Here is a 57,671-nt window from a genome sequence, read left to right on the forward strand (position 1 = left end):
CGATGTTTCTTTCGAGCAAAGTTCTTCTGATTCTAAGTGGCCAGATAGAGTTGTTGTTGGTTATGTAAAAGGTTATGACTCTATATGGTATAGCCAACCAGATACAACTAATAAAATGGTTTCAGAAGCTATGGATCATGGCTATAATGTATTAGCTTATGCTTTTGCTGGTCAATCTAAAGATGGTAATGTTTTCTTTACTAGCTGGACTAATGAACAAATTAGAGATCTACCTAACCAAATAAAAACCATTCATGATAAATATGGTATCGCACTTCTATCAATTGGCGGTGCTGAAAATTACTTTGAACCAGACATGACAACTGATGCAAATGCAGAAAATACTGGTAAAGCAATGGGTAAATTCTTAGCTGACAATGGTTTTGATGGTTTAGATATAGACGTTGAACATCCGACTAATGGTGCTGAGAAAGATGAAAACTTCTTAAACTACATTGAAGCAACTAGAGCAGAGTTCAAATCTATAACAGGTAAAGACATGTTTTTAACTGCTGCTCCACAAGTTACTGGTTGGTATGGTACTGGTCCTTGGGCATCAGGTGAAGCTCATTTCGCGGAATCCACATATTCTCAAAACTTTATGGACAATGCTCACTTTAATGCTATTTTCGTACAGACATATAACCAATATGGTGGAGCAAACCTATGTGGATTTGTTGGAACTGACACTGGATTCCTATCTTGTGCATTTAAACTTCTAACAGAAGAAGGACAAAAAGATATGCCTGGTATATCTGGTGACTGGCATGTACCTGCTGAAACAAAGCTTGTTTTAGGTGTACCTGACTTTAAAGACCCTTCAGTAAGTGCTCAAGCTTACAAACAAGGGACTTGTTTAGCAGATGCTTCTTGCTCTGGAGCAGGTATATATGACCCAGCTGAATTTACAAAAGATGTAACAGCAGGAAGCTTATCTAGTTATAATCAATATGGGGGTTCTATGACTTGGATAATGAATTCAGATGCATATCAAAACTGGTCTTGGGTTGACGGTGTTAAAAACGCATCATATAATTAATTCAACCTAAAATTCTCAATTATTTTCTACAAAGGAATTCTCTGTTGTAAATTCTATTTTTTTAGCTCATACTTTGCTTTATATAAATAATCTACAAGGCAAAGTCGCTTAAAGAATTATTGTTTTATTATTGTAAATAAAGATTCTATCATTAAGAACTAGACTCAAAGCTGTTGATAAAACATTTTTTTCAACATCATGTCCAGCATCTCGCATATCTTGCCATGAGTAATTATGATCAACCCTAATTATATCCTGAGCTATAATTGGTCCCTCATCTAAATCATCTGTAACAAAATGACTAGTAGCACCTATTATTTTCACACCTCTTTCATAAGCTTGCTTGTATGGATTAGCCCCGATAAATGCTGGTAAAAATGAATGATGAATATTAAGTAACTTACCTTGAAACTGCTCAACAAAACCAGGAGACAATATTCTCATATACTTCGCAAGTACAATTACATCATAATCATATTTTTTTATGATATCTTGGACTTTTTTCTCATGCTCTTCTCGAGAAATCTCCTCATGAGAAACATATTCAAATGGTATATCAAACTTCTCAACCAAATTCTTAAGATTATCGTAGTTTGATATTACTGCGGTAATATTAGCATCTAGTTTTCCTTCCGCATGCTTTATGAGCAAATCCCCCAAGCAATGCATTTCTTTTGTAGCCAAGATAACTATATTTTTTTTAGAAGAATCTACTAGTTTAATCTCTGAATTAGCAGGCAAAGTACTCTCTAAATCAACCAACATTTGCTCAATGTTTACTTTTCCAGAAAACTCAGTACGCATAAAAAATTTATTATGCTGTTTATCAACGAATTCAGAGTTTCTCTCCACATTGAGATTATTTTCATAGATAATTTTTGAAACTTTATAAACCAAGCCTTTTTGGTCATCTGTCTCAATCAATAATCGATACTTTTGCATCATATATTTTAAAAGAAATTAATAATAACCATAAACTATAATACATAATTATTATTTTAGTTAGATTTTTAATTATTTTTTTGATTTATTTAGTTCCAAATATCTTGTCCCCAGCATCTCCAAGACCTGGAATTATATATTTTTTCTCATTTAGATGACTATCTATAGATGCTGTATACAACTCAACATCTGGATGAGCATTAGCTAATGCCTCTATACCTTCTGGAGCAGAAACTAGAGTAATTATTTTTATATCTTTTGACCCAGCTTTTTTTAATAATGTAACAGTTTCAATCATAGATCCTCCAGTTGCCAACATTGGATCTACGATTAGTGCCACTCTCTCATCAAGCTTGTCACAAAGTTTAGCAAAATAAGCTACCGGTTTAGCAGTATTTTCATCACGGTACATACCAACCATACTAACTTTTGCAGCAGGGACATGCTCAAACACCCCATCCATCATACCAAGCCCAGCACGGAGTATAGGTACAACAGTCAACTTCTTACCTTTGATTTGATCAACTTCGATATTTTCGCCTTGCCAGCCTAGAATTTCTGTTTTTTCAAGTTCAAACCCTGCTGTGACTTCATAAGTTAATAAGCTTGTTATTTCCTTAGTTAATCTTCTAAACTCTTGTGTACTTATTGCTAATGCGCGCATAAGACCAAGCTTGTGTTTAACCATAGGATGTTTGATTTCAACTACTTTCATAATTTTCTCGAGATAGACTAATTTGTTTAATTATAACAAAAGTTTATTAAATTAAGTGTTTTGAATTAGTTTATTACGATCATGAGGATAAATAACCTCCTTGCTGAATAATCAGGAGGTATATTAAATAGGAAAGAATATTATTTAGAAATTTTTAGACAAAAGATTATTACTGTTTTTCCCAAACACTACTATTTGATGGAGTATCTCCTTGAGTCCACCACTTAGCTTTGTATGTAGATCCTTGATAAGTTACTACTTGGCCACCGCTATATGCTTGACCTTGATTCCAAGCTTCACCGGAAACAAAAGGTTTTTTCCAAGCACCACCATCAGAAGGCTTGTTACCTTGAGTCCACCATTGCGCTTCATAACTTACACCATTATAAGTTACTTTATCGCCTTTATTATAGACTTTTGTAGCATCCCAAGTACCTGAAGCTGATGAGTTATCATTATCATTTCCTTGGTTTGTATCAGTATTACCTTGATCTGTGTTTCCTTGATCGTTACCCTGATCTGCGTCATCACCTTGATTATTATCTTGGTTATCAGTCTGACCAGAAACTGTACGCCATACACCCCACTGACCAGTTTGAGTAGGGTTCTCGCCTTGAGTCCACCATTGTGCCTCATATGTCACACCATTTACAACTACTCTATCACCCGTATTATAAACACTCTCAGCAGACCATGAGTTTGCTGTTTCGTCATCAGTATTTTGCTCTTGATTTTGATTTTCATCAGTGTTCTGATCATCAGTTTGATCTTGATTTTGATCTTCAGCTGGTTCTGCACCTACAGTTTCAAAAGTCAAACTATCTTCTCTAGATGTAGCAGATGTACTTGCAACAACTTCAACAGTGTATCTAGTACCTTTCTCTAAATTAGTTAGTACATAGTTTAGAGCAGTAATATTCTCAGCAATCACATTACCATTTACTATCACTTTATAACTAATAGAACCATCTAGTTCTGGTTTGTTCCAAGATACTGTAGCAGAATTTTCAGTAACATCTGTTACAGATACATTAATTGTGTCAGATGCATATACTTTAGCAACAGCATTTATCAATGATTTGTTAGGATCTGTAGAATCATTATCTGCTTGCCAGAACATAGTACCACCAAGATTTCTACTCTTAGTATACTTAGTCTTCTCACCTACAGACCAAACATCATCATAAGTTATAAATGATTTAGTTGATGAACTATATGCCCAAGGCTGCATTGCAACCTTACCATATTTGTTAAATACATCGACATTATGGCTAATATCATAGTACTTAAGATTAGCCAAACCACTAACAGGCTTAGCTGTACCACAACCAGTAACTGGATCATTTACAGGGTTAACTAAACATTTATAGTCAAATACACCTGCTTCGTAATCACCTATACCAGGTGCTGTAATAGTTTGGAAAAGACCTCCATCAACATCACTATCTACAGTCATCGATCTAGCATATAATGGCAAGCCAACAATTAATTTCTTAGCAGGTACACCTGCTGCAATATATGCATCTACTGCACCTTTAATTGACCAGCCTCCTTCTTTACCTATAGCTTGAACTAAGGTAACGCCATCTTTACCAATATCAGTAACATTATCTTGAGCATCAACAGGAGAAGCTCCAGCTGAGTATACTCTATTACTGTATGGAGTATTGCTAGGGAAGTCAGTTGATGCTTGGAAGTATGCAGGGAAACCTGTACCCCAACCACCTTGATAGTCATAACTCATAATATTGATTTCATCCATCAATTCACCAGTTTGCTTCCAGAAATCTGATACGCTATTTGGATTACTCGGATTTTCCATTGCCTCGATACGACTTCTAGCACCATTCACAGCTATAGCAAGGTAGTATTTCTTACCATCTGCTTTACCAGCCTTATCTAACTCTGTACGCAATACTTTGAAGAAAGCTAACATCTTCTTAGCTGGTGCCACATCATTACCATAATCTGACCACCACTCCCAGTCGATATCAATACCATTGAAACCAAGCTTACGCATAAGCTCAATTGATTGATCTGCAAAATTTTGCATACTTTGTGGATTTGAAGCTAACTGCTCAAACATCGGAGCAGTTGTGATTCCATTATTTGTCCAACCACCAAATGATAAAAATGATTTTAAATATGGATATTTTTTAGCTGCTCTAGCTGCTGCAGACAGACCCCATGAATCTGCTGAAGCATCTAATGTTTTGATATTACCAGTATTTTTATCAAACCCTATAAACGCATAAATTATAGTGTTTAACTTATCGTATTTGAAATCATACGGGTTATATTTACGACCCCAGACAGCCCATTGTGCATAATATGCAGCATTTGTATATCCTGGTGTTGGATCTTCACAAACATTATTTTCACATGGTCTTTGAATATCTAGATCTTTACCATCTACTTTTAGACTACTTACGATAGGAACTACTACTCCTGGTAATACAACTGCATTACCAGAGTCTGTACCCATAATGTCACATGACTGACTAAAGTTAAATGATGCAGTATCATCTTTTAATGTCATTTTTGTTACAAAATCACCATTGGCATTCTGAGTAGTATCAAAATTAACATTATCAACAGTTGTACCAAAACAATTACCCCAACCTGCTTTAGGTTTAAAGTTACTTGTAAATTCAACTGTTTTACCAGATGCTACATTATTAATACTTAAAACAATTTTATTATTATAGTCCTTAAATGGTGCTTTGAAATCATAAGTTTTGACATCATTTACTGGAGCTGCTTCAGCTACTGCAAAAGAACCAACACCCATCAAAGCGCATACCATTGAAACTAATTTTGTTTTGTTCATGAATTTCTCCTTATACAAAGATTAATAACCGTAAGCATATTGCTTACAAATTAATTTTATGCTTACAAAATAAAGCAAATCAAGCAAATTTTTTTTAAAAACCTGTTTATTATGATTTGCATAAATAAATATTAATTTTTCTTTAAAGACCCTGCTGAATTTTTATTGAGACACAATATAACATATAGCCAAAAATAAATAATTATCAAAAACTAATAGCTCACAGCAAAAACTAATAGCTAAATCTACAACAACATAATTAACTTTACAGTCGACACCTATAATATAGAGCAAATAACTTATTAATTTTTTAAACAGCTTTATTTCATTAAATCTACAACTTATGAGCTAGCAGAATATTTACCAAGCAAAAATAATATTCATTATTAATATAATTTGATATCAAATTGTTTTAAAAAGTATCTTTATTAGCTAATATTCTAAAGTCAAATATAATATAAACTCTATTTTTGAGAGGAGCTCAAATATGAATAATAATTTCTATGCTAATATTGAGAACAAAATACAAGAAATAAAAGAAGCTGGTACATACAAAAGCGAAAGAATAATAGCAACCCCACAAGAACCTGTCATCAATCTAGAAAATGGTGAAACACTAATTAACTTCTGTGCAAACAACTATCTTGGCTTTGCAAATAATCCAGAAATAGTTTCTTATGCAAAAAACCATATTGAAGAATGTGGTTATGGTATGGCATCAGTTAGGTTTATCTGTGGTACAAACTCTGTGCATAAGCAACTAGAAAAAGAACTAAGTGAGTTCTTTGAGTTTGAAGATACAATCCTATATCCATCATGTTTTGATGCCAATGCAGGGCTTTTTGAGACACTTCTTACAAAAGAAGATGCTATCATAAGTGATTCTCTTAATCATGCTAGTATTATTGATGGTGTTAGATTGTGCAAGGCGATGCGTTTTAGATATAACAATAATGATATGCAAGACCTTGAAGCAAAACTTATAGAAGCTGATCAAGCTGGAGCAAGATTTAAAATGATTGCTACAGATGGTGTCTTCTCAATGGATGGTATTATTGCTGATCTAAAATCGATCTGTGACTTAGCTGATAAATATAATGCTATTGTTATGGTTGATGATTCTCACGCTTCAGGGTTTGTTGGTAAAAATGGTAAAGGTTCAATTGAGCATTGTGATGTTATGGGTAGAGTTGATATCCTAACTGGTACTCTAGGCAAAGGATTAGGTGGAGCTTCAGGTGGATACATTTGCGCTAAAAAAGAAGCAGTAGATTTACTTAAAAACCTTTCTAGACCATATCTTTTCTCAAATGCTTTAGCACCTATAATAGCTAAAACATCTATTAAAGCTTTAGAGATAACTAAAAATTCAAATGAATTAAGAGAGCAATTACAGGCAAATCAACAGAGATTTAGATCAAAAATGACTGCCACAGGTTTTGATTTAATACCAGGAGAACACCCTATTATTCCTGTCATGATATACGATGAGAAAAAAGCAGCTGAATTTGCTGATAAGCTACTAGATTATGGTATATATGTAATCGCCTTTTCATATCCAGTGGTACCTAAGGGTAAAGCCAGAATTAGAACACAAATGTCTGCTGCTCATACTTTTGAGCAAATTGACAAAGCTGTTGATGGCTTTACAAAAGCTGCTAAAGAATTAGGTATTATATAGTTAATAGGAATCAAACTATGAGAGCACTTGCTAAATTAAAAAAAGAACCTGGTATTTGGATGATTGATGATGCTCCTATGCCAGAATATGGCTACAATGATGTTTTGATTAAAATTAAAAAAACAGCAATTTGTGGCACTGATTTACATATTTATAATTGGGATAAATGGTCTCAAGCTACCATACCTGTACCAATGATTACCGGACATGAGTTTGCTGGCGAAGTTGTAGCCAAGGGAAATGGTGTCACAAGTGTAGATGTTGGTGATAGAGTATCTGGTGAAGGTCATCTTGTATGTGGACAATGTCGTAATTGTAGAGCAGGTAAACGCCATCTTTGTAGAAAAACCATAGGAATAGGTGTAAATGTACAGGGAGCTTTTGCTGAATATTTAGTAATGCCAGCTGTCAATGTTTTTAAAATCCCTGATTCTATCAGTGATGATATAGCTAGTACATTCGATCCTATGGGTAATGCTATTCATACAGCACTTTCATTTAACCTAACAGGTGAGGATGTGCTTATAACTGGAGCTGGTCCTATTGGACTTATGGCAGTCAAGATAGCAAGATTCTGTGGTGCTCGTAGAATAGTTATCACGGATATTAATGAATATCGTCTACAGATGGCTAGAAACTTCGGAGCTACTGTTGCAGTAAATGTATCAGAATTTCAAAATCAACAACAATTAACCGCAAAAATGCGTAAAGTTATGTCAGAAATTGGCATGACAGAAGGGTTTGATGTAGGTCTAGAAATGTCTGGGATTAACTCAGCAATATCTATGATGCTTGATGTTATGAATCATGGTGGCAAACTGTCACTTTTGGGCATATCAGCTGGTGATATCTCTGTTGACTGGGGGGCTATATTGTTCAAAGGCCTTACTCTTAAAGGTATTTATGGCAGAGAAATGTTTGAAACATGGTATCTGATGACTAGTATGCTTCAAGCAGGCATGGATATGGAACCAATCATCACACACAGACTTCATATTGATGATTATCAAAAAGGATTTGAAATAATGAAAAGTGGTCAATGTGGTAAAGTGATATTGGATTGGAGTAGGTAAGTGGAAAATTCAAATCACACAAAGACAACTAAAGTTGATATACAGTGGATTTTTACACTTTTTGGTACTGCTATTGGAGCAGGACTATTATATCTTCCTGTTCAAGCTGGGCATAGTGGATTATGGGCTTTAGTAACAGTTCTTATTTTTGCGCTACCATTGACATATTATTCACATAAGAATATGGCGAATATAGTTTTATATACAGATAATGGTGGCATCACAGATGTTTTCACACATAATCTTGGTAAGTTATTTGGGCTAATTTGTGTAGTACTCTATTTTTTTGCTATATTTTTAAATATGCCGATGTACTCAATTGGTTTAAATAATGAACTAAGTAACTTCTTATTAAACTATCATATTGTTAACACAAATCTTTCGACTAATATATGGTTTAGCTTTAGTATTCTTGCTGGACTATTAGTTATTGTTTCTTTAGGGATCAATTTAATCCTTAAATTTATGCAACTAATAGTAATATTTCTAATAATATTAGTAATTACACTGTCACTATATATAATTCCATATTGGAACTTTGAGTTTATAACTGATAGTCATTTTGACACTATTGGTTATATTACTGGTGTATTAATGGTCTTGCCAATTTTGATATTATCGATGAATCATTCACCGGTTATTTCTAGTCTAGTAATATTCTATCGTGATTATGTAAAAGTAGAACGTTCGCAAGAGAAGTACAAAGTATATAAAATACTTCAGATTAATGCATTGATTCTTTTTATATTTGTACTATTATTCGTAACATCTTGCTTACTCAGCACTACAATACATGACCTTGATAGAGCGAATATAAATAACCTCTCAATAGTAACTCTAATACAAGAACAACATCCGGGGACATTACTAAACATTCTAGCTCCTATGATAGTTTTTACAGCTATTATAAGCTCATTTATCGGTTGCTATATTGGCTCTAAAGAAGCATTAAAATATTTATTCAAATACTTTTTTAGAAATATCTATAAGATCAATATCACAGATATAGTCATAAATAGAATTTGTGTCAGTCTAATATTTATAATCTTATGGATATGCACAATCTGCAACTTCAAAATACTTAATATTATAGGAATATTAGTCGCTCCTACCGTAGCTTTCTTATTGTATGTATTACCCGTGATAATAATCTACAAAAACATACAATACAAAAACTACAGACGTGTAGTACTTGATTGTATTTTATTTATAATGGGATTAGTGATAATATTTGGATATGTGATAGGCTTACTACTAAAATAGATAACTAGCTAATCTGCCAGTTAGCAAACTCTAAATCATCTTGTGTAGTGATCTTAATATTCTTCCTAGAACCTTCAACGACTATTGGGTTTATACCATACAGCTCCAAAGCCAATGCTTCGTCTGTTATTTTATCTATGAGATTATTTGTATAACAAAAATCAAATGCTGTTTCTAACTGCCCAAGTCTTGATAGTTGTGGAGTCTGTGCAAGCCAAATATCTTGTCGATCAATAGTCTTAGTTACAATCATCTTTATCGCTACCTTTTTAACCGTCTCAAATGCTCTAATAGCCAAGATACCAGCTTGAGTATGAGATTTTTGAGTTTGATTATAAAGAGCTATAACATCTTCTATATTTACACAAGGTCTAGCTGCATCATGTACAAATATCCAATCATCACTTTTACGATCATTGATAATTTTAAGTGAGTTATAAACGCTATGAAACCTTGTGGCTCCACCTATACAGGATTGTACTTTTGGATGATTATAATACTCAGAATTACTCCAGTAATTATCATCTTCACTAACAGCTACAATTACTTTATCAAAAAAGGGATCTTTGACAAACTTTTCTAAAGTATTATCAAGTATAGTCTTACCATTAATGAGTTTGTAATATTGCTTAGGAATATCTAATCCCATTCTTGAGCCTATCCCAGCAGCTGGAATTATTACATATTTATTTGACACTATAAAAAACCTCTCCTTGCTTTATGAAGCCCATATTTTCACGAGCCAAACTCTCAAGCACTTCGCTATTTTTACGCAATGAAACTACTTCGGAATACAGCTGCGCATTAGTCTGAGATTTATGCTTAATTTCTTTAGTTTGAGTAGCAATTGATTTTTTTAGCACATCATACTTTAACAAACCTGTGTTACTAAACCAAAGCTGATATTGTAACAAGATAATTAGTAATAAAACTGCTGAAATAAAAATATAAAAAAAAGAATTAGATTTAATATCCATGAAACTATTATTCTTCTACTTGCACTACAACTTTTTCAGTTTCACTTTCTTCAACAATAATCTCTTGGACTTCATTATCAGCTTCTTCTGAGCTAAATACAAATGCTTTGATACCAGGGTAAATAGCATTTTCCCCAAGCTCTTCTTCTATTCTAATTAGCTGGTTATATTTTGCTATACGATCAGCTCTTGATAATGAACCTGTTTTGATTTGTCCTGAGCATGTTGCTACTGCTAAATCAGCAATGATAGTATCAGAGGTTTCGCCTGAACGATGTGATACTACACATGTATAGCCTGCTTGACCAGCCATAGCCATTGCTTCGAAAGTCTCTGTTAGAGTACCGATCTGATTAAGCTTAATCAAAATTGAATTAGCGACGCCTTTTTCGATACCTTCAGCAAGGATTTTTGGATTAGTTACGAATAAATCATCCCCAACTAACTGGACTTTCTTACCTAATCTTTCAGTCATTAACTTCCAACCATTCCAATCTTGCTCAGCCATACCATCTTCGATAGATACAATTGGATATTTTTCAACCCACTTAGCAAAGTACTCTACCATCTCTTCAGAAGTTAGTGACTTGCCTTCAGATGCTAATTCATATTTACCATCTTTATAGTATTCACTACTAGCAGGATCTAATGCTATAAACACATGCTTACCAGGCTCATATCCAGCTTCTTTAACTGCTTTAAGAATTGCTTCAATAGCAGACTCATTTGATGGAAGATCTGGAGCATAACCACCCTCATCACCAACACCAGCTACACTATAACCATCAGCAATTAGAACTTTTTTAAGTGTATGGAAAACTTCAGATCCACATCTTAGAGCTTCTGAGAAAGTATCAAACCCTGCTGGAACGATCATGAACTCCTGCATATCCACATTATTATCAGCATGTGATCCACCATTGATCACATTCATCATTGGTACAGGCATTAAATATTCTTTAACATCCATCAGATAACGGTAGAAAGGCTTTCTCAAATGAGATGCTGCCGCTCTAGCTGTTGCTAATGAAACACCTAAAATAGCATTTGCACCAAGATTACCTTTATTCTCTGAACCATCAAGTTCTATCATAGTCTTGTCAATTAATCTTTGATCAAGAGCATCCAAACCTTTAACTGCTTGAGCAATTTTAGTATTAACATTCTCAACTGCTTTATAGACACTTTTACCCAAGAAAAGAGACTTATTACCATCTCTTAACTCTAATGCTTCTCTAATACCAGTAGAAGCTCCTGAAGGAACAGCAGCACGACCAAAAGCACCACTTTCTAAAATTACATCTACTTCAACAGTAGGATTACCACGTGAATCTAATATTTGTCTAGCAAAAACTTGCTTGATTTGTGATGACATAACTATAATCTCCTTTAGATAAATTAAGTCTTGTTATGAGTTTTAAAAACCTTATCAATTATAAGCTAGCGATGTATGCTTTGCAATTTAATATACTTAGATTATTTCTCCGAAACTATCTCTTGCGCTTCGCTAAAATTAAGACTCTCTGGTGTTGCTATCGTGAATGAAGAAGTATCAACTGCTGATTTTCTAACAAAAATTCTATACGTTGAGTACACACATAAAATAGCGCTAAGTATCGCTGTTATAATAAAAAATCCAAATGGACCAAATACTGACATAACACTGGATATTATAACAGGACTAACAACTGATCCTATTCCATAAGCAATTGTCAAAACCCCTATAGCCCCAAGCACTTCATTTTCCTCTAAAAAGTCACTAGCGTGAGATATAGATAATGGATATATAACAAAAGCACAACCACCAAATACAAATATAACTACTCCAAATATCAAATAAGAAGTATGAAAAATAGCAATAAGCAATGATGCAATAAGTATACCTGCTCCAGCTAACAATATTACCTTTCTCCTATCGATAAGATCTGAGATTTTTCCGATAGGTACTTGTAATAACATTCCTCCAAGAATAGTTGTCATCATTAGCACAGATACCATATCATGTTGAATATTTACCCTGACCATAAATATTGGCAATAAAGTATATATAGAACCTAAAAGAGATCCACCTATCACACTAGCTGCCATTGCAAGAGGCACCTTTTTAATAATCCTTAACGGTGAACAAACCCCCTCAGAATGTGGTACTGGAGCTACTGTTTTTGTAAATGCCATCAAAACAATTGCAACACTACAAAGTGATGATATAAAACAATATGCCAGTAATCCATTGCTAAAATGAACATTAATCATTAACTGTGATAATGCTTGTGTTCCATAGTAAACAAATAGATATATCGAAAATACTAAGCCACGATTTTTTCTCTCTGCAGATAAGATACACCAACTTTCTATGACAATAAATAATGCGGCAAGAGAGTACCCACAGACAAATCTAAAGAAGACCCAAACCGGTACACTTTTGTTGACACCTACTATCAAAGTACTAATTGCCATAAGAGATGCGAACAAAACAAAAGCTCGAATATATCCTACTCTGACTATAGTAAATTGCGAAAAATAAGATCCCGCTGTCATCCCAAAAAAATAGGCCGCTGATATTATACCTATCATTAAGTTAGAACGACCAAGACTATTTAGCTCTATTGATGAGTATGTTGTGAAATAACCATTACCAAATGATAATACACACATTGCAATTATAGGAGTAATAATAAGAAATAGAGTTTGTCTAACAGTCACTGTTCTACCCTCCATAAGATATATAATCAATACTGCAAATTATATAGAAATGGACCAAGTAAGTTAAGCTAATTATAGGAAAGTTTTTTAAGAGCTTTTTTATATGTCTTTTTTTAGCTTTAGCCAGTTTATATATCCATATATTGCATTAAATAAATATATCAACCACATTGCCAAAAATGCAATACCATCACTTGAACCAGAAAAGTACTGTTGTAGCCATATAACTGTTGAAAGTGTATTAATAACTATCCACAATACCCATTGTTCAATATATGCTTTAACCATCAAGATAATCGCCACAACAGATACTACCCCGGTTAATGAGTCGGCAACTAAACCTATTTGTTGATGAAAGTATCCTTTTAAAATAAAAAAACCATACAAAAATGCAGCAATCACAATTCCACTAATAAGATAAATTCTATATTTGTTAGATAGCGTTTTTGTAATAATATCACTATTCTCTGTTATATTCTGTGGCTTAGTCCAGGTATATAAACCATAAAATTGCATCGGAAAAAAGAAAAATGCAAAAAGCAGAAACTGTCCATAAATACCCTGAGTATAACAAATATATGCATAAGTAAGATTATTTACAAAGGCAAAAAAATAGTTAAGAATTTTTCCTTTAGCAACTAACAACAGATTTAGCATTCCTGTGACTGTAGCTATAACTGTGAGCACTAAATAATCATCTGTAGTCAAAATACTTATGACAGCTAGAATACTCACAGAAGCTATAAGCCAAACTATCTCAAAAATATTCCAATCATTAAAAATTTGCGTCAAACTTATATTTCTAAAGCCTTTAAAATAAGCAGACAATTGAGAAAAAAACTCACTTAGAACACGAGTCATATTAATATAATCCTAATTAGATTAACCAGCAACTAACTCCATAGCACCATAAATTCCTGCTTGATCCCCGAGCTTTGCAAGTTTAAATTGACACTCTGCATAAATATCAGCAAATGAATTTCTCATAGCAGCTCTTTTGATTTGTGGTAAATATTGTTCACCAATAGCTTCCATAACACCTCCTCCTAATATCACCATCGAAGGATTTATCATATTTAAAGCGCTACCTAATCCAGTACCTAAATACTCCATAGCCTCACTAAGTATATCCTTAGCTATCTCATCATTTGTTTCAAGTGCTTTTTTGATATGACTACTCTTTAGCTTACCATCATTTTCAGTTACTAATTCAATTAGTGTACTTTTAACTTTCTTTTTAGCTAAATTTTCAATTTTCTTTTCTATACCTACTTTACCAGCATATGCTTCTAAACAACCTTGAGACCCACATCCAGGACAGTAAGCCCCACCTTGTTTTATGATTGTATGTCCTAGCTCAGCCGCTAAGCCGCTATTACCACCATAGAGTTTGCCATTTAGAACTAATCCACCACCAATACCAGTACCTACAAAAGCCCCAACTATATCATCATGGCCAATACCAGCTCCATATTTCGCTTCACCTAAAACACCAACGTTAACATCATTATCTATCTCAGATTTAACTTTGTATTTATCTTCAACGACTTCTTTGAGATTAACACCATTAAGGTTTATGTTAACACTTCGACGTACAACTGATGTTCTTTTATCTATAAGCCCTGCTACACCAATGCCTATACCCTCAAGCTTCTTATCCGAAGGAATTTCTGAGATTAGTTTATCAATAACTTTAAATAGCTGCCCTATGACGATATCAGTTTTTTCTTTTGCTTTTGATTTAACTTTTGCAGTAGTTATTAACTTTTTATTTTCATCAAATAATCCAGCGGCCATATTTGAACCGCCAATATCTACACCTATAAACATTACCAATTTCCTTCTAATCTATTAACTGCTATATCCATAGCACCATAAACACCTGAGTTGTCGCCTAATGTTGCGATCTTCAATTCACATGCCTCTAACATTGTCTTAAAAGCATACTTTGAACATGAATTATAAATAGTATTCAAATATTCATGTCCAATAGCTTCCATAACACCACCACCCAACAATACCAATGATGGATTCAAAAGATTTATATAATTAGCTATAGCAATACCCAAATTTGTCATTGCCAGATTGACAATATCTTCTGCCACAGAATCTTTAGCATCTAGTGCTTTTTTCAAATACGATCCCTTAAGCTTATTGTTATTTTCTAAAACCAAATCTATAAGTAAGCTTTTAACACCTTTTTTATGCAGGTTTAGAATCCTATTTTCCATACCTACTTTACCAGCATAAGTCTCAACACAACCCTGTGAACCACAACTTTGACAATAAGCTCCTTGAGTATTGATACTAACATGTCCTACAGCTCCGGCACCTCCGGTAACTCCATATAAAAACTGATTATTTATAACTAGACCACCGCCAATCCCTGTGCCTGCAAATATACCAACGATATTTTCATGACCTTGCCCAACTCCGTATTTCCATTCACCAATAACACCTACATTGACATCATTTTCAATAAATACCGGTACATTACCAAATTTTTGACTAACTTCTTTAGCTATGTTTATACCATTGAGGTTAATATTCGCACTAAAATTTAAAATACCATTTTTTGAATCTACAAATCCAGCTATACCAATACCTATAGCCTTAATTTTGTCTCTTGTTGAGTCATCAAGTAACTTGTTAATAACTTTAAAAATTTGACCCAAAATTGTATCAGAGTCACTCTTGCCTTTTGATTTTACCTTGGCTGTCTTAAGTAGATTCTTATGTTCATCAAAAATTCCTGCTGAAATATTACTACCACCAATATCTAAACCTATAAACATGATTAAACCTTTTCAAAAACAGCTATTGATTCCACATGCATTGTATGAGGGAACATATCCATAACACCTGCACTAACTAGTTTATAACCTTTATGATTTACTAAAATGCCAGCATCTCTTGCCAAAGTAGCAGTATCACACGATACATAAACAATACGCTCAACATCAAATTTTTCAATATTGCTACAAACTTCTTGAGCCCCAGCTCTTGGCGGATCCAAAAGCATTTTGTTATATTCAAAATTATTAAACCATTCTTTATCTTCAAAGCTTTCAAAAAGGTTAGCCGCATAAAACTTAACATTGCTAATATTATTATTAGCAGCTGTTTCTTTAGCTCTGCCAACCATTGTCTGCTCTCCCTCTACACCAATTACAGTTTTTGCATACTGAGAAATTGGCAACGTAAAGTTTCCTAAACCACAAAACAAATCGATAATAGAATCATTTTCTGATATTTCTAAAAGATCAATAGCTCTTTTAATCATTTTTTTATTAATGTCATTATTAACTTGAGTAAAATCATTGGGTTCAAACCCAATATTTATCCCAGCAACTGGCTGATAACTTAACTTTTTAGGCTCAACATCTTCTTGTGGATATAGTCTAAAGATAGTATCAGGACCTTTTGATTGCAGATATATCCAATAACCATTTTCCAAACCAAAAGCTTTTAGCTTTTCAAGATCTTCATTTACAAACGGCTCAAGGTGGCGCACGATAAGTGCTGGTCTAGTATCATCAATTGCAATCTCTAATTGAGCTATGTGCTGATATATAGAGAGTGTCTCTATAAAAGAGGCAATTTGTGTTAGTTTCTCACCTACTAATGGATTTAATACTTTGCAGCTATCTATATCTGCTAAAAATCTGCCATTACGTTCTCTGAATCCTACTAGAATTTTTTCTTTTTTATTAACATATCTAACACCTAAACGTGCTTTATTACGATATCCTTCGGTTTTAGTCGTACGTAATGGTTCTAGAATATTCTGAGGTTCGACTCCTTGACCAATATACTTAAGTTGATTAAGTAAGGTTTGTTGCTTATGTTCAATCTGTGCATCTGTAGACATATGTTGCAAGCTACAACCTCCACAGATTTCAAAATATTCGCAAGGTGGATTAACTCTATTAGGTGATTTTTTAATATATTCAACTACTTTTGCTTCATCAAACTTAGCCTTTGTAAATGTATACTCAAATTTGACTACTTCTCCAGGTAATGTAAATGGAATAAAAGTCGTTTTACCATTAACTTTTGCTATTCCTCTACCATCATGACTAAGTGCTATAATTTCAGCTTCAAAAATACCCTCTTGAGGTTTCTTATGTCTTCTAGATCTTCCCATAAAAAATTCTAACAAAATATATTACGACAATTGTATTTAATTAAATTTATAAATACAACCAAAGGATTTACTTCAGATTCATTGCTTTATCATCATATGCAGCAATATGTCCTGGAGCAAATTTATATACTCCAGCTTTTGAATGAGAAAAAATCATATCAATTTTACCACTATTTGATAATCCTGATATTTTCTGAGGATAAATAGCAAACTCAACTTTACCTAAAGATGATGATAGGAGCTTTATTTGTCCAGTAGTCGGCTTAGTATCTAAAGGCTTAGTTGGACCATATGCTCCACCAATATTTGCATAGACATCATACTTAATCCCTTCCTGTAGTTTTTCAGGTACAAATATAAACATATTAGAACCCTTCATAGTTTCTGCACCAAATCCAGCTGCAAACCATCCACTACCATCTTTTTGCCAGTTACTATTCTTGCTAATATCTACACTTAAAACTGCACAAATATGATCTTCATATTGTACATATTCAAAAGCCATATCTCTCATATTAATAGTTTGATATTTCAAGTCAGCTGGACATACCGAAGTATCTGTATCATCTGCATAAGACAATGAACAAACACTCAAAGATAAAAATAACGAACTTAATAATACTTTCTTCATAACATCTCCTAACAAAGGTTCTAGAGAGATTTTAACATATAAAAGTAGAATATTCTTAAAGATAAATTATATTATTAGATATAAAAAAAGCGACTAGTGTCGCTTTTTGAATCGTGGTGGGTGCTGAGGGGTTCGAACCCCCGACCCTCGCCTTGTAAGGGCGATGCTCTCCCAGCTGAGCTAAGCACCCGATAAATCAGAATTATACAGCTTTGTGAAAACAAGTCAAGCTTTTTATAAAACTTTTATTAACCTTCTATTTCATTTCTTAAAATTTGGTCCGGGGTAATTTCAGATTCCGCTATTTCTCTTAAGGCTACTACTGTAGCCTTTTCTTTTTTCTCATTATCTGCAGACTCTGAATAGCCTTTCTTAAGTATATTATTTGCTCTCATAGAAGCCAAAACTACTAAATCAAATCTTGTTTCTACCTTATCAAGGCAATCTTCAACTGTTACTCTAGCCATTTTTTACTCCATTTTTCTTCAATAATTGTTTTACTTTATTATATATTATATCAATCACAGTTTTATTTTGTGCTCCATCAGGAACTATAATATCAGCTTTTCTCTTTGATGGCTCAATAAACTTAATATGCATTGGTCTTACTGTTTCTAGGTACTGATTTATAACACTTTCAACACTACGACCTCTTTCATTTTGGTCACGCATAAGTCTTCTGATGAAGCACAGGTCTGATGGCGTATCCATATATACCTTAAAATCCATCATCTTTAATAACTTACGATCATTAAACAACATGATTCCTTCAAGGATAATTACACTTACTCCACCAGTAATTTTTTCGGATTTCTCTTTTATTCTTGAATGAGTGGTATAGTCATAATGAGGTATATAAATATCATTACCTTCAATCAAATCTGCTAAGTCTTTTCTCAATAACTTATGATCAAAAGCATCTGGATGATCATAATTGATTTTATTAGCTTCTTCAAAACCAACCATCTCTCCCCAGTTTTTATAATATCTATCTTCAGAAATTACTGCAATTTTGTTTAAATGTTTTGATTTTAATTTTTTGATAATCTCATTTGAAAATAAAGTCTTACCAGAGCCTGATCCTCCAACAATACCTATTATAAAAACATCGCCTTTACCAGCCATTACTTATACCTTACAACTCTATTTTTGGTTGACTCTTAACTAAATGATCTAGTTCTTTTAGTAAACTTAAAAACTCTTTTATTTTATACATTGGAAAAGAATTAGGACCATCACTTAAAGCTTCTGCTGGCTTTGGATGAGTCTCCATAAAAAGACCATCAATACCAACTGCCATAGCCGCCTTTGATAAAACAGGTACAAATTCTCTTTGACCACCTGATGAGCTACCTTGACCACCTGGTAATTGCACTGAATGAGTAGCATCAAATACTACGGGACAGCCGGTAGATTTCATTATCTCAAGAGAGCGCATATCTGAAACCAGATTATTATAACCAAAGCTCACGCCTCTCTCACAAACCATGATTTGCTCATTTCCAGTAGATTTTGCCTTAGCAACCACATGTTGCATATCCCAAGGTGCTAAGAATTGACCTTTTTTAATATTTACAGGTTTACCTTGTTTACATACATCTAATATAAAATTTGTCTGACGACATAAAAAAGCGGGAGTCTGCATCACGTCAACAACCTCTGCAACCTCAGCAAACGGAGTATCTTCATGTACATCTGTAACAACTGGGACGTTGTATGTTTTTTTAACTTTAGCTAAAATCTCAAGTCCTTTGTCAACTCCAAGACCTCTAAAGCTATTAATAGAAGAACGATTTGCTTTATCAAAAGACGATTTATAAACAAAATTGATACCTAAATCTTTTGTAACTTCTGCCAAGTATCCAGCAGTATCCATAGCCATTTGCTCTGACTCAATTACACATGGTCCAGACATTAAGAAAAATGGCTTACCATTTCCTACTTCAAAATTAGCAATTTTCATAAAAATACTTCTACTTTAAATAAGTTAATTACGATTAAATATTATACAGAAAAAGATGAACCACAACCACAAGTAGTTTTGGCATTTGGATTTCTTATTACAAAATAGGCACCTTCAACATCATCCTTGTAGTCAACATCAGCTCCAACTAAATATTGAAAGCTCATAGAATCAACCAAAAGACGAACACCATTTTTTGTAATAACCATATCATCTTCTTTTATCTCATTATCAAATGCAAAAGCATACTGAAACCCTGAGCATCCACCGCCTGTTATATAGACTCTAAGGCTAAGAGAATTATCACCTTCTTCTTCAATTAGTTCCTTAACCTTTAAAGATGCTGACTCTGTAAAGTTGATTGGATCAACACTTTGAACTACTTCACTCATAATAATTACCTCGCAACAAGAGAAAGTTTAACTCTACCACCTCTATCAATATTTTGAACCAAAACTTCCAAGCCCTGACCCTCTACTAATGAATTAGTTTTCATCCCAGCTTGTTCAATTTCAGAGAATGGTAAATATCCATCTTGGCTCCCAAGAAGATTAACAAATGCTCCAGAATCTAAAAGCTTAACAATTTTACCTTTATAAATTTGTCCTTCTTCAACCTCTGCAACAATCTCTTCAACCATAGATTTAGCCAAATCTAAGGATCTTTTATCTTTAGCAAAAATCTTAACTTCACCTGAGTCACTAGTGTCTATCTGCGCACCTGTTTTTTCTACAATGCCTTTTACTACAGAACCACCACGACCAACAACATCTTTTATTTTAGCAGGATTTACATTCATAATATGAATTTGTGGAGCAACGTCAGAAACAGATTCTTTATGCTCTCTAATAACTTCATTCATAATTCCTAGTATATGTAGTCTACCAGTTCTTGCTTGTTCAAGAGCTTGCTCAAGAATTTCTCTAGATATCCCTTTAATTTTGATATCCATTTGAAGAGCTGTAACACCATATCTAGTACCAGCAACTTTAAAATCCATATCACCTAAGTGATCTTCATCACCTAAAATATCGGATAGTACAGCGTATTTAGCACCATCTTTGATAAGCCCCATAGCAATACCTGCTACAGGCTCAGCTATAGGCACACCCGCATCCATCATAGATAATGACGAGCCACAAACAGTTGCCATAGAACTAGAACCATTTGACTCTAATATCTCAGATACTATTCTAACCACATATGGATATGCCTCTTCATTAGGAAAAACTGCTTGAGTAGCACGCTTAGCTAAATTTGCATGACCGATTTCACGGCGCTTCGGAGCCATACCTACCATACCACACTCGCCTACAGAATATGGAGGAAAATTATAGTGAAGCATATAACGCGATTTTTCAATCCCGTCTAAAGATTCAACAAGTTGTGCATCTCTATCACTTCCGAGAGTTGTAACCACTAGAGCTTGTGTTTCACCTCTTGTAAATAGAGCTGAACCATGCACTCCAGGTAGCACTCCTATTTTAACATTTATTGGTCTAATAGTTTCTGTGCATCTACCATCGATTCTTGGCTTGCCTTCTAAGATATTTGATCTAACAAGATCTTTTTCTATATCATGAAAAGCTTCTAGAATTTCTTTTTCAGCATACTCATTCCCATCGACATCACTTGTAAATATATGCTCTAAAACATTTTTTCTCAGTTCGTTAAGCTTAATATTTCTTTCTTGCTTAGATGGTATTGTATAAGCATTTTTAATCTCGCCAAAGAAATGTGATTTAATTTGAGACTTTAATAACTTATTAATTTGATAAATTGTATATTCTATACGTGGTTTAGATGATACTTTAGCCAGTTTACCAATAGAATTGATAATAGTCTTAAGATGCTTATGCGCATATAAAATACCGCCAAGCATTACAGATTCTGGTAAGCTATTAGCCTCTGACTCAACCATTAGTATCGCATCATCCGTACCAGAAACGACTAAGTCTAAATCAGACTCTTTTAGTTCCTCTTTGTTAGGATTAAGAATATACTTACCATTAGTATAACCGACTCTTACACCTGCAATTATATCATCATAAGGAGCCCCTGATATTGCTAAAGAAGCAGATGCTCCTATCAAAGCCAACATATCCGGAGAAAACGATCCATCATAAGATAAGACTGTAGCTACAATCTGAATCTCATTAAAAAATCCATCAGGAAATGATGGTCTTATAGATCTATCTATTAATCTAGAAATAAGAATTTGCTCTTCAGATGGTCTTCCTTCTCTTCTTAAGAAACCTCCAGGTATCTTACCAGCAGCATATGTTTTTTCTAAATAGTGTACTGACAATGGAAAGAAATCAGCGCCTGCTGCTACTGATTTTTTGACTACTGTAGTCACCAACACAACATTATTACCACAACTTACAGTCACAGACCCATCTGCTTGACGAGCCATTCCACCTGTTTCTAGAACTATTTCTTTGTTACCTAGTTCAAAGACTTCTCTAAATATTTTCACAGTTTAACCTTATATAATTATTTGATTGAATGACGTAAGAACGATTAAGATGAAATTATTATCTACGTAAATTTAGTTTCTTGATTAGTGCACGGTATCTTTCTACATCTTTACCATGTAAGTAATCCAATAATTTACGACGTTGACTTACTAGTCTTAAAAGACCTCTTCTTGAATGATTGTCTTTTTTATGAGTTGCAAAATGACCTTGTAGATCATTAATTCTAGCAGTTAAAAGAGCAACTTGCACTTCAGGTGAACCAGTATCACCTTCAGACTGTTGATTTTCTTTAATAATATTTTGCTTATCTTGGGTTGTTAACATAACATTTCTCCATTTGTTTTCTTATTAATTAACACACGACAAACCGCACAAAGGAACAGTTTACCAGTTGGAGATTATATACTATTAAAGCAAAAAAAACAAAAGTTTAGTTATCAATCTTATCTGGTTTGATACCTAATATTTGTAAACTATTAAGAGCTACGTCTGCAAAAACTGGAGCCGCAACAGAACCACCACCATACTTATCGCCTTTAGGATCTTTGATTGTAACAACTATCGCTAACTGCGGATCACTAGCTGGCACAACACCCACAAAGCTTGCCAAATATTTTGCACCATAGGTTCCTCCGGCAAGCATCCTGGCAGTACCTGTTTTACCTGCAACATGATACAGAGGTATTCTTGCATTAGCTCCTGTTCCACCAGAATCTTCAACAACAGACTGCATCATACTAATCATCTCCTCAGAAACTTTCTTAGATGCTACCACTCTTGAGTCAATCTCCTCTCCAGGTTTTCTTTTAAGAATAGTTGGTTTAATGTACTTACCATCATTAGCAATAGCTGATACTCCAGCAACTAACTGAAGATCTGTAGCATTCATACCATATCCAAAAGATAGAGTGGCTAACTGGAAATCGCCCCACTTATCCTTAACTGGAACAAATCCATCACGCTCACCTGGTAGTTGTATACCTGTTTTGTCTCCAAAGCCAAAGTTTCTTAATGATGGTTCAAGTATTGTAGGATCGGTCAAACCCAATATCATTTTAGATATACCTACGTTACTAGATTTCATAAGAATATATCTCAAATCTTCTTCACCATAATCCCTCTCATCTCTGACAGTATTTTTACCAATACGATAAAAACCTGGGTGTGAATTAATTACAGGTTGCTCTGGGGTCACATCATCACCATAAATAAGCGCCGTAACTGCTGCAAAAACTTTCATTACTGAACCCAACTCATACACGTCTGTGATAGCCCTATTTCTACGTCTATCAGGGTAAGCATCTGCCATACTGTTAGGATTATATGACGGATAATTAGCCATAGCTAGTATTTCGCCTGTATGAATATTTTCAATAATGACTGATCCAGCTTCAGAGTTTGTTTTAATAACTCCTTTTTTTAAATACTTATATGCAACATACTGTAATCTAGAATCAATACTTATTTGAAGGTTGTGTCCATTTTTAGGTAATATAAAATTATCTTCAACCTTAGCAACGCCACCATGTAAATCTTTTTTATACTCAAAGTAACCATCCTGCCCTGTAAGGAATTGATTAAATTCAAGCTCCAATCCTTCCTGACCCTTGCCATCCACATTAGTAAAACCAACAATATGAGAAGCAACTTCTGCCATTGGATAATATCTTTTAAACTCTCGAATAACATGAATACCAGTAATATCAAGATCTTTAACTTTTTGAGATAAGTACGGCTGAACTTTTCTTTCGATATAAACGAAGCCACTTCTACCCTCTCTGACCTTAACTTGTCTTTCTATCTTTTCTCTTTTTTCTTTAGATAGATTTAAAATATTCATAACTTCTTTGAGTTCAGGACTATCCGCACTAACATAATACGGGTCTACCCAAATAGTATCTACTGGAGTACTTATAGCTAAAGGATTACCATTTCTATCAAGAATTATACCTCTGTAAGACTTTATATCTATACTTCTGTCACTACGATTATCACCTTCTTGCTTAAGTTTGGGATATTGAACAGTTTCCATATAGACTAGCTTAGCAAATAGAACTATAAAACTTGATAAGAGTAATAAGATAACAACTAAATGTCTTAACTTTGGTCTATAGTTACTCATTTGTAGAGATCTCCTTCTGATCACTCAAAGTACCTATACTTTTTTGTGTAGGTAGTGACATTTTTTCTTTTTCAGCAAATTTCTCTACTGCTGTAGGTGTAGCTAATGAGCTGTACTCTAATACAATCTGACTCCACTGCTCATCTAACTGAGTTTGCTCAACAATCAAATCCTTACGCTCATTCAATAACAGCTTAAATTCAAAACGAGTTACGATTAGTGCAAAAGCTGTAAGCAGCAACACAAATAAAAGCACAAAGGCAATGCCCACAGTCTTTTTTAGGAAACTATTTTTTAATGACTCAAATAATCTTATCCGTATTTGACGGTTTGTTAGCATCATAACTTTTCAACAACCCTTAAAATAGCACTTCTAGAACGAACGTTTTGACTAAGTTCATCTTGATTTGCTTTCGCTTTTTTTGTAATCCATTTCATTTTCACTTGGCTATTGTCTTGTGGTAACATTTTTGCAATTCTATTGGTTTCTTGCTTTGGATTAATTAAAGAAGTAAATTTCTGTTTAACAATCCTATCCTCTAATGAATGAAAGGAAATAGCCGCAACTCTACCACCTTTTTTGATAACATCTAAAATACTCTCCAAAAGAATTTCTAAGTCTTTGAGCTCATCATTAACATATATACGCAATGCTTGAAAACACCTTGTTGCAGGATTCTTTTTCTCTCTCTTACCAATAGTCGCTCGAATAAGTTCAGCTAACTGATGGGTAGTAGTTATACTCCCATTTTCAGCTATATAGTCTTTAATTCTTAGAGCAATTTTTTTTGCAAAACGCTCTTCACCATAAACCTTAAAAATATAAGTCAACTCATCTACTGATAACTCTTCTAGTGCTTGACTAGCTGTCAGACCTTTCGATATATCCATTCGCATATCTAATGGACCATCATGAGTAAAGCTAAAACCTCTATTAGCATTATCCAACTGAGGAGAAGAAACACCCAAATCCATAATAATACCATCGACTTCACCCAAAAGATTGTGCTGTAAGCAATAATCATAAATATAGGTAAAGCTTGCATGAACTATTTCAAAATTATCATTCTGGAAATTATGTGTTGCATAATCTATAGCATCTAAATCTTTATCAAAAGCTATCAATCTTCCTGATGTTAATTTATCCAATATTGCTTTTGAATGACCTCCTCGACCAAATGTCGCATCTATATAGATACCTTCTGGATTAATATTTAGATCAGCGATAGATTCTTGAAGTAAAACTGAAAAATGCATACAAATTATGCCTTAACCAGTTCGTTGGCAAGTTTTTTAGCTTTTGAGAAATCAGTCTTCCCAGAGCCTAGTTTAGGTATAGAGATAACTTTAAAATAATTAGTTGGCTTATAAAGATTCTCTATCCCAGAATGTCTTACAATCTCTTTCAAATCAGTTGGCTCTAAATCTTCTAGAGTATATAGTAAGTTAATAATCTCACCTCTTTTGGTATCTGATGTAGCCACAGCTAAAACCTCAAAATCAATTTTATGAGAGTCATAACCTTTTTCTCTCAAAGTATCATAGACATTTTGCTCTAAAAGCCCCAAACTCACCATTTCACCAGCAACTTTTGCAAATCTAGAGTACCTATCAACTACTGTTAAGTAACCTTCGCCATCAATTTTGCCTTTATCCCCAGTTATGTACCATTTATAACCACCCTTCTCTATCATCACCTCATTCGTCTTTTTGGGATCATTAAGATAGTAATCCATCTTATTAACCCCACGATATATAATCATACCCTCAACACCAATAGGGAGCTCTTCATGAGATTCTGGATGAATGATTTTGAATTGGCCACCAGGAACTGTTAAACCTACAGTACCTATTTTATTAGGCGATTTGGTTGGTCTATTAACAGCAGCAACTGGTGAAAGCTCGGTTGTTCCATAACCTTCATTAATAACCTTATCAAACTTATCTTCAAACATCGTACGAACTTCTTTAGAAAGTTTTTCAGCACCTGTAATAATAAGTCTAAGAGTTTCAAAATCTTCTTTTTTAACTGCTTTATTTTTGGTATAAATTCTTAGAAATGTTGGTGTTGCACACAATACTGTGGTCTTATTTTTCTTGATTAAATTAGCGACTCCTTTAGCATCTGTTGGATCTGGATGGCATGCTATATACCCCCCTTGAAACAGAGAAACTAGTGAGATTGTAAGACCAAAAGCATGAAATATTGGTAAAATTCCAGCCACAGAATCATTCTCTTGGCACTCGATAACATTTGTACTTTGATAAACATTTGCAAGAAGGTTTTTATGCTTAATAGCAATACCTTTAGGCACTCCTTCACTACCACTACTAAATATTATAAAAGCTAAGTCATCTAGTTTGGTCGATTTAAGATATTTTTTAACTAACCATCTAACAGGTAAGATTTTGATTTGTAAAAATGTTTTTATTGACTCAGCTTTAGTTATTTTTGCTTTGATATCCTCTAGATAAACAATCTTACACATCGAAAAAATCTCTTCAACAAAAAAACCTTTGTGAGTTAGCTTCTCGACAAATGCTCTAGAGGTAATTATTGTTTTAATTGCCGCATTATTAATAGCATGTCTTAATGCTTCTTCTGAAGCTGTATAATTCAGATTAACTATTGCCTTTGCACTCATCATCAAAGCCAATATTGCCAAATACCCACCAGCACTAGTAGGCAAACAAACTCCAACATTGTCTTCTTGCTTCGTGATTTCCTGAAGCTTTTTAGACATCAATACTGCACCTGTTGCAAACTTGTAACCATCTAAAGCAACACCTGTGGTATCAGTTAATACTAAATTTTTTTTAGCATTTAACATTTGTCTAAACCAAATTTCAGCAGGAGCTTTTAGCAAGGTTAAGTACCCTTCCCATGCCCTCACAGAAAGATCGTCCATCTCCTCATTCAAACTTTTTAAATTTTTAAGTTTGGCAATATCGAAAAATACTTGCCTATCGAGGTTCTTACGATCTGAAAAATATGGCATTTCAGGCCCACATACAAACAACAAAAATCTATTATCATTTTGCTCAACCTGAGAAATGTAGCTCTTATCTACGACAAGTATATCTTGATGATTCCAAAAACTAATATCATCAATATAATTTATACCAGCATCAATTACAGCTTTTTCAAGACCTCTGATTCTATCATCAAAACATCCCAGTACAGTGATAGCCTTATCTTTTAAATATTTCTTTAATGCTAACAGTGTAATTATAGAAGTATCATTAGCAATAATTATTGACCCATTTACAAAACTTTTAAAGTCAATTTCTTTATTGCAGTCATAGATATAAGATTGATTTAATTTTTTATGTATAGCAGATTTAAGCTGTTTTAGGCGCATTTTTATACCGGTATTAATTGTAATAATAAGCTTATAGATAACCTATTATGTTATCATATAGTAATCTTAATTTTTATAGTAATATCAAATTTATGCCTGAACTTCCTGAAGTAGAGACTGTCAAAAGAGGTTTAACCAAAAATATTATTAGCAAAAAGATTAAAAGTGTACAGATAAATACGGATAAGCTTCGCTATCCCGTAGATAAAGCCCAACTTCTATCACTAAAAAACAAAGTCGTAAAAAATATTCAAAGAAGAGGTAAGCATCTAATTATTTATCTGGAAGATAACTTACAGTTAATTATTCATCTAGGTATGTCAGGTATCGTTAAAATTATAAATACTTCTGAATACAACAAGATCAAACATGACCACATTATTTTAGAGTTATCCGATGATTTAAATCTAGTCTATAATGATCCGCGTAAATTTGGATATTGGTTAGTCAATACCAATATGATGCCACTAGAACACAGAGTTTTAGCCACTCATGGAGTTGAACCTTTAACAGATGATTTCAATGCTGAATATTTGATATCTAAATTAAAGAAAACCTCTAGAAAAATCAAACAAACTATCATGGATAATAGCATAGTTGTTGGCGTAGGAAATATATATGCCAGTGAAGCATTATTCGATAGCAATATCTTACCAACAAGAGCTTCTAACACCATCACAAAAAAAGAAGCGGAGAGGCTTGTAACTTCAATTAAGAAAATACTTGATAAAGCAATTGCCGAAGGTGGTACAACACTCAAGGACTATAAAAATACAGAAGGTAAACCTGGCTACTTCACGCAACAACTCAATGTTTATGGTAGAGCTAATCAAAACTGTCATATCTGTAACACTAAAATTGAAAGTTTAGTGATAGCTCAAAGAAACACATTCTTTTGCAAAAAATGTCAAAAATAAGACTACATATTTAGAAAGTACTTATGCACAGAAGAGTCCTCAGTCAATTCAGGATGAAAACTACTCACTAAAATATTACCTTGCCTAACTAGTACAGGTAAATCATCAAATTTAGCCAGCACCTCAATATTATCTCCCACTCTAGTAAATTTTGGAGCTCTAATAAATACGGCTTTGATAGAATTACTCATAAAACCTAAGTCTGTGACAAAACTATCAACTTGACGTCCATAGCCATTTCTCTCTACCTCTAAATCTATAAGACTTAAATACTGGGAGCCTTTTGATAGAATTATACTACCTGCACAAGTTCCAAAGACTGGATTCCGTGAGCAAAAATCTTGTAATTTATCGAGAATTTGGTGTTTAGTTAAAAGATTTAATAATGCTGTACTTTCTCCCCCAGGAATAATAAGCCTATCAATTTCATCAAAATCATTTGTAAATTTGACTAACTTAACTTCTACACCTAAAGACTCAAGCATCTCAGCATGTTTCTGGAACCCTCCTTGAATCGCTAGTACGCCTACGCTGACAGACATCTTTTACCAACCTCTTTGTGAGAATTTCTCAAAATCACAATTAATCCCAGTCATAGGCTCACCAAGATCTTCAGAAACTTCAGCTAAAATTTTTGGATCATTATAATATGTAACAGCACTGACTATAGCTTTAGCCCTCTTTAGAGGATCTGCTGATTTAAATATTCCAGAACCTACAAATACTGACTCAGCTCCTAGTTGCATCATAAGAGCTGCATCAGCTGGAGTTGCCACCCCTCCCGCAGAAAAGTTTGGTACTGGTAACTTACCATTTTTGTGTACATACTTAACCAGATCATAGGGAGCTTGCATATTCTTTGCTATAGCCATAAGCTCTGACTGATCAGCACCTTTAATGTAATTAATATCTTTATTAACTTGTCTTAACTGCCTAACAGCTTCAACAATATTACCAGTCCCAGCTTCACCTTTTGTTCTAATTAAGGCAGCCCCCTCACCAATTCTTCTTAGAGCTTCACCCAAATTTGTACAACCACATACGAAAGGAACTTTAAAGTTATCTTTAGCTATATGATTAAGGTCATCCGCAGGACTTAAGACCTCACTTTCATCAATAAAATCAACACCTAAAGACTCAAGAATCTGTGCTTCAACAAAATGTCCTATACGAGCTTTTGCCATCACAGGTATAGAGGTTACTGACATAATTTCTTTAATCAGCTTTGGATCTGACATTCTAGCGATGCCACCATCTTTACGGATATCTGCCGGCACTCTTTCTAAAGCCATTACAGCTACTGCACCTGCCTGTTGAGCAATCTCTGCCTGCTCAGCATTAACAACATCCATAATAACTCCGCCTTTTAACATCTCGGCTAAACCAATCTTCAAATTAATATCTGACATCTATAAACTCCACTAAATTTGTCGTACTTTAAAATTTACGAAAGATTATAGTTTTTTAAATTGCTGTAGATAAATTAATTTTTTTTAAGATTTGAAAAAAATTTAGAACTAAAAAGAAAAACTTAGATTAAACATCCAAATTAACAACATTAAGTGCGTTAGACTCAATAAAATTCCTACGAGGCTCAACTTCATCACCCATAAGAGTAGTAAATAAAGCATCTGCCTCTACAGCGTCTTTGATTGATACCTGAAGTAACACTCTATTATCAGGATCCATAGTTGTCTCCCAAAGCTGGCCTGGGTTCATCTCACCTAGACCTTTGTAACGCTGTACATCATTACCGCGTCTTGCTTCTTTAAGTAACCAATCAATTGCTGACTCAAAGTCATCAATATATTCTTTTTTAGCACCCCTTTCTACATAAGCTCCTTTGAAAGAAATATCAGATAACACATCACCATAAGTAACAAGATCTTCATAATCCTTAGTAGTAAAGAAACTATTTTTAACAATATAATCAGTATCATAACCATTGATATAATGATTAACGCCATAAGAAATAGTTTCTTGACCATCTTCATCTACATCTTTAGTTTCTATAAGATTAAATCTTTCGTAAGATAGTGCTTTGTGATTACATTTATCAACAATAGTTTCCCACCATTGTTTGATATCAGCACTTTCATCTACATACTTAGCACCATATGCCATCACTCTAAGTAATTTTTCAGGATATGTTTTTGCATACTTTTTAATTACTTTTTCTGACTTCTGATAGAGCTCATAATAATTAGTTAAAACTTGACCAGAAATAGCATTACCCCCTTCAAGGAAAATAATAGCGCCCTCTAAACCAATATTCCCAAGATATACTGCTAAAGCATCTTCATCTTTTAAGTATGTTTCTTGCTTACCTTTTTTAACCTTATATAAAGGCGGTTGTGCAATATATAAATAACCTCTCTCAACAAGTTCAGGCATTTGTCTATAAAAGAATGTTAAAAGAAGAGTTCTAATATGAGATCCATCAACATCAGCATCCGTCATCAAAATAATTTTATGATATCTAGTTTTATCAGGATTATAGTCTTCTGCACCAATACCACAACCTAGTGCTTTGATAAGAGTAGCAACTTCTTGAGAACCAAGCATTTTGTCGAAACGAGCTTTCTCTACATTCAAAATCTTACCTTTTAAAGGTAGAATTGCTTGCGTCTTACGATCACGAGCCTGTTTAGCTGAACCTCCTGCAGAATCTCCCTCCACTAGATAGATTTCAGATAATGAAGGATCTTTTTCTTGACAATCTGCTAACTTACCAGGAAGACCTGCAATATCCAAAGCTCCTTTACGACGAGTCATATCACGAGCTTTACGAGCTGCTTCACGAGCTTTTGCAGAGTCTAAAATCTTCTCACATACTATTTTAGCCTCTTTAGGGTTCTCTAAAAGAAACTCTTGTAACTTCTCATTTACTAATGATTCAACAGCAGATTTAACATCTGACGATACTAGTTTATCCTTTGTTTGAGAAGAGAATTTAGGATCTGGAACTTTTACAGATAATACAGCAGCCAAACCCTCTCGAGTATCCTCACCTGTGAGTGTAACCTTAAGCTTTTTGTTCAAACCTTCTGACTCAATATATGTATTCATAGTACGAGTAACAGCTGCCTTTAAACCTGATAAGTGAGTACCACCATCGCGTTGAGGAATATTGTTTGTAAAACAGAAAATAGACTCTTTGTAAGAATCATTCCACTGCAATGCAAGCTCAACCTGAATATCATCTTTAATGCCATTTACAGCAATAACATTTTCATGGATTGGTTTCTTACTATTATTCAAATATTTCACAAAGGCTATAATACCACCATCATACTTGAATATTTCTGATCTATTATTGATTCTATCGATAAGCTCAATTTTTACACCTGAATTTAGAAAAGACAATTCACGTATTCTTTTCATCAGAATATCATAATCAAAATCGACAAAAGAAAATGTATCTTTACTAGGTTTGAAAGTAATAACTGTACCTTTTTTATCGGTAGTTCCAACTTCTTTAAGTGGAAATTGTGGAACACCATGAACATACTCTTGATAATGCTCAATACCATTACGATATATAGTAAGTTTTAGCTGTTCTGATAAAGCGTTAACTACAGAGACACCCACACCATGTAAACCGCCAGAAACCTTATATGAGTTGTCATCAAACTTACCACCAGCATGTAGCACAGTCAAAATCACTTCAGCAGCTGAACGACCTTCTTCTTTATGAATATCTGTTGGAATACCACGTCCGTTATCTGACACAGATACTGAGCCATCTTTATTTATGATAACTTTAATATCATCACAATGACCAGCCAAAGCTTCATCGATAGCATTATCGACAACCTCAAATACCATATGATGCAAACCACTACCATCATCCGTATCACCAATGTACATCCCTGGTCTTTTTCTAACTGCATCTAAGCCTTTGAGTACTTTAATACTCGACGAATCATAAGCTTTATTTTCAGACATTAACAAGCTCCAATATATATTTATATTTAAAATCTACAATCACATCACATTATAACACAAATAAACATTTATATTAATTTAGATCAGTAACCTTCTAATAATCCTTCAGGGGTTTTCATTTAATATAGAAATGCTAATATAATCTTATACTTTAGATATAAAGCAGTTTTTAGAGCCTTGAAAAAGAAAAATATTTTAGTACTAGTATTATTAGTTGTTATAATTGCTTCTAGTTTCCTGATTGGGAAGAAATCAGGCATACAAAAAGCAGAATCAATTCACCAAAGTGAACTTAGAATATTAGAACAAAGTAAGCTATCTCAAACACCTGAAAACAGCTTAAATTGCCGTCCTGAGGTTAGTTCAAAAAGAAATAACTATGTTATTGGCTATGGAAGCTTGATGAATAAAGATTCTCGACAAATAACTGTTCCTGAAGCGACTTATGCAGCACCTATAATTGTTAGTGGTTTTGAAAGATTATGGGCATCACGTGGTGATAAATCCCATGCTACATTTTTATTGGCTGTGCCAAATAAAGGCTATGTAATGAATGCAATATATTACCAAGCTAATGCATCTGATATATCTGCTACAGATTTAAGAGAAGCATCATACTGCCGCGTAAAAATACCACACAAAGACATTGTTCCTCTAGGCATCAAAAGCTTACCAAAAGGCGACTATTGGATGTATGTTAAGGACTTCAAAGATGCTGAATTCCCAAATAAAGATTATCCAATTTTGCAAACTTATGCTGATGTTTTTATGACAGGGTGTCTTCAAACTCAAGCAGAGTTTAATCTAACAGAATTCGGTAAACTTTGTTTTACAACAACTTATGGTTGGGATTTAGCTAACTGGCTATATGATAGATCAAATCCTCAATATAGTAGATATTCAAAAGACACTGAAAAATATCGTACTCAAATAGATAGTATCATTCATCGCTTAACTTTTGATGATGATCCATTATAATTACCCATAATTCAATTTCTTGCTACACAATTAAATGAAAGTTACTGATAGAAAAATATGTATTGCGCCAATGTTAGATTGGACAGATAAGCACTATCGCTATATGATGCGTCTGATAACAAAGCAGACTATGCTATATACAGAAATGATTACCTTGAATGCCATAATACATGGCAATAAAGATTTTTTATTAAAATATAATCCCGAAGAAAATCCTGTTACATTGCAGCTTGGGGGATGTGTCCCAGAAGATTTCATAACATGTGGTAAACTTGCACAAAATCTTGGCTACAATGAAATAAACATAAATGTAGGCTGTCCTAGTGAAAGAGTAAAAAAAGGTAATTTTGGCTTATCACTAATGGCTGAGCCTGAACTTGTAGCAGATTGTGTCAAAGCTATGAAGGATAATTTAGATGTACCTATTTCTGTAAAATGTCGTATTGGCTACGATCATAATGACAGTTATGAAGAACTTTATAACTTCGTCAATAAACAAGTACAAGCTGGTGTTGATTATCTTTGTATTCATGCTCGCAAAGGTTGGCTTAGTGGACTATCTCCCAAAGAAAATAGAACAATTCCTGAACTAAAATATGATGTTGTTTATAATATTAAAAAAGATTTCCCAAATCTAGAATTGGGTATCAATGGTGGAGTCACAACCATAGAAGATACTCAAGAACACTTAAAGTATGTAGATAGTGTAATGATTGGTCGCGAGGCTTATCATAATCCTATGTTATTTAAGGATTTTGATAATTTATTCTATAATCAGCCGATCAATGACATATCTCCACTTGAAGTAGCTTATGAAATGGCTGAATATATAAAAATCCAGCTAAATAGTGATCCTAACATGAAACTTAACAATATAACAAAACACACATTAAACTTATTTAATGGTTTGCCTAATGCTAAAGTCTTCCGTCGCTATTTAAGTGAAAATGCAACTAAAAAAGATGCTAACGTAGATACTTTCCTGAAAGCTATAGAAGTATTTGAGTAATATTACATCTCTACTTCATATTTTTAAGCTGTGTTTGAATTTTTGATGCTGACCATTTTGCAGCCTCTTGATAATCATCTGTTACAGAATTTGTTTGCTTGTCAGAAATCACATATATTTTGTCTGTATTACTCTCAAGCTGCTTCGCATTCATATTTGCCAAATCCGTAGGAAGGACTATAAATGCATGAGGCCCGTGAAATCCTATTAATTTACCAAGCTTTCTTGTTTCAAGTTCTTCAGTAACTGCCTTCTGCTTAAGATTATTATCATCGACTTTGATTCCAAGTCGTTTAGCAGCATTCTCGACATCTGCATTTGTCAAACGACCACTACTCTCACGCTGTGAGAAAACTGCTTTGTTGTATGCTAAAAACAATTCTGATCCACCTTGAAGATACGCTTCATTAGCAACTAACGTCGCATAATTTGCAACTTTTGCATCTCTTTTCAATGAAGGATATGCCTTAAAGATAAACTCTGTATCTGGATTTTCCTTAATTAGTTTATTCATTTCTTTTGATATTTGTGCACACTTGCCACACGCATAGTCAAAGAATATAACTACCGCTTTTTTAGCATTTTTAGGACCAACTCTAGGAGTTGATTCATCATCTAATAGACTACTCATTACCATAGGAATTGCTATAACTTCTGCATACGATCTAGTATCTTCATTTTTTGTTGATATTGCATCATCTACAGAAGTAGCTGGTTTAGTCTCAACTTGTTGATTAGCACAACTAGATAACATTAAACTCAAAACACTCAATATAGATATAATAAACCTACCCAAAGTACTCCCCTTACAGCCAATTATTACAACATTCATCACTCTAGCTTTTTATGATACTATTATCACAAATACAAGTTTAACAGTAAAGAACACTATTCAATGAATTATTTCCTAAAACTTCTATTCACAGCTACTATATGCTTCTCCTATGGCTATTCAAATATCAAAACACAAAATAATAATCTCTATGAAATATCTTTTAATTCCCAACAACAAATAAATCTGAGCAAAAGTAAAATAAAGCTAACTCTAACAGACCCAAATGTAAAAATCAAAAATACTATAAGTAGTACCAACCTACCATATTTTTGGGATGCCAAAGTTATTCAAAGTTATGACAATCTAACAATATCTTTTCCTCGTAAAAGTATTGACAAAGGATTATCTGTATTAAGCAGATCATATCAAACATCAAATAAAGATATAATTATCCCACCAGACAACTACTCTTTTGATATTAAGTCGGATAGCTACATTAGTGTAAAAACAACGAATAAAGATATATTTGAAGTTTCTAATTCTGATAAATTACCTGATTTTGAACTATCTCATTATAATGCTCCAAAGGGCTCAACATGTGTTGGCTATCTCAATATAGATGCATATGCTATCGATATGCAAATCAACAATCACCCATCATCAGTCGATATAATATCAGAAAATAATCATTCTCCTGTTATAGAAAAAAATATAGATGTTACTAATTCAAGCTCTAAAACAAATGCTCAAATAATAAAATTGCCTGCCAGTATTGAAGGAACTCCATACACACTTATAAGCTCACACTTTGAGCATGGAAAGTATATCTATTATGCAGATGAGCTAAGAAAGTCTATATATTTAAAATGCAATAAAATCACTAAAGTAAAAATTTTGTACCATAAAGAGAAGCCTAAGAGCAATATTTTAAGTGCCAAAGGCCTTTGATAAAAAATACTACAGCTATAACCAAATAAAAATAGCTTGTCATCTCAACCAATTCGTCCAAAAACCTAGCGAACAATTATTTGTAAGTTGAACACTTCTTTTAAACATATAGGCTACTTAGTGGAATTCTTTGATTTAATTAATTTTGATTCCAAACTGAGAAGCTATATTTTGAACATCTTTTTTATTAATTTTTTTGATGTCATTTGCATTTAAATCTTGAATAGACTTACCATTAATCTTGGTGTTGTTAATAATTTGTTGCGCTTTCTTATCTAACCCTGCCTGCTTAGCTACTTGATTTGCAACATTTTTGACAGTATCAGCACTCAATAAGTTCTTCAAAGAAGATGCATTAACACTAAAGTTGAGTTTATTCAAATCACCAGTGATAACACCGTTTAATGTTAAGCTAGGTATTTTCTGAGTAAACTGGTTAAAGCTAACACTTACAATATCAAATTTTAGCTGCAAAGGAATATTGAACATTATATTTCTTACTCCACTAAACTGCCAAGTTCCTTGACCAGATATTGTCAAGCTATTAGCATCTATATTAACCCCTTGAATATTTAAGCCCTTAATTGCTTTTCCAGCTACATTTTGCAAATTAAATTTGACAGTATTATCAACATTTAGCTCATTTGAAACAACTACGCTAACATCAACATCACTATTATTTACAGACTTAACATTAATTGCTGTTGGCTGACCGAATAAGACAGGGTTTGTTGATATGTTAGTTATATTAGCATCGTAGGTAGTACCTGCATTTTGATAACCTTTTATATCAATATTTTGAATTACAAAACTAGGATACTTATCACGAAGCATCTCATTTTTTACATTCGCATAACCATATACTTTAGCTTGTTGCTTCGGTGTAATTGATTCTGTCTGTTTAGTACCAGTTGCATCATCATTACTAGAACTAAAGTTTGATAAGAACTCTGCTGCTTGCTTAATACCATCAGCAACTTCTTTAGTTTGCTTTGCATTAGCTTCTAACTTTTGAAGATCTACTTGTTGTAAATTTTGACTTGCCTTACCAATACTTTCTATAGCTTTTTGCTTAAGTGCTGCTGAATTTAGATTAGTTTCATCTTTAGATACTGCTTTAGTATTGATATATAAGCTAGCTTTTTTAGCTCTTTGTTTATCCAAAGATACACCAGTAACTAAAACATTTTTTAGCGTTAATTGTCTAGTAAGTAAATTTGAAATATTTAGACTTGCACTCACATTTTCAGCATAGAATCTATCCTTATCAAGATTTTTTGGATCTGCCACGCCTAAACCTTTAATATCAAGACTTGCTTTTGTGAAATCTAAGCTTAAAGATTGATAGTCTACTGTTGCTCCATTTGCTTTAGTCAACTGTTGCTTAATGATATTTGATACCATTGATGTTTCTAAGAGCTTAGGAGAATATATCAAAGCCGCAATAATTAAAGCTACAAGAACAATTCCTGTTAATCTAAATGGCTGTCTAAACTTACGATTTTGCATTTCAACCCAGTCAACTTTTGCAATATTCTTGCCCAAGAAGATCCAGCTAGCTACCTTAACAAAAAAATTCTTAGTGATTTTGTTATATAGTTCTGTACCTGACTGAATAGATGACATTTTTGCAATTATCTTTTTGTATATCTTTGCGATAATAAGACCAAATATAACACCTAAGATTATTGCTAGAACAAACCCTCCTGCGACGAGATAATAATCAAATCCAGCATAAGCTAAGACTGGAGTATTAACCATAGCCTTGAAAATAGGTTGTGTAAAACCATCTAGCAAAAATTGTCCGAATGAGAAGCTAACAATCTCAAGCAAAAATGAAAGTGCTTTTGCAATAATCGCAATAAATACAAACACACCAATATTTATTCTAAGAATTATCACTAATGTTATTACTGCTACAAAGAGTAATGGAGAGTATGAGACTCCTGGAATAAAACCAAACACAAACGCTAACACTGATGTAATTAACAATTGTGCAGGCGTGAGTTTAGAAAAAATAGTCGATTTAATTTTATTAAATATGTAATCAAACATTCCCAATCACCTTATTTTATTTTTAAATTTACCAAATAATATTACTATAATTGCATTTTATTAACGACTTTTTTAGGACTAATCTTTCAGCACTCGAGAGTTTTAGTAAATTATATTTACTTTAAGTAAAATGTAACACCGCCATAAACAAAATACTTATAGACGATAAAATCAATGATATTGAGTACTCCATTACATGCTTTAGCTAAAGAGTTTTCATATATCCTATTCTTTAAGTTTAAATTCTGTTTTTTATTAGAAAAAATAGCGTAAATGAGTTATTATTTGAGATGTTATTTAACAAAAATTTTCGTCAAACGATCAAATAAGGAAGAAAATCAATGAACTTACATGAATATCAAGCTAAAGATCTTTTAGAAAGCTATGGTCTAAAAGTTCAAAAAGGTATCGTAGCTCATAACCCAAATGAAGCTGCTCAAGCATTTGACCAACTTGGTGGTAAATTTGCTGTGGTTAAAGCTCAGGTACATGCTGGTGGTCGTGGTAAAGCTGGTGGTGTAAAAGTTGTTAAATCATCTCAAGAAGCTCGTGAAGTAGCAGAGAGCCTAATCGGTACAAATCTTGTTACTTTCCAAACTGATGCTGAAGGTCAGCCAGTTAATTCTGTAGGTGTATTTGAAGATGTATACCCTGTTACTCGTGAGTTATATCTTGGTGCGGTAGTTGATAGATCTAGCCGTAAAGTAACATTCATGGCTTCAACTGAAGGTGGTGTAGATATTGAAGAAGTAGCTCACAACACCCCAGAGAAAATCCTTAAAGTAGAAGTAGATCCATTAGTTGGTCTTCAACCTTTCCAAGCTCGTGAAGTGGCTTTCAAACTTGGTCTTGAAGGTAAGCAAATTAATGATTTCGTTAAAACTATGCTAGGTGCTTACAAAGCATTTGTTGAGTGTGATTTTGCATTATTTGAAATCAACCCTCTTGCAGTTAGAGAAAACGGCGAAATCGTTTGTGTTGATGGTAAAATCAATCTTGATTCAAATGCTCTTTACAGACACCCTAAATTATTAGCTCTTAGAGACAAATCTCAAGAAAATGCTAAAGAACTTAAAGCTTCTGAGCATGAGCTAAACTATGTAGCTCTTGAAGGTAACATCGGTTGTATGGTAAACGGTGCTGGTCTAGCAATGGCTACTATGGATATTATCCAATTATACGGTGGTAAGCCTGCTAACTTCCTAGATGTAGGTGGTGGTGCTACTAAAGAAAGAGTAATCGAAGCTTTCAAACTAATCCTAGATGATGAAAATGTAAAAGCTGTTTTAATTAACATCTTCGGTGGTATTGTACGTTGTGATATGATCGCTGAAGCAATTATCGAAGCTGTTAAAGAAGTAAACGTAACTGTACCAGTAGTTGTTCGTCTAGAAGGTAACAATGCAGAAAAAGGCGCTAAGATATTAGCTGATTCAGGTTTGACACTAATACCTGCTGATGGTTTAGCTGATGCTGCTGATAAAGTTGTGAAATCACTAGGTTAATAAATTAAAACAGTTAAAAGGATATTAAATAATGAGCGTATTAGTTGATAAAAATACAAAAGTTTTAGTACAAGGTTTTACTGGTAAAAACGGTACTTTCCACTCAGAGCAAGCTATTGCTTATGGTACAAATATCGTAGGTGGTGTAACTCCTGGTAAAGGTGGTACTACTCACTTAAATAGACCAGTTTTTAACACAATGGCTGAAGCTGTTGCAGCTACTGGTGCAGATGCATCTGTAATCTATGTACCAGCTCCGTTTGTAAAAGATTCTGCTATCGAAGCTATCGATTCTGGTGTTAAGTTAGTTGTAATCATTACTGAAGGTGTTCCTACTCTAGATATGTTAGTAGTTAAAGAATATTTAAAAGGTAAAGATGTACAAGTTGTTGGTCCTAACTGCCCTGGTGTGATCACTCCAGGTCAATGTAAGATTGGTATTATGCCTGGTCATATTCACCAACCTGGTAAAGTTGGTATCATTTCTCGTTCTGGTACTCTAACTTATGAAGCAGTTGCTCAAACTACTAAGTTAGGCTTTGGTCAATCTACTTGTATCGGTATAGGTGGAGATCCAATCCCAGGTATGAACCAAATCGAAGCTCTTAAACTTTTAGAGAATGATCCTCAAACTGAAGCTATCATCTTAATCGGTGAAATTGGTGGTACAGCTGAAGAAGAAGCTGCTGAGTACATTAAACATAATGTGACTAAGCCAGTTATCGGATATATCGCTGGTGTTACAGCTCCTCCAGGAAAGCGTATGGGCCATGCTGGTGCGATCATCTCTGGTGGTAAAGGTACAGCTGAAGAAAAATTTGCTGCATTTGAAGCTGCTGGTATCGCTTATACTAGATCACCTGCTGAATTAGGTTCTAAACTTAAAGAAGTTACTGGTTGGTAATTTTTATTTTCTAAATATTTTTTTCTTTATTCATATTTCAATTTTATAATTTTAAAAAATCTAATTTAAAGTGATAATATAACTTAATATAAGTTATTAACTTACTAGTGAAATTATGTTTAAAAAAGTAATCTTATTTTTTAGTCTTACAACATTACTCCTAACTACCAGCATGGGATATTGTTTATCAGAAAATAAAAATATAAATTCTGTAGCACCAGGAGCATTAAAAAGCGAAAGTTATAAACAAAACAAAGAATGTGGCACACTATCTACTATCCTCATGATGCCTATCTCAGCAATAGGTATAGGAGTAGGAACTATTCTAATGGTACCTGTAGGTTTATTAGGAGGAATGGTTGGCGGAGCCATGATGTCTCCAATGATGTTTGATAGTGGTGGCTTAAGTAAAAACTCATTTATACAACCATTCCAAATAGGTGGGGCTGTTATTTTAGGAGCTATTTTAGGTGCAGGAGTAGGAGCTGTTGAACTACCTAAAAGTACCGCGAAGAGTTTAATTAGTGATGCCAAAACTAATTGTCATATAATATAAAACCAAATATATAAGTACTAAAATAATGCAAAAAAATATTTTAATTACGGGTGCGAATAGAGGAATTGGGCTAGGTTTCGTTGAACACTATTTAACAAAAAACTGTAATGTAATCGCAACTTGCCGTGATCCAGCTAAAGCAAATGACCTAAAAGAACTTTCTAAGAAATATCAAAAACTTATTATAGAAAAACTTGATGTTAGTAGTCCTATAGACCAAAAACAATTGTTTCAAAAGTATAAAAGTATTGTTATTGATATATTAATAAACAATGCCGGTATTTACCCTGAGAACCATCAAAAATTTAGTATTTCTGAAACTAATCCAAACTGGATAAATAATGCTTTTCAAACGAACTGTTTAGGAGCTTTTTATCTTATTCATAATTTCAAAGAGAATCTGCTAAAATCTGCTAATCCAATAGTTATTAATATGGGTAGCCAAGCTGGCTCTATAGAGCAAACAAAAGCTGGTTTTGGCTATTCATACCGCATATCAAAAGCAGCTCTAAATATGTTAACAAAAACATTTGCTGCTGAGTGCCCAGAGATAATTACCATAAGTCTTCGACCTGGTTGGGTTAAAACTAAGATGGGTGGAGATAATGCTACTATGGAAATTAGTGATAGCATCCAAGCGATGACTAATCTTATTGAAAATCTCCATCATAAAGATTCTGGAAAATTTTTAGATGCTCAAGGAAATATTGAGCAATGGTAAAATCTCTCGAAATGCTTCTAAACATTGATAAATCAACCTTGTTACACTTTAGAATCAACTTAAATAGTTGTAAGTTTTATGAATTAAGCTTATAGAGCAGTTTATAAAACTTAAACATATTGCTATTCTTTATTCTAATTGTTACAACAACTATAAATAAAATGTCACTACAAACTATTAAGAAACTATCTATTATTTGCATTATTGGTGCTTTAGTAATGTGGGTTTTATACCCTTTTATTTACTCTATACTTTTTGCAGGACTTTTGGCAATAATACTTGCTCCACTTCAAGAGTACTTAGAGCAACATATTGGTAAACATAGAAGTAGTTTCCTATTAGTTATGGGAATTCTTCTGTGTGTTTTTATTCCCATATTAATTGTTCTATACTATGCTATTTCAGAGATTGTTTCATACTTACAACATCCAGAAACACTTTCACAAACTTTTGCTACGCTTGGTGATTCTATAGGCAAAATTCCTTACATAGGAAGTATCCTTCAAGAACATTTGGACAAACTAATAAAGGCAATTAACGATGATAGTGACACCATAATCTCCAATTTAGGTCAAATATTACCTAAAGTTAGATACGTAGGCTCAACATCTATAAGCTTTATAACAGATTTTTTAATTACACTTTTACTGGTATATCAATTCCTAGTTAGTAGCTCTACTTTAGAAAAATTTGCAAAAAAAGTAGTACTTAAGGACTTTGATGATAGCGATAGTTTCATATCTACAGCGATTATTACAACTCGTAGAGTAAGTTTAGCAATTTTTCTAACCGCATCACTTGTTGGTACTGTTATGGCTATAACATTCTTACTAACAGGTATGCCAACACCTATTTTACTTGCATTTACCGTAGCTATCGCGTCTATGATCCCATTTATGGTTGGCATTGTTTATATACTCATCGGAGCCAGTGTATTTGTAGTATATGGTGCTACCAAAGCTATTATCATACTAGTAGTTGGTTTTGCTCTAAATATTTTCACAGACAATATTATGCAACCCAAAATTATCAATAAACAAGTACAACTTAGTTTCGCTGCCTCATTGATAGGTATACTAGGAGGAATCCAAGCTTTTGGTTTTATCGGAATATTTCTTGGACCTGTAATATTTAATGTTACATTCGTTGGTATAGAAAAACTTATGAAAAATAGTAAGTAATATTACTCTTTAAGGCATTGGAAAAGCATCAAAACTATGAGCTGATGCTAAATTTTCGTCCCAATTAGCTTTACTAGCCATAAATATATTAGCTGTCGGCTTAATATCTACTTTATCATCTAGACTACCAGCAGGCACTACTACTAAATTAAATTCTGATTGCTCAAAAGGTAATGCTGAACCACATTCACCACAAAAACTTTTTGTATGATGTGATGCAGGTAGTTTATATTTTTTGACTAATTCTTGACCAGATTGCCAATTTAATTTTGCATTTGATGAAAACAAATTAGCTGCATGAGCTGAACCTGTATCTTTACGACAATGCTCACAATGACACAGAAAGAAATTTTCAAAACTACCATTAATTTCAAATTGAACAGAATTACAAAGACACGAACCTTTGAATGACATACTTATTTACCCTGGGTTATTAATTTATATAAGAGCGGAAATTATATTCAATATACATTAGATATCAATAGCGACTAAGGCTTTTTAGCTATTAAAAGTACATTTAGCAATAGCTTATTAATGATTTATATTTAGTGTTTAGTTAAAATGAATTTACCCTATATTTTAATAAAATCAAAAATGGAACATCTTAGACATCCTCAAGGACTCAAATTCTTATTTTTCGCAGAAATGTGGGAACGCTTCAGCTTTTACGGATTATCAGCTATTTTAATTTTATACATGACTCAGCGATTAGATTTCACAGATGCTAATGCTGCTCTAGTTTTTGGTAGTTATGTAACATATCTATATATCACTACTGCTGTTGGTGGAATTTTAGCAGATAGAATTATTGGCTACAGGCGTTGTGTGCTGATTGGTGGTGTCTCAATTATGACTGGTCATATAATTATGGCACTATCTGGATCTAGTGATACTGCATTATTTTTAGGGTTAGGTTGTATTTCTGCTGGCACAGGTTTTTTCAAGTCAAATGTCTCTACAATGGTTGGTAGACTCTATGATGATAGAGAGTCTCTACGAAATAGTGGCTTTGCCTACTTTTATACAGGTATAAACTTTGGTTCTGTATTAGCAACTTTTATAGTTGGTTTTGTCGGTGAGAAAATTGGTTGGCATTATGGTTTTAGTTTAGCCGCTTTTGGAATGGCTCTCGGGTTAATATTTTTTGAATCAGGTAAAAAGCATCTCCCTAAAAGCTGTGATGCGCCGAACTATGAAGTTATGCAAAGAAAACTTTTCTTGGGATTAAATGTTTGGCAAGCAATTATATTATTTGTGATTTTTTCAGCATGTATTTTTGCTTATTTAATAGCTCACCCTACTCAATCTATGATAATTATTTCATTATCTGGAATTGTTCTGTTGATTTATCTAATATCTCTTTGGAAATCTCTTGGAAGTAATCAAAAGACTAATATTGCTATTCTTTTAATATTATCAATATTTATGCTTTTTTACTGGTCACTGAGTAATCAAACTTCTATTAGTATTCCTATATTTATCAAGCATAATATTGAACTTAATATCTTAGGTTTTAATATGCCTGTTACTACTGTTATGGCAACACAACTAACTTTATTAGTTATAATCACCCCTTTTTTTGGTGTCTTATGGCAGAAACTAAGTCAACGTAACAAAGAACCTTCTGATGAGCTAAAATTTGTATTTAGCTTAGTATTTCTTGCATTATGTTTCTTATTCTTAAGCATAGCTGGATCAATAGCAGCTCAAACTGGACATGCTAATGTAATATGGCTACTACTGTGTTACTTAATGCTTGTTTTTGGTGAGCTGTGCATTTCACCTGTTGGATTAGCCTTAGTCACTCGCCTTGCTCCTGAGCATCTAAAATCAACAATGATGGGAGTATGGTGGACAATTAGTGCTTATGCAGGATTCTTTGGTGGAGTAATTAGTTCACATATTGCAGTTGGTAAAAATACCCCAGCAAGTAGCTTTGCCTCAGGATATTTTAAACTTTTTATTGCAGCAACTATCATGACTGTTATATTATTGGCATTAACCCCAATATTAAAAAAACTCACTAAACTTAGGGTATAGAAAATGATTTTAATTGCAAATGATGAAGGTCGTGGTGGAGTTCCAGAGGCTTTTAAACGACTAAAAAATAAAGAAAATGGACTTAGATCTATAATTGAAGGTATCAAACTTGTTGAGAATGATACAACAATAACTACTGTAGGTAGAGGATCATGGCCTGATATATTAGGTAATGTAACACTAGATGCTTCTGTAATGGATGGAGATGATCTACGTACAGGATCTGTTGGAGCACTAAAAGGATATGCTAATGCGGTAGAGGTAGCATACCAAGTAATGGAGAAACTTGATCATGAACTATTAGTCGGTGAAGGAGCGAATCGTTTTGCTAATGAAATAGATGCTCTAAAAGTTGATAACTTAACACCTGAAATTAAAGAACAATGGCAAAAACATTTAAATAAACATCTTTCAGCTGAACAAAAAAAGAACTTCCCAAATATCCCTCTTATAGGTGTAAGTAAATTTGCTGTTGATCCTGAGAAAGTTTTTGATACTACTGTGTATCTATCAAAAGATCATAACAATACTATCTCATCTGCTACAAGTACTTCTGGTTGGGCTTGGCGCTATCCTGGTAGGTTAGGTGATAGCCCAATTATTGGTGCTGGCTCATATGCCGACTCTAGATATGGAGCTTGTGCTTGTACACATACTGGTGAGATGGCTATTCGTTGCAGTACAGCTAGATCTGTAGTTCTATATATGAAAATGGGAATGTCTGTAAAAGATGCTGTGTTAGAAGCTACTAAAGATTTACGCCATCTTAAAACTGGATATTTAGATGAGCTAACAATTCATGCTATTGATAGTCAAGACAATTACTATGTGGCAAGCTTTAAAGGTAGTGAACCAGTCTTCTACTGGGTTTGGACTGAAGGTATGAATGAACCTGTTAAAAAACAGGCTGAATTAATATCGTAGTTATTTACTTTTCTTAATACATCTATTTAAAATAGATATATTCAAATAAAATGCTCTAGTAAATGACAAAATTACTTTTATCAGTTTTTACTATATTAATATCGCTTAGTATTTCATTCTCAGCAGAAAAAGATTATATGGGGATGTCGAAGGATCAAGTTAAAAACTCTATTCAAACAATGCAAATTTATGATACTTCATTGATATACCCATATCCAACATGGTTTAGCACGGGTCTAGTCGGCGATGTATATAGAAGTCAAAAAGGGATTAGCTTTTTATATGAGCAAATACCTACGGGACAGAGTTTTGATGATTGGAAAGAAATATATACCATATCAGGATTATATGACAAAGAAAATAAGCTTAGTGTATCTCAATATGCTAACTATGTTCTATCTGGGTTTGTAAAGTCATGTGGTAAAAATGTTAAAATTCTAAACACTGCAAAGACAGAATCTTCAAGTATGTCAATTTTGCTATGTGGATCCTTATCAAATAAAAATATAAAAGCCTATAATAACAATCCTGGTGAGATAGCTATTTTTAAATTTATTAAATTCAAAAGCACTATAATACAAATTGGACAAGAATGGAAAACCAAATCATTTGATGCTGCTAGTATTAATCAAGCAGATTTTTTAGAAAATACCTATAAATACGTTAATAGTAAAGAGGCATTTTCAACTGCGTTCAAAGAAATTCATGAAAATGTTAGTGTTACTCAAGCTATTTCAAAACCATATTAACTTTAAGAACCTATAACTCTATACCCAAACCAATCAGGTTTTAAGTCATATTCTTCATCACTTAGAACTAAATGGATATATTTACCATCTACAGAGCTGAGCTCTAAACAATCATCAATTTCTATAAGATTATCTTTGTGCTGATGTAGAGAGTTTTTTAGTAGACTTTGCTTTGCTTTTTCTTTTGCTTCTGTTTTATCTGCAGCAACAAATAAAGCAAACTCATGTAGCTCATTTAGCTTAGATTCATCATAGCCACCAAGATTGACAAAATATAACTTTTTATTAAAGTTTTGAGGTCTATCTTGGATAGATATTTGATAACCATCTGCGCCTTTGAGAGCTTTATAACTATCCAAATGCAATCCTTTGACCGTGCCAAACCAATTTTGTCTAAGTTGCTCATAGGTATCTTCGATAGTATTACCAATTACAAACTGTACATCATGCAACTCGATATTTGCTTTGGGTGCGCTCCCGCCAAGATAAACGATAAATAGTTGACTCATAAAAACTCTATAAAATTAATTTTGTTACAAACAATTATACCAACTCTAAAACAAATTGAAGACTATGAATTATGATTAATAAAAGGTTACTCATTAGTGGTTAGTAGCGAAACCAACATAAAACTAATGTTATAATATGATAAATCAAAGTTAGATAATCTGCTCATCGATGACAACCCTAGAAATCTGTATAGATAACTATCAATCAATACTCAATACCCAAAAAGCTGGCGCTGATAGATTAGAACTATGCTCCGCTCTTGGAGTAGAAGGACTTACACCCTCGCCTAGTTTAGTCAAATTTGCCAAAGAGAATTTTATAGGTTCATTACAGGCTATGGTTCGCCATCGTGCTGGTGATTTTTATTACGATAAGATAGACCAGCAAATTATGCTTACTGATTGTAAACTGATGCTAGAGCTTGGTGTTGATGGTATTGTCATTGGTGCTTTGACTAAGGAAAATAAAATTGATAAAGATTTTCTAAAGCCATTTATCAAGCTAGCAAAACAAGCTAGCAAAGAACTAACCTTTCATAGAGCAATTGATTTAACAACAGATATATACACAGCTACTCAAGAAGTTATTGAACTAGGTTTTGATAGAATTTTAACATCTGGAGCTAAACCAAATGTAATACAAGGTTTAGAAATTATAAGAACTCTACAAGAAAATTTTGGTAGCCAAATTCAAATAATGCCTGGTGGTGGAATTAACTCAAATAATTTAAAAGAAATACTCGAAACTACAAAAGTAACAAATATCCACTGCTCTGCTTCTAAAAAAATTTTACGAGATACTAAATGTACTGCTTTTCCATCGTCTGCTTTAGAAATTAAAGTTAGTCAAGTTGATGAGATGACTGCAATAAAATCAAAACTTAACAATTAGATTTAAACTATATTCTAAGCACTTTGAGTAGCCATTGATAACCTATATTTAAGCATAAATATCATTAACACTCCTAATATAGAAACTATCATACCTGCAATTACACTACTTGAGTATGAAAAACCATAAGCGATTGGTAGACCTCCAGCAAAAGCACCTATTGCATTAGCAATGTTAAATCCTGCGATACTTAGCGTAGAACCTAACATTTCAGACCCTTTGAAAACTTCTATCACTAAGGTTTGGACAGCTGGAACTAGAGCAAATGCAAAGAATCCTAATCCAAAACTTATAACTATTGCAAAAATTTTAAAGTTAGCTGTTAGATACATCAATAATAACGCTAATACAAGACCAACTAAGGTAACAACTGTAGCATTTATTGCTCCAACTTTATCAGTTAATTTACCACCATATAGATTCCCAAAAAACATTCCTAAACCAGCTAAGAATAATATATACGGAATAGTTGTATTTGAAAGCTCTGTTACATTTATCATTAATGGAGATATATAACTATACCATGCAAACAATCCAGCAAAACCTAAAGAAACTACTCCTAAAGCTAACCAGCTATTAGATTTTAATAATATATGTTTATCTGATGTACTGGTAGAGTCCTTAGATTTTTCTAGCTCTAGATTTGGAATAAACAACAACACCGTAACAACTGTCATAATACCTATCAAAGCAACTATCACAAATGCTATTTGCCATCCTACCATCAGCGCTAAAGATGTTGTCAAAGGAATACCCAGAAGATTAGCTACAGTTAATCCAGCAAACATCAAAGCTATAGCTTGTGATTCTTTACCTGGATCAGCTATACGCATAGCAACTACAGAACCAACGCCAAAAAAGGCACCATGAGGTAAACCAGATAAAAATCTTGCAACCATTAGGAACTCATAATTTGTCGCAAATATTGATAAACCATTAAATAATACCAGCATAATACTTATCACTATAAGTAACTTTTTAGGGCTATATCTTGATGAGAAAAATATTAATAATGGTGCTCCAACTACAACTCCTAATGCATATATACTTATCAAGTGTCCTGCCTCTGGAATACTCACATTAAAATACCCTGCTACCTGAGGAAGTATTCCCATCATGATAAATTCTGTCATCCCTATCGCAAGACCACCCAACATCAGTGGAATTAAACCTTTTTTCATAATCTTATCCTTATAAATTTAAATCTTTATTACTTGCCACCAATTATACTTTTAACTTTTTAAATGATAATATACAAAAATATCAAATAACTTTTTAGAAAATCTAAAAGATGAAAATGTTATATGAACTCAAATTATTCGTAGCTGCTATTAACTACGGTAACTTATCTGCTGCTGGACGAGAGTTTTATTTATCTCCTGCTAGTATTAGCAATAAAATCAATGCCCTTGAAGAGTATTACCAAACTAAACTTCTAATAAGAACTACAAGGAAAATAGAACCTACTAAAGCAGGAGAAAAGCTATACATTACTGCTATTAAGTTGCTAGAACAATTAGAAAACTTACAAGAAGATATTCAAAATAATGAGAATACTGCGGAAGGCATTATTAAGATAACGATTCCTTTTGACTTAGGTAAACAGATAATCCTACCAATTTTAGATGAGTTCAAAGAAAAAAATCCCAACATCCAATACGATATAAATCTAACTGATGATGTAATTTCCTACAATCAATTTCCTTTTGATATAGCAATTAGATATGGCAATCTACCAGATAGTAACTTTATTGCAAAAAAGCTCGTCGATAACTATAGAATGCTATGTGCCAGCCCCGAGTATCTACAGAAGATGAATATATCTAACATCAATGATATAAATATGTTAGATAACTATGATTTCATAACACTAAAAATAAACTCCAACACAATCAAAAAATTGTACTTAATTGATCAGGAAAATAACAAATATGAAGTTGACATAAAACCATCTTACATAGTTAATAATGGCTACATAAGTAGACAAATGTGTATTAATGGAAATGGGATAAGTGAAAAATCATATTGGGATGTTAAGCAAGATTTAGAATCAGGAACATTGGTACAGGTTCTACCAAAATATAGAGTAACACTCAATAAAAATGATAAACCTGAAAACATGATAAGTATAGTACATCCTTCAAAGCAGTTTCAGCCATATAGAATAAGAATGCTGAGCGAATTTATAGTAAATAGTTTTTCAAAACTCAAAAGTTAGAAACATTACTTAAACTTAGATATAATTCTCCCTAATTAAATTGGTTAACTAGAAGTATGATAAAAAATATATTCTTTGACTTAGACGGCACACTTGTAAATACAGTTGGTGATCTAACAGTTGCAACAAATACCATGCGTAAACATTTTGGACTTGAGCCGGTATCTGAAGATGTCTTAGCAAATATAATTGGTAAAGGTTACCCTACCACCGTTAGAAAAGTTCTAGCATTAGATTTTGATAATAAAGAATATATTGAATCTATCGCTGATACAGGTGTTAAAATTGTCAGTCAAACATACAAAACCTTAAATAGTACGAATAGTAGAGTATATCCCAATGTCATTGAAACTTTAGATTTCTTAAAGCAACAAGGTATCAAAATGGCTGTTGTAACAAACAAACATGAAGAAGATGCTATACAATCCCTAACTCATTTAGATTTAATTAACTATTTTGAAGTAATTGTTGGTGGAGATACTACAACGAGCTACAAACCATACGCTGAACCCTTACTGTTTGCTATGGATAAGCTAAATGCTAAAGCTGAAGAGAGTTTGATGGTTGGCGACTCTATGAATGATTATTTATGTGCTAGAGAGGCAAATGTAAAAACTATAATGGTAAGTTACGGTTATCATAATGGTGTAGATCTAGAAGCTCTAGATAGCTTCGCTTATATTGATAATTTCACTAAGATAAAAAACATTGTCAAAGAAATAAATCCACATCAGCAATTAGTAGTTTCAAAATAAACCTCTTAAGAAGGTTATTTCAAAATTTCACTTGAACAAGCACTATGCTATAATTTCGCCATAATCGTATTTTGAAGAACTTTTTAAAAATGGCAAATCATCATAAATTAATAATCCTAGGATCTGGTCCTGCTGGATATACTGCAGCGATCTATGCGGCTCGTGCAAACTTAAACCCTGTAATTATCACAGGTATGCAACCCGGTGGACAGCTTACAACCACTACAGATGTAGATAACTGGCCAGGTGAAGCTGACGGTATCATGGGTCCTGAGCTTATGGAAAAACTACAGAAACAAGCTGAGAGATTCGATACACAAATCACATATGACACAATTAACTCTGTAGATCTACAAACTAGACCTTTCAAATTAGTTGGAGAGATTGAAGAGTATACTTGTGATGCTCTAATTATAGCTACTGGTGCTACTGCTAGATATTTAGGTTTAGAATCAGAAGAAAAGTTCATGGGCAAAGGTGTGTCTGCTTGTGCTACTTGTGACGGCTTTTTTTACAAAAACAAAGATGTCGCTGTAGTTGGTGGTGGTAACACTGCTGTTGAAGAAGCTCTTTTCTTATCAAATATTGCGAAATCTGTAACACTAATTCATCGTAGAGATTCTCTTAGATCTGAGAAAATCCTTATCGATAAACTAATGGAAAAAGCAGAAAATGGTAATGTAAACATTATCTGGGATAGTACATTAGAGGAGGTTCTTGGTGATGATATGGGCGTTAATTCTTTACGCCTTAAAAATGTCAAAACTAACGAAGAATCTAAGATTGATGTTATGGGAGTATTTATTGCTATTGGTCATACTCCAAACACAGGTATCTTCAAAGATCAGCTTGAAATGGAAAATGGTTATATCAAGGTAAAATCTGGTCTAGCTGGCGATGCTACCCAAACAAATATCAAAGGCGTGTTTGCTGCTGGTGATGTAGCTGATCATGTTTACAAACAAGCAGTAACTTCTGCAGGTACTGGTTGTATGGCTGCGTTAGATGCTGAGAAGTACTTAGATAATCTAAATCAATAATTTCAACTCATCACTAATTCAATATCTATTACTTAGTTTTATCTAAAAATTTTAATCCTTTAAATATTGGCCATAATGTACATAATGCCAAAGCTGCCAATAGATAAAACCATCTATTACTAGGTAATGGTTCTAAATAGTTAATCATAAAAAATATTGTATATATAAACATCACAACGAGACCGGATAAACCATAAGCAACACCTTGGATTTTACCCTGTAAAGTTATCGGCGTATTTTTTTGTGCTATAGTAACAATTATCACCCATGATGATATAAATACACCAGCTACTAGATAATACAAAATAGCAAAAGCTATACTTTGGTTTAATCCCAACAATAAATACATCATAGCTGATGCACTCATAGAAAAAGCCAGAGTTAATTTTGGCGACATTTTTTCTATCATATATGGCAATAGAATATTCCCAATAATAAAACCTACCGAAAATGCTATCTCTATTAGTCCAAATTCCAAAGATGAAGCATGAAGAATGTTTTTCGCATATGGAGATATAAAGATTGGCGCAATCATATATATACAAGTCATGCTAACTTGAGCCAAATAACACCAGTATAACGATATATTTTTGCTAAGGTAGTTAATAACTTCCTTCCAATTATCTAAAAAATTCCCTTTTTGATTTTTTACAATTCTCTTTGGCACAATCATAAAACTACACAAAGTCGCAAAAATACTTCCAGCAAGCATTATTATCATAATCTGATGCATATCGAAATACGCTACTAAGATCCCTCCTAAAGACATTCCAATAACCATACCAAATTCAAATAGCCCATCCATCGTACTATTTGCATATAATAGAACATCATCATTAGGAAATAGCTCTCGTGACATTATCATCATTGCCGGCATAAAAAATGCTAATATAATCCCCCATATACTTGTAAACAAATATACTAGAGTTAAAGAATCTAAATTACCCAAAAATACAAATGCTGAAAGTAATATAACTCTAAAGATATTTACTAGAACTATAATTATTCTTCTAGGTATAAGATCAGCAAAATAACCTGTAATTGGAGATAATATCACTCCAAAAATCCACCAAGTAAGCATAAATAACATTATAACTTCAAGGTTATTCTTTAGAGTTAACAAATGCCAACTTATAGATATATACGCGATACCTACCACAGTAGCATTAAATAAAGTCATCACACAAGCATAGCTAAAAGAACTATTACTAAATAGTCTACTTCTACCTTTAAAATAATTGAGCATACAATACCTATCAAGATAAGATTTTTAAAGTCTTCCGACTAAATTAATTACAGAAAATATAGATACAAATAATCTAAGGTTATTCTATATTAGAAATAGTTATAAGCAAGAAGAGTCTAGTAATATCATTATAATAATTGTATAAACTTTAATTTTCTGATAAATCATTTATCAATGAATAGCGCCAATCTTTTAAAACTGTTACTAAACCGTTAAGCTCAAAGGATTCTCCAATAATCTTTTCTATTCCTTTACATAATGGAAATTCAGTTTTTCCATCAATACCATAAGATCTAAGAGTTTTCGCCGTTTCATTAGTTGACCATGCCTCCCATTCTTCGTTATGTTTAAAAAAAATTAGCAAGAGCATTTACTAACTCTACAATAGTATATTCTTCACACTTGGACTTACCATATTTATAGAGCTCAATCTTATTAAGCTTAGTTCCTTTTATCTCGCTTATATCTCCGACTGTTCCTAGCATATAAGTCTGACATGCAACTAACGCAGTTCCCACAAGACTTTCTGTATACTCTAAAGCTGTCCCCCCATCTAAATCATTAGATAAACTAATCATTTTATCTATTGCATTTGTTAATGTTGTGCAAATAATAATTAATGGCTCTAAAAGAAAATCAAATTCTTTCCAATGTCTCAACTGTAACTAAACAATTAAATCGCTAGTACTTAAAATAATACAAAAATTAAATTATTTTCTCTATCCACTAGATAAAATTTCTACCTCCCCCTCAAAAAGAAATTATCTAACTGCGCAAAATTAAGCTTCACCCAAGTCGGTCTGCCATGATTACATTGACCTGAGTTTTCCACAGTTTCCATCTGTCTTAGTAGATGATTCATCTCCTGAATATTAAGCTTATCATTTGCTCGTACAGCAGCATGACAAGATACTGTAGCCAAAATATGGTTTAGATAAAACTCAACACTCTTTGTCTTACCAGAAGATGTAAGCTCTGTAGCTACATTTGATATTAAATTTTGTACATCTTTATCTTTGACATATATTGGAGTTGAACGTACTAATACAGCATCATCTGCTACTACTGATATTTCAAAGCCTAGCTTCTCAAAAACTTCAAGATTCTCATCAATCGTTGCGACTATATTACTTGATAATCGGCATGTTAAGGGCATTAATAAATTTTGCTTAAACTTAGCAGCATCTGCATGCCAAGTTTTTTTCATTTCTTCATAGAGTATTCTCTCATGTGCTGCATGCATATCAACAAGTACTACACCATCCTCAACTTGAGAGAGTATGTATATACCATGAATCTGACAGATAGCTTGTCCTAAACCACTAGCTTTTGGCTTTTGTGATATATGAATTTCATTTTCTTGATTAGTTTGATTACTAAAATATTTATCTAACAAACTAGTACTTGAGCTTTCATCCTTTTCATCCTCAATACTGATATCCAAACTCATATTACCAATATTAAGAGGATTATTAGTACCTTTAGATTCTTGATATATATTGCTTTCACTATAGCTAGAAGTCTCAATTTCTATATCTGCACTTGTAGTTATAGCTTTATTGACTGTACCAAAAAGAAAATCATAGATGAATTTCTGATTTCTAAAGCGCACTTCACTTTTAGCTGGATGAACATTTACATCCACCTCTTTATAATCCATATCAAGATAAAGCAAAAATGCTGGATATCTATTACCATACATTACATCTTTATAAGCATTTTTTATCGCATGAGTAACAATCTTGTCTTTGATAATACGTCCATTTATATAGAAGCTCTGCATATCTGCTCTAGCTCTATTAAATCTAGGACTAGCCACCCAGCCCCATAAATGAGCATCTCCAACCTCTTTATCTATATAGATAGCATTCTCAATAAAGTCACGACTATACAAATCTAACACACGATTATATTTAAGTTGCGCATCTTCTGCTGAAAGTAGATCTTTGACCTCTTTACCATTATGAATAAGCCTAAAGGCTATACTAAAATAGCAAAGCATATATTTCTTAAGTAAATCAGAAATATGTAAAAACTCAGTATTATCTTTTTTCAAAAATTTGCGTCGTGCTGGTGTATTGTAAAAGAGTTCACTAACCTCTATAGTTGTCCCTGTCACATGTGCAGCAGGAGTAACCTCTCTAGTTTCGTTATTGATTTGCCAAGCATCATCATAGTCTTGATGCTTAGATATAATCTTTAACTTAGATACAGATGCAATACTTGCTAATGCCTCACCACGAAAGCCCATGCTAGCAACAGACTCTAATTCTTCAAGAGTATAAACCTTACTTGTTGCATGAGGTGCTAGAGCTAGTCGCAAATCATCATAAACAATTCCTTTACCATTATCTCTAATTCTGATTAATGACTTACCGCCCTCTTGAATTTCTATAGTAATAGCAGTTGCTCCTGCATCTATAGAGTTTTCAATAAGTTCTTTGACAACAGATGAAGGTCTTTCTATAACTTCTCCTGCAGCTATTTGATTGGCTAAATCTTCAGGTAATAATCTTATTTGGCGATAATTTTGCTGAGAATACATAGATAATTTATCACAAAGGATCTTTTACAAAATCTCTTGTTGAACACTCCTTCCATAGCTCTTGATCTACAATCTTGCCAGACTTATCTTGATATGGATAGATTTTATCTTTTGTTAAACCGCACTCCCATTTTATTTTATTAGCTTGGGATTTAGGTATTCTTTGCCAATATTCATCTTTGCCTAAAAATCCCCAAAAAGCTCTAACATAAACTTTATCCCCATCTTCTATGGTTTGAGCTTTGACATGATAAAATTTACCATCATGTGGATTTAGTACAGATCCCTCAGTATAAACTGGTCCTTTTCCATGTGATTTATCAGCAGAGCCTGATTTTTTAATATCCCAGACAAACTCTAGTCCTTGATATGTATCATGACCACTAGAGTAGTCATATTTATGTCCATAAGCATCACCTTTGCCACAGTTTTTACAATATACAATCGGAGGGTGAATCTTACCATCATCAACATTTGCTAATGGTACAAACATTCTTGCATTTAAACTACCATGATCGTTAGTATAAGCATGAATTACACCAACATTTGTATTTGTAGCTTCATCTCTTTGTAACCAATAACCATTTACATTTGATTTATCAAAATTTGCATAACTACTCATAGCTATAAAAAAACCAAAAAGCAGGAAAGTAATTTTTTTAATCATTCTAGAAAATTTGTTATGACTTTTAAGATAAAGTATAAAGAAAAATTGGAATTATACAAACTAATTAGACAGGACTTTTAACACCAAATTGCTCAACAGGATAGTTAGTACAAGTAGCAGTAACCTTCTCATCTTTATTTACATATTGTCCATCAGCGGTTACACCACAATCTGCTTTAACTTTTTCGTAATCAGCTTTTGTGATTCTTTGCCAATGAGCAGCTTTGCTACCTAGTTCTTTACCCCACACGATATAAGCAGCTTTAGCATACATTGTTCTACCTGCATCTTGAACTTGTGCTTCAGATGCGTAAACTTTACCATCATTTGGATTTATTACACCACCATCTTTATATACATCACTACTTTGACCAGCAACACCTGTACCTGATTGTGGCTGCATATTACCTGCGAATACTATTCCCTGTAGCGGAGTGTTTTTACCTTTGTAATCAAAACCATTATATGAGCCATTTGAGCAATTATTACATGTTGCTCTTGGCTTAGTTGGTTTACCAGATGCATCGACATACATTAGAGGAACTACTATCTCCATTTGAAGAGTTCCTTTCTTTCCATAATCATTATTATCTGCGAAATAAGTATGAATAATACCTTGTGGCATACCACGACCAGCATCAGGATCTTCATCAAATTGTAC

General features: G+C 33.3%; 56 protein-coding genes and 1 tRNA gene (1 of these 57 running past the window's edge). 20 read left to right on the forward strand and 37 right to left on the reverse strand.

Annotation, left to right across the window (positions count from 1 at the left end):
• Positions 1 to 1,039, forward strand: a 1,039-nt coding sequence (locus FTPG_RS08780; RefSeq protein ID WP_244855707.1) for a glycoside hydrolase family 18 protein, incomplete at its 5' end; no start/stop codon positions are given.
• Between the two features lie 108 nt (positions 1,040 to 1,147).
• Here FTPG_RS08780 and purU read toward each other — a convergent pair.
• The 3 genes from purU to FTPG_RS08795 form a co-directional block, all read right to left on the reverse strand.
• Positions 1,148 to 1,981 carry a formyltetrahydrofolate deformylase gene (purU, locus tag FTPG_RS08785; RefSeq protein ID WP_004288106.1) on the reverse strand — a complete coding sequence of 278 codons (834 nt, stop codon included), beginning with the start codon at positions 1,979 to 1,981 and terminating at the stop codon, positions 1,148 to 1,150.
• Between the two features lie 85 nt (positions 1,982 to 2,066).
• Positions 2,067 to 2,696 carry a uracil phosphoribosyltransferase gene (gene upp, locus FTPG_RS08790; protein ID WP_004288108.1) on the reverse strand — a complete coding sequence of 210 codons (630 nt, stop codon included), beginning with the start codon at positions 2,694 to 2,696 and terminating at the stop codon, positions 2,067 to 2,069.
• 169 nt (positions 2,697 to 2,865) lie between these two features.
• Positions 2,866 to 5,526 (reverse strand): glycosyl hydrolase family 18 protein, encoded by a 2,661-nt coding sequence (locus FTPG_RS08795; protein ID WP_035722671.1) that lies wholly within the window; start codon positions 5,524 to 5,526, stop codon positions 2,866 to 2,868.
• A gap of 487 nt (positions 5,527 to 6,013) precedes the next feature.
• On the opposite strand from FTPG_RS08795, the gene FTPG_RS08800 reads away from it, so the two are divergent.
• Genes FTPG_RS08800 through FTPG_RS08810 form a run of 3 tightly spaced genes read left to right on the forward strand, consistent with a single transcriptional unit; the run spans position 6,014 to position 9,543 of the window.
• Positions 6,014 to 7,207 (forward strand): glycine C-acetyltransferase, encoded by a 1,194-nt coding sequence (locus FTPG_RS08800; protein WP_004288112.1) that lies wholly within the window; start codon positions 6,014 to 6,016, stop codon positions 7,205 to 7,207.
• Positions 7,208 to 7,224: 17 nt separating this feature from the next.
• Positions 7,225 to 8,280 carry an L-threonine 3-dehydrogenase gene (tdh, locus tag FTPG_RS08805; protein ID WP_004288113.1) on the forward strand — a complete coding sequence of 352 codons (1,056 nt, stop codon included), beginning with the start codon at positions 7,225 to 7,227 and terminating at the stop codon, positions 8,278 to 8,280.
• Positions 8,281 to 9,543 (forward strand): amino acid permease, encoded by a 1,263-nt coding sequence (locus FTPG_RS08810; RefSeq protein ID WP_004288115.1) that lies wholly within the window; start codon positions 8,281 to 8,283, stop codon positions 9,541 to 9,543.
• Between the two features lie 4 nt (positions 9,544 to 9,547).
• Here FTPG_RS08810 and ispD read toward each other — a convergent pair whose 3' ends face one another.
• The 20 genes from ispD to migR all read right to left on the reverse strand — a co-directional run bounded on the left by ispD (position 9,548) and on the right by migR (position 27,928).
• The gene (gene ispD / locus FTPG_RS08815) at positions 9,548 to 10,240 is read right to left on the reverse strand and encodes a 2-C-methyl-D-erythritol 4-phosphate cytidylyltransferase (RefSeq protein ID WP_004288116.1); all 693 of its coding nucleotides are present in this window, start codon (positions 10,238 to 10,240) and stop codon (positions 9,548 to 9,550) included.
• On the reverse strand, positions 10,230 to 10,520 hold the full coding sequence (locus tag FTPG_RS08820) for an FtsB family cell division protein (RefSeq protein ID WP_004288117.1): 291 nt from the start codon (positions 10,518 to 10,520) through the stop codon (positions 10,230 to 10,232). The genes ispD and FTPG_RS08820 overlap by 11 nt, the downstream gene beginning before the upstream one ends.
• Before the next feature lie 7 nt (positions 10,521 to 10,527).
• Entirely contained in the window at positions 10,528 to 11,895 is a 1,368-nt protein-coding gene (eno, locus tag FTPG_RS08825) for a phosphopyruvate hydratase (protein ID WP_004288118.1), read from the reverse strand.
• Positions 11,896 to 11,996: 101 nt separating this feature from the next.
• Positions 11,997 to 13,238, reverse strand: coding sequence for an MFS transporter (locus tag FTPG_RS08830; RefSeq protein ID WP_004288119.1), 1,242 nt, complete (start codon positions 13,236 to 13,238; stop codon positions 11,997 to 11,999).
• A gap of 84 nt (positions 13,239 to 13,322) precedes the next feature.
• A complete protein-coding gene (gene pnuC / locus FTPG_RS08835) occupies positions 13,323 to 14,084 on the reverse strand; it encodes a nicotinamide riboside transporter PnuC (RefSeq protein ID WP_004288120.1) in 762 nt (253 codons plus the stop codon).
• Positions 14,085 to 14,105: 21 nt separating this feature from the next.
• On the reverse strand, positions 14,106 to 15,053 hold the full coding sequence (locus FTPG_RS08840; RefSeq protein ID WP_004288121.1) for an ROK family protein: 948 nt from the start codon (positions 15,051 to 15,053) through the stop codon (positions 14,106 to 14,108).
• A complete protein-coding gene (locus FTPG_RS08845) occupies positions 15,053 to 16,018 on the reverse strand; it encodes an ROK family protein (protein ID WP_004288122.1) in 966 nt (321 codons plus the stop codon). Before FTPG_RS08845 ends, FTPG_RS08840 begins: the two co-directional genes overlap by 1 nt.
• 2 nt (positions 16,019 to 16,020) lie before the next feature.
• Positions 16,021 to 17,370 (reverse strand): 23S rRNA (uracil(1939)-C(5))-methyltransferase RlmD, encoded by a 1,350-nt coding sequence (rlmD, locus tag FTPG_RS08850; protein WP_004288123.1) that lies wholly within the window; start codon positions 17,368 to 17,370, stop codon positions 16,021 to 16,023.
• A 67-nt stretch (positions 17,371 to 17,437) separates the two neighbouring features.
• Positions 17,438 to 18,001 carry a hypothetical protein gene (locus FTPG_RS08855; RefSeq protein ID WP_004288124.1) on the reverse strand — a complete coding sequence of 188 codons (564 nt, stop codon included), beginning with the start codon at positions 17,999 to 18,001 and terminating at the stop codon, positions 17,438 to 17,440.
• Between the two features lie 114 nt (positions 18,002 to 18,115).
• Positions 18,116 to 18,191, reverse strand: a tRNA-Val gene (locus tag FTPG_RS08860).
• A gap of 58 nt (positions 18,192 to 18,249) precedes the next feature.
• Positions 18,250 to 18,468, reverse strand: coding sequence for a DNA-directed RNA polymerase subunit omega (gene rpoZ, locus FTPG_RS08865; protein ID WP_004288125.1), 219 nt, complete (start codon positions 18,466 to 18,468; stop codon positions 18,250 to 18,252).
• The gene (gene udk / locus FTPG_RS08870) at positions 18,461 to 19,126 is read right to left on the reverse strand and encodes a uridine kinase (RefSeq protein WP_004288126.1); all 666 of its coding nucleotides are present in this window, start codon (positions 19,124 to 19,126) and stop codon (positions 18,461 to 18,463) included. Before udk ends, rpoZ begins: the two co-directional genes overlap by 8 nt.
• A gap of 10 nt (positions 19,127 to 19,136) precedes the next feature.
• The gene (gene kdsA, locus FTPG_RS08875) at positions 19,137 to 19,964 is read right to left on the reverse strand and encodes a 3-deoxy-8-phosphooctulonate synthase (RefSeq protein WP_004288127.1); all 828 of its coding nucleotides are present in this window, start codon (positions 19,962 to 19,964) and stop codon (positions 19,137 to 19,139) included.
• A 41-nt stretch (positions 19,965 to 20,005) separates the two neighbouring features.
• Positions 20,006 to 20,356 (reverse strand): iron-sulfur cluster insertion protein ErpA, encoded by a 351-nt coding sequence (gene erpA / locus FTPG_RS08880; protein WP_004288128.1) that lies wholly within the window; start codon positions 20,354 to 20,356, stop codon positions 20,006 to 20,008.
• Between the two features lie 5 nt (positions 20,357 to 20,361).
• Complete coding sequence (gene pnp, locus FTPG_RS08885; RefSeq protein WP_004288129.1) at positions 20,362 to 22,443, reverse strand: polyribonucleotide nucleotidyltransferase; 2,082 nt, start codon at positions 22,441 to 22,443, stop codon at positions 20,362 to 20,364.
• Between the two features lie 58 nt (positions 22,444 to 22,501).
• Positions 22,502 to 22,768: a 30S ribosomal protein S15 gene (gene rpsO / locus FTPG_RS08890; RefSeq protein WP_004288130.1), complete on the reverse strand. Its 267-nt coding sequence runs from the start codon at positions 22,766 to 22,768 to the stop codon at positions 22,502 to 22,504.
• Positions 22,769 to 22,874: 106 nt separating this feature from the next.
• Entirely contained in the window at positions 22,875 to 24,566 is a 1,692-nt protein-coding gene (locus FTPG_RS08895; RefSeq protein ID WP_004288131.1) for a peptidoglycan D,D-transpeptidase FtsI family protein, read from the reverse strand.
• A complete protein-coding gene (gene ftsL / locus FTPG_RS08900) occupies positions 24,559 to 24,909 on the reverse strand; it encodes a cell division protein FtsL (RefSeq protein ID WP_012279746.1) in 351 nt (116 codons plus the stop codon). Before ftsL ends, FTPG_RS08895 begins: the two co-directional genes overlap by 8 nt.
• Entirely contained in the window at positions 24,906 to 25,823 is a 918-nt protein-coding gene (gene rsmH / locus FTPG_RS08905; protein ID WP_004288134.1) for a 16S rRNA (cytosine(1402)-N(4))-methyltransferase RsmH, read from the reverse strand. The genes ftsL and rsmH overlap by 4 nt, the downstream gene beginning before the upstream one ends.
• Before the next feature lie 5 nt (positions 25,824 to 25,828).
• Complete coding sequence (migR, locus tag FTPG_RS08910; protein WP_004288135.1) at positions 25,829 to 27,928, reverse strand: iglABCD operon regulator MigR; 2,100 nt, start codon at positions 27,926 to 27,928, stop codon at positions 25,829 to 25,831.
• 92 nt (positions 27,929 to 28,020) lie between these two features.
• Here migR and mutM point away from each other — a divergent pair, with 92 nt between their 5' ends.
• A complete protein-coding gene (mutM, locus tag FTPG_RS08915; protein ID WP_200150483.1) occupies positions 28,021 to 28,845 on the forward strand; it encodes a bifunctional DNA-formamidopyrimidine glycosylase/DNA-(apurinic or apyrimidinic site) lyase in 825 nt (274 codons plus the stop codon).
• A 2-nt stretch (positions 28,846 to 28,847) separates the two neighbouring features.
• Here the strand turns inward: mutM and pdxT are convergent, their stop codons facing one another.
• The 3 genes from pdxT to gyrB form a co-directional block, all read right to left on the reverse strand.
• Positions 28,848 to 29,387 carry a pyridoxal 5'-phosphate synthase glutaminase subunit PdxT gene (pdxT, locus tag FTPG_RS08920; RefSeq protein WP_004288137.1) on the reverse strand — a complete coding sequence of 180 codons (540 nt, stop codon included), beginning with the start codon at positions 29,385 to 29,387 and terminating at the stop codon, positions 28,848 to 28,850.
• Between the two features lie 3 nt (positions 29,388 to 29,390).
• On the reverse strand, positions 29,391 to 30,254 hold the full coding sequence (gene pdxS, locus FTPG_RS08925) for a pyridoxal 5'-phosphate synthase lyase subunit PdxS (RefSeq protein ID WP_004288138.1): 864 nt from the start codon (positions 30,252 to 30,254) through the stop codon (positions 29,391 to 29,393).
• 127 nt (positions 30,255 to 30,381) lie between these two features.
• Positions 30,382 to 32,793 (reverse strand): DNA topoisomerase (ATP-hydrolyzing) subunit B, encoded by a 2,412-nt coding sequence (gyrB, locus tag FTPG_RS08930; RefSeq protein WP_004288139.1) that lies wholly within the window; start codon positions 32,791 to 32,793, stop codon positions 30,382 to 30,384.
• Positions 32,794 to 32,970: 177 nt separating this feature from the next.
• On the opposite strand from gyrB, the gene chaC reads away from it, so the two are divergent.
• On the forward strand, positions 32,971 to 33,771 hold the full coding sequence (chaC, locus tag FTPG_RS08935; protein WP_004288141.1) for a gamma-glutamylcyclotransferase ChaC: 801 nt from the start codon (positions 32,971 to 32,973) through the stop codon (positions 33,769 to 33,771).
• A 34-nt stretch (positions 33,772 to 33,805) separates the two neighbouring features.
• Positions 33,806 to 34,780 carry a tRNA dihydrouridine(20/20a) synthase DusA gene (gene dusA, locus FTPG_RS08940; RefSeq protein WP_004288142.1) on the forward strand — a complete coding sequence of 325 codons (975 nt, stop codon included), beginning with the start codon at positions 33,806 to 33,808 and terminating at the stop codon, positions 34,778 to 34,780.
• Between the two features lie 10 nt (positions 34,781 to 34,790).
• Here the strand turns inward: dusA and FTPG_RS08945 are convergent, their stop codons facing one another.
• Positions 34,791 to 35,576 (reverse strand): thioredoxin domain-containing protein, encoded by a 786-nt coding sequence (locus FTPG_RS08945; RefSeq protein ID WP_035722730.1) that lies wholly within the window; start codon positions 35,574 to 35,576, stop codon positions 34,791 to 34,793.
• A 99-nt stretch (positions 35,577 to 35,675) separates the two neighbouring features.
• On the opposite strand from FTPG_RS08945, the gene FTPG_RS09590 reads away from it, so the two are divergent.
• A complete protein-coding gene (locus FTPG_RS09590; RefSeq protein ID WP_004288144.1) occupies positions 35,676 to 36,503 on the forward strand; it encodes a hypothetical protein in 828 nt (275 codons plus the stop codon).
• A gap of 135 nt (positions 36,504 to 36,638) precedes the next feature.
• Here the strand turns inward: FTPG_RS09590 and FTPG_RS08955 are convergent, their stop codons facing one another.
• Complete coding sequence (locus tag FTPG_RS08955) at positions 36,639 to 38,558, reverse strand: TIGR03546 family protein (protein WP_004288145.1); 1,920 nt, start codon at positions 38,556 to 38,558, stop codon at positions 36,639 to 36,641.
• A gap of 341 nt (positions 38,559 to 38,899) precedes the next feature.
• On the opposite strand from FTPG_RS08955, the gene sucC reads away from it, so the two are divergent.
• From sucC to FTPG_RS08980, 5 genes are all read left to right on the forward strand, one after another.
• The gene (sucC, locus tag FTPG_RS08960) at positions 38,900 to 40,063 is read left to right on the forward strand and encodes an ADP-forming succinate--CoA ligase subunit beta (RefSeq protein ID WP_004288146.1); all 1,164 of its coding nucleotides are present in this window, start codon (positions 38,900 to 38,902) and stop codon (positions 40,061 to 40,063) included.
• Between the two features lie 31 nt (positions 40,064 to 40,094).
• The gene (gene sucD / locus FTPG_RS08965) at positions 40,095 to 40,967 is read left to right on the forward strand and encodes a succinate--CoA ligase subunit alpha (RefSeq protein ID WP_004288147.1); all 873 of its coding nucleotides are present in this window, start codon (positions 40,095 to 40,097) and stop codon (positions 40,965 to 40,967) included.
• 115 nt (positions 40,968 to 41,082) lie between these two features.
• On the forward strand, positions 41,083 to 41,523 hold the full coding sequence (locus FTPG_RS09920) for a hypothetical protein (protein WP_004288148.1): 441 nt from the start codon (positions 41,083 to 41,085) through the stop codon (positions 41,521 to 41,523).
• A gap of 25 nt (positions 41,524 to 41,548) precedes the next feature.
• Positions 41,549 to 42,244, forward strand: coding sequence for an SDR family oxidoreductase (locus tag FTPG_RS08975; RefSeq protein WP_004288149.1), 696 nt, complete (start codon positions 41,549 to 41,551; stop codon positions 42,242 to 42,244).
• Between the two features lie 161 nt (positions 42,245 to 42,405).
• A complete protein-coding gene (locus tag FTPG_RS08980) occupies positions 42,406 to 43,425 on the forward strand; it encodes an AI-2E family transporter (protein ID WP_004288150.1) in 1,020 nt (339 codons plus the stop codon).
• A gap of 9 nt (positions 43,426 to 43,434) precedes the next feature.
• Here FTPG_RS08980 and FTPG_RS08985 read toward each other — a convergent pair whose 3' ends face one another.
• The gene (locus tag FTPG_RS08985; RefSeq protein ID WP_004288151.1) at positions 43,435 to 43,839 is read right to left on the reverse strand and encodes a GFA family protein; all 405 of its coding nucleotides are present in this window, start codon (positions 43,837 to 43,839) and stop codon (positions 43,435 to 43,437) included.
• 180 nt (positions 43,840 to 44,019) lie between these two features.
• Here FTPG_RS08985 and FTPG_RS08990 point away from each other — a divergent pair, with 180 nt between their 5' ends.
• From FTPG_RS08990 to FTPG_RS09000, 3 genes are all read left to right on the forward strand, one after another.
• Positions 44,020 to 45,465, forward strand: a complete 1,446-nt coding sequence (locus FTPG_RS08990) for a peptide MFS transporter (RefSeq protein WP_004288152.1) — start codon at positions 44,020 to 44,022, stop codon at positions 45,463 to 45,465.
• Between the two features lie 3 nt (positions 45,466 to 45,468).
• Positions 45,469 to 46,389, forward strand: a complete 921-nt coding sequence (locus FTPG_RS08995; protein WP_004288153.1) for a glycosylasparaginase — start codon at positions 45,469 to 45,471, stop codon at positions 46,387 to 46,389.
• A gap of 62 nt (positions 46,390 to 46,451) precedes the next feature.
• Complete coding sequence (locus FTPG_RS09000) at positions 46,452 to 47,138, forward strand: hypothetical protein (protein WP_004288154.1); 687 nt, start codon at positions 46,452 to 46,454, stop codon at positions 47,136 to 47,138.
• 2 nt (positions 47,139 to 47,140) lie between these two features.
• Here the strand turns inward: FTPG_RS09000 and FTPG_RS09005 are convergent, their stop codons facing one another.
• Complete coding sequence (locus FTPG_RS09005; RefSeq protein WP_004288155.1) at positions 47,141 to 47,647, reverse strand: DUF1543 domain-containing protein; 507 nt, start codon at positions 47,645 to 47,647, stop codon at positions 47,141 to 47,143.
• A gap of 169 nt (positions 47,648 to 47,816) precedes the next feature.
• Between FTPG_RS09005 and FTPG_RS09010 the strand changes: the two genes are divergently transcribed.
• On the forward strand, positions 47,817 to 48,539 hold the full coding sequence (locus FTPG_RS09010) for a copper homeostasis protein CutC (RefSeq protein WP_004288156.1): 723 nt from the start codon (positions 47,817 to 47,819) through the stop codon (positions 48,537 to 48,539).
• A 14-nt stretch (positions 48,540 to 48,553) separates the two neighbouring features.
• Here FTPG_RS09010 and FTPG_RS09015 read toward each other — a convergent pair whose 3' ends face one another.
• Positions 48,554 to 49,720: an MFS transporter gene (locus FTPG_RS09015; RefSeq protein WP_004288157.1), complete on the reverse strand. Its 1,167-nt coding sequence runs from the start codon at positions 49,718 to 49,720 to the stop codon at positions 48,554 to 48,556.
• Between the two features lie 110 nt (positions 49,721 to 49,830).
• Here FTPG_RS09015 and FTPG_RS09020 point away from each other — a divergent pair, with 110 nt between their 5' ends.
• The 3 genes from FTPG_RS09020 (at position 49,831) to trxB (ending at position 52,552) form a co-directional block, all read left to right on the forward strand.
• Positions 49,831 to 50,757 carry a LysR family transcriptional regulator gene (locus FTPG_RS09020; protein WP_004288158.1) on the forward strand — a complete coding sequence of 309 codons (927 nt, stop codon included), beginning with the start codon at positions 49,831 to 49,833 and terminating at the stop codon, positions 50,755 to 50,757.
• A 56-nt stretch (positions 50,758 to 50,813) separates the two neighbouring features.
• Positions 50,814 to 51,512, forward strand: a complete 699-nt coding sequence (locus FTPG_RS09025; protein WP_004288159.1) for an HAD-IA family hydrolase — start codon at positions 50,814 to 50,816, stop codon at positions 51,510 to 51,512.
• 89 nt (positions 51,513 to 51,601) lie between these two features.
• A complete protein-coding gene (gene trxB, locus FTPG_RS09030; protein WP_004288160.1) occupies positions 51,602 to 52,552 on the forward strand; it encodes a thioredoxin-disulfide reductase in 951 nt (316 codons plus the stop codon).
• A 28-nt stretch (positions 52,553 to 52,580) separates the two neighbouring features.
• On the opposite strand, the gene FTPG_RS09035 is transcribed toward trxB, so the two are convergent.
• The 6 genes from FTPG_RS09035 to FTPG_RS09060 form a co-directional block, all read right to left on the reverse strand.
• Positions 52,581 to 53,798, reverse strand: coding sequence for an MFS transporter (locus FTPG_RS09035; protein WP_004288161.1), 1,218 nt, complete (start codon positions 53,796 to 53,798; stop codon positions 52,581 to 52,583).
• A gap of 148 nt (positions 53,799 to 53,946) precedes the next feature.
• A complete protein-coding gene (locus FTPG_RS09040) occupies positions 53,947 to 54,168 on the reverse strand; it encodes a hypothetical protein (RefSeq protein WP_004288162.1) in 222 nt (73 codons plus the stop codon).
• Positions 54,146 to 54,376: a hypothetical protein gene (locus tag FTPG_RS09045; RefSeq protein ID WP_144402388.1), complete on the reverse strand. Its 231-nt coding sequence runs from the start codon at positions 54,374 to 54,376 to the stop codon at positions 54,146 to 54,148. Before FTPG_RS09045 ends, FTPG_RS09040 begins: the two co-directional genes overlap by 23 nt.
• Before the next feature lie 161 nt (positions 54,377 to 54,537).
• Positions 54,538 to 56,343 carry a DNA mismatch repair endonuclease MutL gene (gene mutL, locus FTPG_RS09050; protein WP_004288164.1) on the reverse strand — a complete coding sequence of 602 codons (1,806 nt, stop codon included), beginning with the start codon at positions 56,341 to 56,343 and terminating at the stop codon, positions 54,538 to 54,540.
• Between the two features lie 10 nt (positions 56,344 to 56,353).
• Positions 56,354 to 56,965, reverse strand: a complete 612-nt coding sequence (locus FTPG_RS09055) for a DUF2147 domain-containing protein (protein WP_234367158.1) — start codon at positions 56,963 to 56,965, stop codon at positions 56,354 to 56,356.
• A 109-nt stretch (positions 56,966 to 57,074) separates the two neighbouring features.
• Positions 57,075 to 57,671, reverse strand: partial view of a DUF2147 domain-containing protein gene (locus FTPG_RS09060; protein WP_004288166.1) — the 3' portion only. It continues 111 nt past the right edge of the window; only the last 597 of its 708 coding nucleotides appear in the window; its start codon lies beyond the right edge, outside the window; its stop codon occupies positions 57,075 to 57,077.

This window comes from Francisella philomiragia subsp. philomiragia ATCC 25015 (genome assembly GCF_000156715.1).
Taxonomy (GTDB): Bacteria; Pseudomonadota; Gammaproteobacteria; order Francisellales; family Francisellaceae; genus Francisella; species Francisella philomiragia.

Coding starts and splice junctions, on each gene's coding strand:
- purU (WP_004288106.1), bottom strand. CDS start 1,981: ATGCAAAAGTATCGATTATTGATTGAGACAGATGACCAAAAAGGCTTG.
- upp (WP_004288108.1), bottom strand. CDS start 2,696: ATGAAAGTAGTTGAAATCAAACATCCTATGGTTAAACACAAGCTTGGT.
- FTPG_RS08795 (WP_035722671.1), bottom strand. CDS start 5,526: ATGAACAAAACAAAATTAGTTTCAATGGTATGCGCTTTGATGGGTGTT.
- FTPG_RS08800 (WP_004288112.1), top strand. CDS start 6,014: ATGAATAATAATTTCTATGCTAATATTGAGAACAAAATACAAGAAATA.
- tdh (WP_004288113.1), top strand. CDS start 7,225: ATGAGAGCACTTGCTAAATTAAAAAAAGAACCTGGTATTTGGATGATT.
- FTPG_RS08820 (WP_004288117.1), bottom strand. CDS start 10,520: ATGGATATTAAATCTAATTCTTTTTTTTATATTTTTATTTCAGCAGTT.
- eno (WP_004288118.1), bottom strand. CDS start 11,895: ATGTCATCACAAATCAAGCAAGTTTTTGCTAGACAAATATTAGATTCA.
- FTPG_RS08830 (WP_004288119.1), bottom strand. CDS start 13,238: ATGGAGGGTAGAACAGTGACTGTTAGACAAACTCTATTTCTTATTATT.
- pnuC (WP_004288120.1), bottom strand. CDS start 14,084: ATGACTCGTGTTCTAAGTGAGTTTTTTTCTCAATTGTCTGCTTATTTT.
- FTPG_RS08840 (WP_004288121.1), bottom strand. CDS start 15,053: ATGTTTATAGGTGTAGATATTGGCGGTTCAAATATGGCCGCTGGATTA.
- FTPG_RS08845 (WP_004288122.1), bottom strand. CDS start 16,018: ATGTTTATAGGTTTAGATATTGGTGGTAGTAATATTTCAGCAGGAATT.
- rlmD (WP_004288123.1), bottom strand. CDS start 17,370: ATGGGAAGATCTAGAAGACATAAGAAACCTCAAGAGGGTATTTTTGAA.
- FTPG_RS08855 (WP_004288124.1), bottom strand. CDS start 18,001: ATGAAGAAAGTATTATTAAGTTCGTTATTTTTATCTTTGAGTGTTTGT.
- rpoZ (WP_004288125.1), bottom strand. CDS start 18,468: ATGGCTAGAGTAACAGTTGAAGATTGCCTTGATAAGGTAGAAACAAGA.
- udk (WP_004288126.1), bottom strand. CDS start 19,126: ATGGCTGGTAAAGGCGATGTTTTTATAATAGGTATTGTTGGAGGATCA.
- kdsA (WP_004288127.1), bottom strand. CDS start 19,964: ATGAAAATTGCTAATTTTGAAGTAGGAAATGGTAAGCCATTTTTCTTA.
- erpA (WP_004288128.1), bottom strand. CDS start 20,356: ATGAGTGAAGTAGTTCAAAGTGTTGATCCAATCAACTTTACAGAGTCA.
- rpsO (WP_004288130.1), bottom strand. CDS start 22,768: ATGTTAACAACCCAAGATAAGCAAAATATTATTAAAGAAAATCAACAG.
- FTPG_RS08895 (WP_004288131.1), bottom strand. CDS start 24,566: ATGAGTAACTATAGACCAAAGTTAAGACATTTAGTTGTTATCTTATTA.
- ftsL (WP_012279746.1), bottom strand. CDS start 24,909: ATGATGCTAACAAACCGTCAAATACGGATAAGATTATTTGAGTCATTA.
- rsmH (WP_004288134.1), bottom strand. CDS start 25,823: ATGCATTTTTCAGTTTTACTTCAAGAATCTATCGCTGATCTAAATATT.
- migR (WP_004288135.1), bottom strand. CDS start 27,928: ATGCGCCTAAAACAGCTTAAATCTGCTATACATAAAAAATTAAATCAA.
- mutM (WP_200150483.1), top strand. CDS start 28,021: ATGCCTGAACTTCCTGAAGTAGAGACTGTCAAAAGAGGTTTAACCAAA.
- pdxT (WP_004288137.1), bottom strand. CDS start 29,387: ATGTCTGTCAGCGTAGGCGTACTAGCGATTCAAGGAGGGTTCCAGAAA.
- pdxS (WP_004288138.1), bottom strand. CDS start 30,254: ATGTCAGATATTAATTTGAAGATTGGTTTAGCCGAGATGTTAAAAGGC.
- gyrB (WP_004288139.1), bottom strand. CDS start 32,793: ATGTCTGAAAATAAAGCTTATGATTCGTCGAGTATTAAAGTACTCAAA.
- dusA (WP_004288142.1), top strand. CDS start 33,806: ATGAAAGTTACTGATAGAAAAATATGTATTGCGCCAATGTTAGATTGG.
- FTPG_RS09590 (WP_004288144.1), top strand. CDS start 35,676: ATGAATTATTTCCTAAAACTTCTATTCACAGCTACTATATGCTTCTCC.
- FTPG_RS08955 (WP_004288145.1), bottom strand. CDS start 38,558: ATGTTTGATTACATATTTAATAAAATTAAATCGACTATTTTTTCTAAA.
- sucC (WP_004288146.1), top strand. CDS start 38,900: ATGAACTTACATGAATATCAAGCTAAAGATCTTTTAGAAAGCTATGGT.
- sucD (WP_004288147.1), top strand. CDS start 40,095: ATGAGCGTATTAGTTGATAAAAATACAAAAGTTTTAGTACAAGGTTTT.
- FTPG_RS09920 (WP_004288148.1), top strand. CDS start 41,083: ATGTTTAAAAAAGTAATCTTATTTTTTAGTCTTACAACATTACTCCTA.
- FTPG_RS08975 (WP_004288149.1), top strand. CDS start 41,549: ATGCAAAAAAATATTTTAATTACGGGTGCGAATAGAGGAATTGGGCTA.
- FTPG_RS08980 (WP_004288150.1), top strand. CDS start 42,406: ATGTCACTACAAACTATTAAGAAACTATCTATTATTTGCATTATTGGT.
- FTPG_RS08985 (WP_004288151.1), bottom strand. CDS start 43,839: ATGTCATTCAAAGGTTCGTGTCTTTGTAATTCTGTTCAATTTGAAATT.
- FTPG_RS08990 (WP_004288152.1), top strand. CDS start 44,020: ATGGAACATCTTAGACATCCTCAAGGACTCAAATTCTTATTTTTCGCA.
- FTPG_RS08995 (WP_004288153.1), top strand. CDS start 45,469: ATGATTTTAATTGCAAATGATGAAGGTCGTGGTGGAGTTCCAGAGGCT.
- FTPG_RS09000 (WP_004288154.1), top strand. CDS start 46,452: ATGACAAAATTACTTTTATCAGTTTTTACTATATTAATATCGCTTAGT.
- FTPG_RS09005 (WP_004288155.1), bottom strand. CDS start 47,647: ATGAGTCAACTATTTATCGTTTATCTTGGCGGGAGCGCACCCAAAGCA.
- FTPG_RS09010 (WP_004288156.1), top strand. CDS start 47,817: ATGACAACCCTAGAAATCTGTATAGATAACTATCAATCAATACTCAAT.
- FTPG_RS09015 (WP_004288157.1), bottom strand. CDS start 49,720: ATGAAAAAAGGTTTAATTCCACTGATGTTGGGTGGTCTTGCGATAGGG.
- FTPG_RS09020 (WP_004288158.1), top strand. CDS start 49,831: ATGAAAATGTTATATGAACTCAAATTATTCGTAGCTGCTATTAACTAC.
- FTPG_RS09025 (WP_004288159.1), top strand. CDS start 50,814: ATGATAAAAAATATATTCTTTGACTTAGACGGCACACTTGTAAATACA.
- trxB (WP_004288160.1), top strand. CDS start 51,602: ATGGCAAATCATCATAAATTAATAATCCTAGGATCTGGTCCTGCTGGA.
- FTPG_RS09035 (WP_004288161.1), bottom strand. CDS start 53,798: ATGCTCAATTATTTTAAAGGTAGAAGTAGACTATTTAGTAATAGTTCT.
- FTPG_RS09040 (WP_004288162.1), bottom strand. CDS start 54,168: ATGCTCTTGCTAATTTTTTTTAAACATAACGAAGAATGGGAGGCATGG.
- FTPG_RS09045 (WP_144402388.1), bottom strand. CDS start 54,376: ATGATTAGTTTATCTAATGATTTAGATGGGGGGACAGCTTTAGAGTAT.
- mutL (WP_004288164.1), bottom strand. CDS start 56,343: ATGTATTCTCAGCAAAATTATCGCCAAATAAGATTATTACCTGAAGAT.
- FTPG_RS09055 (WP_234367158.1), bottom strand. CDS start 56,965: ATGAGTAGTTATGCAAATTTTGATAAATCAAATGTAAATGGTTATTGG.